The organism is Williamsia sp. z34 (assembly GCF_059553395.1).
The window spans coordinates 1-54,441 of record NZ_JCANWW010000004.1 but is presented as its reverse complement, the minus strand read 5'-3'; the positions used below and the strand labels follow the sequence as shown (position 1 = coordinate 54,441).

The 54,441-nt window shown below is 64.5% G+C and carries 64 protein-coding genes (1 of these 64 only partly in view); 36 read left to right on the top strand and 28 right to left on the bottom strand.

The features are described from left to right. The 9 genes from AC51GT_RS11760 to AC51GT_RS11720 all read right to left on the bottom strand — a co-directional run. Window positions 1-1,332 carry the 5' portion of an HNH endonuclease signature motif containing protein gene (locus tag AC51GT_RS11760; protein WP_496328856.1) on the bottom strand. It extends 420 nt beyond the left edge of the window, so only the first 1,332 of its 1,752 coding nucleotides appear in the window; the start codon lies at window positions 1,330-1,332; its stop codon lies beyond the left edge, outside the window. Between the two features lie 60 nt (window positions 1,333-1,392). After that, complete coding sequence (locus AC51GT_RS11755; RefSeq protein ID WP_496323285.1) at window positions 1,393-2,310, bottom strand: esterase/lipase family protein; 918 nt, start codon at window positions 2,308-2,310, stop codon at window positions 1,393-1,395. A 284-nt stretch (window positions 2,311-2,594) separates the two neighbouring features. After that, window positions 2,595-3,464, bottom strand: coding sequence for a glycosyltransferase family 2 protein (locus tag AC51GT_RS11750; RefSeq protein WP_496328855.1), 870 nt, complete (start codon window positions 3,462-3,464; stop codon window positions 2,595-2,597). A gap of 144 nt (window positions 3,465-3,608) precedes the next feature. Next, window positions 3,609-4,358 carry an aspartate/glutamate racemase family protein gene (locus AC51GT_RS11745; protein WP_496323287.1) on the bottom strand — a complete coding sequence of 250 codons (750 nt, stop codon included), beginning with the start codon at window positions 4,356-4,358 and terminating at the stop codon, window positions 3,609-3,611. Window positions 4,359-4,454: 96 nt separating this feature from the next. After that, complete coding sequence (locus AC51GT_RS11740; RefSeq protein WP_496323288.1) at window positions 4,455-5,993, bottom strand: NCS1 family nucleobase:cation symporter-1; 1,539 nt, start codon at window positions 5,991-5,993, stop codon at window positions 4,455-4,457. A gap of 146 nt (window positions 5,994-6,139) precedes the next feature. After that, on the bottom strand, window positions 6,140-6,865 hold the full coding sequence (locus AC51GT_RS11735; RefSeq protein ID WP_496328854.1) for a GntR family transcriptional regulator: 726 nt from the start codon (window positions 6,863-6,865) through the stop codon (window positions 6,140-6,142). Between the two features lie 103 nt (window positions 6,866-6,968). Further along, window positions 6,969-8,222, bottom strand: coding sequence for a globin domain-containing protein (locus tag AC51GT_RS11730; protein ID WP_496328853.1), 1,254 nt, complete (start codon window positions 8,220-8,222; stop codon window positions 6,969-6,971). Continuing rightward, entirely contained in the window at window positions 8,219-8,704 is a 486-nt protein-coding gene (locus AC51GT_RS11725) for an RrF2 family transcriptional regulator (RefSeq protein WP_496328852.1), read from the bottom strand. Before AC51GT_RS11725 ends, AC51GT_RS11730 begins: the two co-directional genes overlap by 4 nt. Before the next feature lie 158 nt (window positions 8,705-8,862). Further along, a complete protein-coding gene (locus AC51GT_RS11720) occupies window positions 8,863-9,357 on the bottom strand; it encodes a hotdog fold domain-containing protein (protein WP_496328851.1) in 495 nt (164 codons plus the stop codon). Window positions 9,358-9,917: 560 nt separating this feature from the next. Between AC51GT_RS11720 and rpsJ the strand changes: the two genes are divergently transcribed. From rpsJ to rpsQ, 11 genes are read left to right on the top strand one after another with little or no spacing between them, the layout of a single operon-like run. Next, window positions 9,918-10,223, top strand: a complete 306-nt coding sequence (gene rpsJ, locus AC51GT_RS11715; RefSeq protein ID WP_003938093.1) for a 30S ribosomal protein S10 — start codon at window positions 9,918-9,920, stop codon at window positions 10,221-10,223. Window positions 10,224-10,240: 17 nt separating this feature from the next. Further along, on the top strand, window positions 10,241-10,894 hold the full coding sequence (gene rplC / locus AC51GT_RS11710) for a 50S ribosomal protein L3 (RefSeq protein ID WP_028463742.1): 654 nt from the start codon (window positions 10,241-10,243) through the stop codon (window positions 10,892-10,894). Beyond that, window positions 10,894-11,565 carry a 50S ribosomal protein L4 gene (gene rplD, locus AC51GT_RS11705; RefSeq protein ID WP_496323291.1) on the top strand — a complete coding sequence of 224 codons (672 nt, stop codon included), beginning with the start codon at window positions 10,894-10,896 and terminating at the stop codon, window positions 11,563-11,565. The genes rplC and rplD overlap by 1 nt, the downstream gene beginning before the upstream one ends. Window positions 11,566-11,570: 5 nt before the next feature. Beyond that, window positions 11,571-11,876 (top strand): 50S ribosomal protein L23, encoded by a 306-nt coding sequence (gene rplW / locus AC51GT_RS11700; protein WP_496323292.1) that lies wholly within the window; start codon window positions 11,571-11,573, stop codon window positions 11,874-11,876. Window positions 11,877-11,916: 40 nt separating this feature from the next. Next, a complete protein-coding gene (gene rplB, locus AC51GT_RS11695) occupies window positions 11,917-12,753 on the top strand; it encodes a 50S ribosomal protein L2 (protein WP_020109931.1) in 837 nt (278 codons plus the stop codon). 19 nt (window positions 12,754-12,772) lie between these two features. Continuing rightward, window positions 12,773-13,054, top strand: a complete 282-nt coding sequence (gene rpsS, locus AC51GT_RS11690; RefSeq protein WP_331883974.1) for a 30S ribosomal protein S19 — start codon at window positions 12,773-12,775, stop codon at window positions 13,052-13,054. Beyond that, a complete protein-coding gene (rplV, locus tag AC51GT_RS11685; protein ID WP_496323293.1) occupies window positions 13,055-13,456 on the top strand; it encodes a 50S ribosomal protein L22 in 402 nt (133 codons plus the stop codon). It abuts the gene before it with no gap. After that, the gene (gene rpsC, locus AC51GT_RS11680) at window positions 13,456-14,289 is read left to right on the top strand and encodes a 30S ribosomal protein S3 (protein ID WP_495514970.1); all 834 of its coding nucleotides are present in this window, start codon (window positions 13,456-13,458) and stop codon (window positions 14,287-14,289) included. Before rplV ends, rpsC begins: the two co-directional genes overlap by 1 nt. Window positions 14,290-14,292: 3 nt before the next feature. After that, entirely contained in the window at window positions 14,293-14,709 is a 417-nt protein-coding gene (rplP, locus tag AC51GT_RS11675; protein WP_482135419.1) for a 50S ribosomal protein L16, read from the top strand. Further along, window positions 14,709-14,951 (top strand): 50S ribosomal protein L29, encoded by a 243-nt coding sequence (rpmC, locus tag AC51GT_RS11670; RefSeq protein WP_482135418.1) that lies wholly within the window; start codon window positions 14,709-14,711, stop codon window positions 14,949-14,951. Before rplP ends, rpmC begins: the two co-directional genes overlap by 1 nt. After that, the gene (gene rpsQ, locus AC51GT_RS11665) at window positions 14,948-15,238 is read left to right on the top strand and encodes a 30S ribosomal protein S17 (RefSeq protein WP_495514971.1); all 291 of its coding nucleotides are present in this window, start codon (window positions 14,948-14,950) and stop codon (window positions 15,236-15,238) included. Before rpmC ends, rpsQ begins: the two co-directional genes overlap by 4 nt. Window positions 15,239-15,319: 81 nt before the next feature. On the opposite strand, the gene AC51GT_RS11660 is transcribed toward rpsQ, so the two are convergent. From AC51GT_RS11660 to AC51GT_RS11645, 4 genes are read right to left on the bottom strand one after another with little or no spacing between them, the layout of a single operon-like run. Further along, window positions 15,320-18,571 carry a helicase HerA domain-containing protein gene (locus AC51GT_RS11660; protein WP_496328850.1) on the bottom strand — a complete coding sequence of 1,084 codons (3,252 nt, stop codon included), beginning with the start codon at window positions 18,569-18,571 and terminating at the stop codon, window positions 15,320-15,322. Continuing rightward, entirely contained in the window at window positions 18,568-19,215 is a 648-nt protein-coding gene (locus tag AC51GT_RS11655) for a hypothetical protein (RefSeq protein WP_496328849.1), read from the bottom strand. The genes AC51GT_RS11660 and AC51GT_RS11655 overlap by 4 nt, the downstream gene beginning before the upstream one ends. Further along, entirely contained in the window at window positions 19,212-20,237 is a 1,026-nt protein-coding gene (locus AC51GT_RS11650; RefSeq protein ID WP_496328848.1) for an endonuclease domain-containing protein, read from the bottom strand. Before AC51GT_RS11650 ends, AC51GT_RS11655 begins: the two co-directional genes overlap by 4 nt. A 38-nt stretch (window positions 20,238-20,275) precedes the next feature. Further along, window positions 20,276-20,884, bottom strand: coding sequence for a TetR/AcrR family transcriptional regulator (locus AC51GT_RS11645; RefSeq protein WP_496328847.1), 609 nt, complete (start codon window positions 20,882-20,884; stop codon window positions 20,276-20,278). Between the two features lie 120 nt (window positions 20,885-21,004). Between AC51GT_RS11645 and AC51GT_RS11640 the strand changes: the two genes are divergently transcribed. Then, entirely contained in the window at window positions 21,005-21,982 is a 978-nt protein-coding gene (locus tag AC51GT_RS11640) for an alpha/beta hydrolase (RefSeq protein WP_496328846.1), read from the top strand. An 18-nt stretch (window positions 21,983-22,000) separates the two neighbouring features. Here the strand turns inward: AC51GT_RS11640 and AC51GT_RS11635 are convergent, their stop codons facing one another. Together AC51GT_RS11635 and AC51GT_RS11630 are read right to left on the bottom strand one after the other, a co-directional pair. Beyond that, window positions 22,001-22,585: a DUF4190 domain-containing protein gene (locus tag AC51GT_RS11635; RefSeq protein WP_496323299.1), complete on the bottom strand. Its 585-nt coding sequence runs from the start codon at window positions 22,583-22,585 to the stop codon at window positions 22,001-22,003. A 145-nt stretch (window positions 22,586-22,730) separates the two neighbouring features. Then, a complete protein-coding gene (locus AC51GT_RS11630) occupies window positions 22,731-23,246 on the bottom strand; it encodes an MTB12 C-terminal domain-containing protein (RefSeq protein WP_496328845.1) in 516 nt (171 codons plus the stop codon). A 217-nt stretch (window positions 23,247-23,463) separates the two neighbouring features. On the opposite strand from AC51GT_RS11630, the gene AC51GT_RS11625 reads away from it, so the two are divergent. The 5 genes from AC51GT_RS11625 (at window position 23,464) to AC51GT_RS11605 (ending at window position 25,389) form a co-directional block, all read left to right on the top strand. Continuing rightward, window positions 23,464-23,730 (top strand): response regulator transcription factor, encoded by a 267-nt coding sequence (locus tag AC51GT_RS11625; protein ID WP_496323301.1) that lies wholly within the window; start codon window positions 23,464-23,466, stop codon window positions 23,728-23,730. A 207-nt stretch (window positions 23,731-23,937) separates the two neighbouring features. Continuing rightward, window positions 23,938-24,306: a 50S ribosomal protein L14 gene (gene rplN, locus AC51GT_RS11620; protein ID WP_020109916.1), complete on the top strand. Its 369-nt coding sequence runs from the start codon at window positions 23,938-23,940 to the stop codon at window positions 24,304-24,306. Between the two features lies 1 nt (window position 24,307). Then, a complete protein-coding gene (rplX, locus tag AC51GT_RS11615) occupies window positions 24,308-24,622 on the top strand; it encodes a 50S ribosomal protein L24 (RefSeq protein WP_476030133.1) in 315 nt (104 codons plus the stop codon). A 1-nt stretch (window position 24,623) separates the two neighbouring features. After that, entirely contained in the window at window positions 24,624-25,202 is a 579-nt protein-coding gene (gene rplE, locus AC51GT_RS11610; RefSeq protein WP_495514981.1) for a 50S ribosomal protein L5, read from the top strand. Between the two features lies 1 nt (window position 25,203). Next, window positions 25,204-25,389, top strand: a complete 186-nt coding sequence (locus AC51GT_RS11605; RefSeq protein ID WP_023955966.1) for a type Z 30S ribosomal protein S14 — start codon at window positions 25,204-25,206, stop codon at window positions 25,387-25,389. A gap of 88 nt (window positions 25,390-25,477) precedes the next feature. On the opposite strand, the gene AC51GT_RS11600 is transcribed toward AC51GT_RS11605, so the two are convergent. After that, complete coding sequence (locus AC51GT_RS11600; RefSeq protein WP_496328844.1) at window positions 25,478-25,978, bottom strand: DUF4262 domain-containing protein; 501 nt, start codon at window positions 25,976-25,978, stop codon at window positions 25,478-25,480. Between the two features lie 284 nt (window positions 25,979-26,262). Between AC51GT_RS11600 and AC51GT_RS11595 the strand changes: the two genes are divergently transcribed. Beyond that, window positions 26,263-27,084, top strand: a complete 822-nt coding sequence (locus AC51GT_RS11595; protein WP_496328843.1) for a hypothetical protein — start codon at window positions 26,263-26,265, stop codon at window positions 27,082-27,084. Between the two features lie 49 nt (window positions 27,085-27,133). Here AC51GT_RS11595 and AC51GT_RS11590 read toward each other — a convergent pair whose 3' ends face one another. Then, window positions 27,134-28,507, bottom strand: a complete 1,374-nt coding sequence (locus AC51GT_RS11590) for an AIM24 family protein (RefSeq protein ID WP_496328842.1) — start codon at window positions 28,505-28,507, stop codon at window positions 27,134-27,136. A 366-nt stretch (window positions 28,508-28,873) separates the two neighbouring features. Between AC51GT_RS11590 and rpsH the strand changes: the two genes are divergently transcribed. The 9 genes from rpsH (at window position 28,874) to map (ending at window position 34,475) form a co-directional block, all read left to right on the top strand. Beyond that, on the top strand, window positions 28,874-29,272 hold the full coding sequence (gene rpsH / locus AC51GT_RS11585) for a 30S ribosomal protein S8 (protein WP_496323305.1): 399 nt from the start codon (window positions 28,874-28,876) through the stop codon (window positions 29,270-29,272). 12 nt (window positions 29,273-29,284) lie between these two features. Continuing rightward, window positions 29,285-29,821: a 50S ribosomal protein L6 gene (gene rplF, locus AC51GT_RS11580; RefSeq protein WP_496323306.1), complete on the top strand. Its 537-nt coding sequence runs from the start codon at window positions 29,285-29,287 to the stop codon at window positions 29,819-29,821. Between the two features lies 1 nt (window position 29,822). After that, on the top strand, window positions 29,823-30,242 hold the full coding sequence (gene rplR, locus AC51GT_RS11575; RefSeq protein ID WP_496323307.1) for a 50S ribosomal protein L18: 420 nt from the start codon (window positions 29,823-29,825) through the stop codon (window positions 30,240-30,242). A gap of 37 nt (window positions 30,243-30,279) precedes the next feature. Next, a complete protein-coding gene (gene rpsE, locus AC51GT_RS11570) occupies window positions 30,280-30,948 on the top strand; it encodes a 30S ribosomal protein S5 (RefSeq protein WP_496323308.1) in 669 nt (222 codons plus the stop codon). A gap of 1 nt (window position 30,949) precedes the next feature. Then, entirely contained in the window at window positions 30,950-31,129 is a 180-nt protein-coding gene (rpmD, locus tag AC51GT_RS11565) for a 50S ribosomal protein L30 (protein ID WP_084835423.1), read from the top strand. A 5-nt stretch (window positions 31,130-31,134) separates the two neighbouring features. Beyond that, on the top strand, window positions 31,135-31,575 hold the full coding sequence (rplO, locus tag AC51GT_RS11560) for a 50S ribosomal protein L15 (RefSeq protein ID WP_496323309.1): 441 nt from the start codon (window positions 31,135-31,137) through the stop codon (window positions 31,573-31,575). A gap of 186 nt (window positions 31,576-31,761) precedes the next feature. Further along, the gene (gene secY, locus AC51GT_RS11555; protein ID WP_496323310.1) at window positions 31,762-33,087 is read left to right on the top strand and encodes a preprotein translocase subunit SecY; all 1,326 of its coding nucleotides are present in this window, start codon (window positions 31,762-31,764) and stop codon (window positions 33,085-33,087) included. Then, on the top strand, window positions 33,084-33,629 hold the full coding sequence (locus AC51GT_RS11550) for an adenylate kinase (RefSeq protein WP_496328841.1): 546 nt from the start codon (window positions 33,084-33,086) through the stop codon (window positions 33,627-33,629). The genes secY and AC51GT_RS11550 overlap by 4 nt, the downstream gene beginning before the upstream one ends. Window positions 33,630-33,683: 54 nt before the next feature. Beyond that, complete coding sequence (gene map, locus AC51GT_RS11545) at window positions 33,684-34,475, top strand: type I methionyl aminopeptidase (protein WP_496328840.1); 792 nt, start codon at window positions 33,684-33,686, stop codon at window positions 34,473-34,475. Window positions 34,476-34,494: 19 nt separating this feature from the next. On the opposite strand, the gene dtd is transcribed toward map, so the two are convergent. Both dtd and AC51GT_RS11535 read right to left on the bottom strand, forming a co-directional pair. Continuing rightward, window positions 34,495-34,932 carry a D-aminoacyl-tRNA deacylase gene (gene dtd, locus AC51GT_RS11540; RefSeq protein ID WP_496328839.1) on the bottom strand — a complete coding sequence of 146 codons (438 nt, stop codon included), beginning with the start codon at window positions 34,930-34,932 and terminating at the stop codon, window positions 34,495-34,497. Between the two features lie 9 nt (window positions 34,933-34,941). Then, the gene (locus AC51GT_RS11535) at window positions 34,942-35,595 is read right to left on the bottom strand and encodes a hypothetical protein (protein WP_496328838.1); all 654 of its coding nucleotides are present in this window, start codon (window positions 35,593-35,595) and stop codon (window positions 34,942-34,944) included. A 113-nt stretch (window positions 35,596-35,708) separates the two neighbouring features. On the opposite strand from AC51GT_RS11535, the gene AC51GT_RS11530 reads away from it, so the two are divergent. Next, window positions 35,709-36,518 (top strand): LLM class F420-dependent oxidoreductase, encoded by an 810-nt coding sequence (locus tag AC51GT_RS11530; protein ID WP_496328837.1) that lies wholly within the window; start codon window positions 35,709-35,711, stop codon window positions 36,516-36,518. On the opposite strand, the gene AC51GT_RS11525 is transcribed toward AC51GT_RS11530, so the two are convergent. The 8 genes from AC51GT_RS11525 to AC51GT_RS11490 form a co-directional block, all read right to left on the bottom strand. Further along, on the bottom strand, window positions 36,502-38,760 hold the full coding sequence (locus AC51GT_RS11525; RefSeq protein ID WP_496328836.1) for a molybdopterin-containing oxidoreductase family protein: 2,259 nt from the start codon (window positions 38,758-38,760) through the stop codon (window positions 36,502-36,504). The genes AC51GT_RS11530 and AC51GT_RS11525 overlap by 17 nt on opposite strands. 247 nt (window positions 38,761-39,007) lie before the next feature. Continuing rightward, complete coding sequence (locus tag AC51GT_RS11520; protein ID WP_496323318.1) at window positions 39,008-40,018, bottom strand: LacI family DNA-binding transcriptional regulator; 1,011 nt, start codon at window positions 40,016-40,018, stop codon at window positions 39,008-39,010. A gap of 107 nt (window positions 40,019-40,125) precedes the next feature. After that, the gene (locus tag AC51GT_RS11515) at window positions 40,126-41,373 is read right to left on the bottom strand and encodes an alpha-hydroxy acid oxidase (protein ID WP_496323319.1); all 1,248 of its coding nucleotides are present in this window, start codon (window positions 41,371-41,373) and stop codon (window positions 40,126-40,128) included. Continuing rightward, window positions 41,370-42,851 (bottom strand): rhamnulokinase, encoded by a 1,482-nt coding sequence (locus AC51GT_RS11510; RefSeq protein ID WP_496328835.1) that lies wholly within the window; start codon window positions 42,849-42,851, stop codon window positions 41,370-41,372. The genes AC51GT_RS11515 and AC51GT_RS11510 overlap by 4 nt, the downstream gene beginning before the upstream one ends. Then, a complete protein-coding gene (locus tag AC51GT_RS11505) occupies window positions 42,848-44,884 on the bottom strand; it encodes a bifunctional aldolase/short-chain dehydrogenase (RefSeq protein WP_496328834.1) in 2,037 nt (678 codons plus the stop codon). The genes AC51GT_RS11510 and AC51GT_RS11505 overlap by 4 nt, the downstream gene beginning before the upstream one ends. Before the next feature lie 61 nt (window positions 44,885-44,945). Next, window positions 44,946-46,115 carry an L-rhamnose isomerase gene (gene rhaI, locus AC51GT_RS11500; protein WP_496328833.1) on the bottom strand — a complete coding sequence of 390 codons (1,170 nt, stop codon included), beginning with the start codon at window positions 46,113-46,115 and terminating at the stop codon, window positions 44,946-44,948. Window position 46,116: 1 nt separating this feature from the next. Next, window positions 46,117-47,481, bottom strand: a complete 1,365-nt coding sequence (locus AC51GT_RS11495) for an MFS transporter (protein ID WP_496323323.1) — start codon at window positions 47,479-47,481, stop codon at window positions 46,117-46,119. Window positions 47,482-47,592: 111 nt separating this feature from the next. Beyond that, window positions 47,593-47,964, bottom strand: a complete 372-nt coding sequence (locus tag AC51GT_RS11490) for an L-rhamnose mutarotase (RefSeq protein ID WP_496323324.1) — start codon at window positions 47,962-47,964, stop codon at window positions 47,593-47,595. A 339-nt stretch (window positions 47,965-48,303) separates the two neighbouring features. Here AC51GT_RS11490 and infA point away from each other — a divergent pair, with 339 nt between their 5' ends. From infA to truA, 8 genes are all read left to right on the top strand, one after another. After that, window positions 48,304-48,522, top strand: a complete 219-nt coding sequence (gene infA / locus AC51GT_RS11485; protein WP_020109371.1) for a translation initiation factor IF-1 — start codon at window positions 48,304-48,306, stop codon at window positions 48,520-48,522. Window positions 48,523-48,659: 137 nt separating this feature from the next. Continuing rightward, window positions 48,660-48,773, top strand: a complete 114-nt coding sequence (gene rpmJ, locus AC51GT_RS11480; RefSeq protein WP_026917227.1) for a 50S ribosomal protein L36 — start codon at window positions 48,660-48,662, stop codon at window positions 48,771-48,773. 180 nt (window positions 48,774-48,953) lie between these two features. Beyond that, window positions 48,954-49,322 (top strand): 30S ribosomal protein S13, encoded by a 369-nt coding sequence (gene rpsM, locus AC51GT_RS11475; protein ID WP_482135384.1) that lies wholly within the window; start codon window positions 48,954-48,956, stop codon window positions 49,320-49,322. A gap of 3 nt (window positions 49,323-49,325) precedes the next feature. Further along, a complete protein-coding gene (gene rpsK, locus AC51GT_RS11470; protein ID WP_023955919.1) occupies window positions 49,326-49,733 on the top strand; it encodes a 30S ribosomal protein S11 in 408 nt (135 codons plus the stop codon). Window positions 49,734-49,757: 24 nt separating this feature from the next. Beyond that, window positions 49,758-50,363, top strand: a complete 606-nt coding sequence (rpsD, locus tag AC51GT_RS11465) for a 30S ribosomal protein S4 (protein ID WP_496323325.1) — start codon at window positions 49,758-49,760, stop codon at window positions 50,361-50,363. 90 nt (window positions 50,364-50,453) lie between these two features. After that, window positions 50,454-51,509 (top strand): DNA-directed RNA polymerase subunit alpha, encoded by a 1,056-nt coding sequence (locus tag AC51GT_RS11460; RefSeq protein WP_020109366.1) that lies wholly within the window; start codon window positions 50,454-50,456, stop codon window positions 51,507-51,509. A gap of 53 nt (window positions 51,510-51,562) precedes the next feature. Next, the gene (gene rplQ, locus AC51GT_RS11455; protein WP_496323326.1) at window positions 51,563-52,126 is read left to right on the top strand and encodes a 50S ribosomal protein L17; all 564 of its coding nucleotides are present in this window, start codon (window positions 51,563-51,565) and stop codon (window positions 52,124-52,126) included. Next, window positions 52,104-53,048 (top strand): tRNA pseudouridine(38-40) synthase TruA, encoded by a 945-nt coding sequence (truA, locus tag AC51GT_RS11450; protein ID WP_496323327.1) that lies wholly within the window; start codon window positions 52,104-52,106, stop codon window positions 53,046-53,048. The genes rplQ and truA overlap by 23 nt, the downstream gene beginning before the upstream one ends. Before the next feature lie 73 nt (window positions 53,049-53,121). Here truA and AC51GT_RS11445 read toward each other — a convergent pair whose 3' ends face one another. Further along, window positions 53,122-54,177, bottom strand: coding sequence for an IS110 family RNA-guided transposase (locus tag AC51GT_RS11445; protein WP_496323328.1), 1,056 nt, complete (start codon window positions 54,175-54,177; stop codon window positions 53,122-53,124). Window positions 54,178-54,441 lie beyond the last annotated feature (264 nt).

The following is a 54,441-nucleotide window of genomic DNA, read 5'->3' as shown; positions in this document are numbered from 1 at the left end:
GTACTCGCGGGTGTGGTCGAGGTCGGCGCCCCAGGCTTTGTGTTCACAGCCGGGCCACATGCAGTAGATGTCGCGGATCCGAAGGTAGCTGTCGAGGACCGCGGAGGGCCGGTACGTGTCGCCGGGTTGGGTGGCCGGCATCGGTACCACGTGCGGGAATGGCGCTTCGGTCATGTCCGCTGGAGCCCGCAGGTAGACGTTCTGCCTATTCGGTGTGGCATCTGGATCATCGTCCGGCCGAGGTGTCGGCGCAGGCTGGGGCTCGGGGTCAGGCTGGGGCTGTGATTGTGGCTGTGCGGGTTCAGGTTCTGCGTGTTCAGGTTCGGCAGATGTGGCAGGCGTGGTCGTGTTGCCCATGGGCCGCTGCACGGTCTCTGGTCGTTTGGCGATATCGCGAACATGGTCGCCGGAGACGACGCCATGGCCGTCCATGAAGCCTGGATTCTCGGCGCGACCGTCGAGGGTGGCTTGGTCGGCGATCACATGCAGCACGATCTTTACGTCCACGCCGGAGATGACCTGTCCGGCAGGCATCGTGACGATCTCGGCGGTGCACGGATGTTTGGGGTCATTCGGGCACTGGCAGTAGAACTCGCGGGCCATCACCGTGGCGAACAGGGCATCGGACATCCGGTCGGCTTTGCGGCGTGGGTCAGCTTTGCAGGTGGACATGGCCAGTTTTTCCAGGCGGGCCATGATCATGGTCATCTCTTCGGCGCTGCCGTGTGCGTCCATCACGGCCATCCCGTGGTCGGCGTTGTTGGCCCACACCCCACGGTTGTTTTTCGCGTCTTCCCGGTTACTGCGCACCAGATCCGGATCCCGGCGGAAGATGATGGTATCGACCATGTCCCGCATCCGGGACTTCGACCACGACCCCCGCCGACCCAGTGCTTCGGCGATCTCACGATCGATATCGGCCATATGGGCCGAACCCTCGATCAACTCCGTGCGGGCGATGATGTCCGGAATATGGTGCGCGGCGATCCGGCCGGCTTTCAACAACGCATTGACCGCGGGCAGCCGGTCCCGCAGCGCCACCCCACGGTTGATCTGTAGCTCCGCGGTCCGCTGCGTCAGACCTTGTGCGGCAGATAATCTCGCCGCACACTGCGCGAACGGATCAAGGGCGCGCATCTCCGCTTCAGACCCGGCAGTGGGCTCAACGAGATGTCGGTGCAGCATCGCCGCAGCGGCGTACCGTTCCCACTCCATCCGCGACTGCTGGGCCATCGCGAGCTCGGTGTTACGCAACAACTCGTTGACACCCAGCGACTCGACAGGACCGATTTCATCGTCCCCACCTGCATCTTCGATCTCCCCCTCGAACATACATTTGAGTCTAAATCAGAGGTACGACACCGAATTCGGTTGCAGCGATCACGGCCTCGCTCAGGGGCAGGGGGCGGGATGTGTTGCGCCGTACCCCGGATCCAACGCGTCGAGCGTGAGCCACATCGCGCGGGGATCGCTGGTGACCTGCATGTGGTCGACTTTCGCTGCGGCGCAGCCGTCCTGGACCCAGACATTGCGCACCGTGTGGCCGGGGGAGGGGACGAGGAAAGCGTTCTCGGCCGGTGTGACCATCATGTCGTCGCGCGTCGCGATGGCGACGTACTCGACGCCGGGCCGGGTGTCGCCACCTTCATTCAGGTCGCCGAGGAACGGTGATCCCGCCATCTGCTCGACATACGAGGGACCGACTGCGGCATTGAACAGTTCGATCACCGGGATCCCGAGCGATTGCGCGATGGCACCGAGTCCCTGGTTCAGATGGAAACTGGTGCCCTGGTTGGTGCCGGCCAGGCTGATGAGCGTGTGCACCGCGTTCTGTGCCGGATCGTCGTTGTTGGTGCCGCCCGCGTTCTTCAGGTACTCGCGTGCCACCAGGGCGCCTTGAGAATGGCCGATCAGATCGACCTGGGCGGCGCCGGTCTGCCGCCGGACCTGCGTGACGAACTCGGCCAGCGTCTGTGCGGACCGGACGACGGAGTCGCCGCCGACCAGGTCGAGCAGGTTCTGGCCCGATCCCGGGACACCCGCACCGTAGTTCAGGGCGTAGACGCAGTAACCCTCGCTTTTCAGGGCGGGGGACAGGGCCTGCCAGGTGGTGCTCATGTCGGCCCACGTGCCGTGGACGAGAACAACCGGACGAGGGTGCTCGGCGGACGGAACGCACGAGTCGTCGTTGGCGCCCGGCGGTGATTGGACCGGTGCGGCCTGGGCGGGTGCCGCCAATCCGAGGCAGGTGCCGGCAACGAGCAGCGCCGTAACAATTGATCCGCCGGCCCGGCGACGCCAATCAGGCATTATCTGCAACCTCCTGCTGCGATTCGACTTCGGGTTAGTTAGTCCCGGTAATTCATGGTCGCATGCCGCGCATTCTCGATTGTCACCAGCTGCGTCGCAGATTTACTGTCGTGTATTCTCTGCGTGCGAATTTTGGGTTTCTCCGGGTACGGGCGTCCACTGAATTTCTACTGTCAATCTTTTTCGCCCGTCCCCGGTGAAACCGTTGTCGAATTGACATGTTTCTCGGCTCCGGCCGGGGCCGATGGCGTCGTCCTGCGTCGACGAACGAGACCGACTCCGGCTCAGCCGGCGGTCCCGTACGGCAGAACGCGCTGTTGGCGCTCGGAGAAGAGCAGGCGGGGCGAATACCGGCGCTTGACGGGATCCCAGGCCCGCACGGGCACCCAGAAGATCCGGTGCAGTAGGCGCATCGTGCGTACGTTCGCCCAGGAACGCTTGGCCGCCTCCGGCATGCCGCGGGCCTGCAGGGTCGCCGGCATGTACGCGGTGAACTGGCGGTAGACCTCGGTGTCCGAGAGCATGCGACGTCCGGACGCAGAGATTTCCATGTTCGGGATGAACACGCTGCGCTGACCGGACTCCTTGGTGCACAGGGTGATGTCGAGATCGTCGAAGATCCCGTCCTGCTCGAGCAGGTTCGGCCGGATCTTCTCCCAGGTCTGTCGCCGGATCGCCATGTTCGCACCGAAGAGCGACGAGACTTCTCCACCGTTGCGGTCGGCGTTCGACATCGCCACGGTGACCAGGCGGCGATGAATCCATTGCAATGGCATGTCGTATTGGTCGAAGAAACCGGTGCCGGCCCCGATGGTGGGATCGGCCGTGGCGAAGAAGTCGCGGACGGCGGCCGCCCAGCCGGGCTTGGCGCGCGTATCGGCGTCGAGGCGCCCGATGATGTCGCTGCGGACAGCATCGAATCCGGCGTTCCGGGCCGCGATGACACCCCGCTTCGTCTCCTTGACGAGCCGTAATCGGGGGATCCGCTCGCAAAACGAGGCGGCGATTGCCGCGGTGTCATCGGTCGAGTTGTTGTCGACAACGATGACTTCGTCGAGCTCGTCGAGTTCGGTCTCCAGCGAACTCAACAACCAGCCGATGGTCTCGGCTTCGTTGTAGGCGGGTATTACCAGTGACAATGTTGGTCTATTCATCCCAACCGATTATGCGCGCACCGGTTGGGCAATTGAAATTCAAGGTCGATATTTGCGGATTTGCTCAGGTAGAGACGTTTTATCCTGAATTGTCGACGGCAATTGGATTTCGTCGACGGCCGGTTATCGAGACCGGGCGGCGAATCAGATCCCCGCGCCGGGGACGCCGAAGCGGGTCAGGAGTCCCGCGTAGTTCTTGGGCCCCGGTGGCGCCAACTCTCCGGTCCCCGACGGCGCCATCCCGAGGGTGATCAGCGACTGCAACAACACGGTCCCGGCGGCAACGCCGTCGATCACCGGTAGACCGATCTTCGTGCTGATGGTCTGAGCCAGGTCGGCCATGCCGGCGCATCCGAGCACGATGGCGTCGGAGCCGTCGGATTCCGCGGCGGATCCGCACGCCTCGATGAGGATCGCCGCGGTGTCCGGGTTCGTCTCGAGTTCCAGGACCGGGACCTCGCACGCATGAAATCCCCGGCAGTGCTTCGCCATCCCGTAGCGCTCGGCGAGTTCTTCGGCCCGTCCGATGGTCCTGGACAGGGTGGTGACAACCGAGAACCTGCGACCGAGCAGGGATGCGGTGTGCATGGCGGCCTCGGCGATACCGATGACCGGGACGGGCGCGATCTCGCGGGCGGCATCGAGACCGGGGTCCCCGAAGCAGGCGAGTAGGTATGCGTCCGCGGGGCTCTCGCTGCGCTGCGAGGTGAGGATCGCGTCGAGCAACCCCGGCACCGCGAGGGCCTCGTCGTAATGCGATTCGATCGAGGCGGGCCCCATGGCGGAGGTGACCGCCACGATGTCGGTGTCAGGTCCGGCCACCGAACGGGCGGCGACCGCGATCCGGTCGGTCATCGACGCAGTGGTGTTCGGGTTGATGGCGCAGATGCGCATAACTTCTCCTGATCGAAATGTGCTCACCGATGATGTGGCCTTTTGGCGAACAAAACCGCAGGCCGCGGCCGCCAAAAGGCCACATCATCGGGGTTGTCAGGCCTCGATGGGTGCCGGACGGGTCCCATAGATCAGATGTTGCGGCAGGTACTTCATGCCCACCATGTACAGGACGAATCCGATCGCGGCACCGATGAACCACGTGAAACTTGCCTGGTACGCGGTACCCCAGATGACCACACCGATCGGGACGAGCGCGGCGATGACCGTGGCGAAGACCGCCACCGGGTTGACGCCCCCGCGGAAGTAGTACTGCGAGTTCTCATCCATCGTGAACAGGTCATCGACGTCGATCTTCTGCTTCTTGATGAGGTAGAAGTCGGCGATCAGGATGCCGAACAGGGGTCCGATCACCGCACCGAGGGTGTCCAGCGTGTAGTGGATCGCGTCGGGATTGTTGTAGAGATTCCACGGCGTGATGAGGATCGATCCGACTGCGGCGATCATGCCGCCGGTGCGCCAGGTGATCTTGGTCGGTGCCACATTCGAGAAGTCGAATGCGGGGGAGACGAAGTTGGCCACGATGTTGATGCCGATGGTCGCGATGGCAAAGGTGAGCACACCGAGGACTGCGGCAGTGGTGTTGTCGATCTTGTCCACGATGTGGACCGGGTCGGTGATGATGTTGCCCGCGTCGTCCTTGCCGATCACGGTGGCACCGGCAGAAACCGTGCACACCACCAGGATTGAGAAGAACAGGAAGTTCACCGGCAGGCCCCAGAAGTTGCCCTTCTTGACCTCGCTGAACGACTTGCCGTACCGCGAGAAGTCGCCGAAGTTGAGCATCGGACCCGAGAAGTACGACACCACAAGGGCTATCGCCGAGATGAGTGCGGTGATCGACGCCCAGCCGGTCTTCGATTCACCCACCGACAGATCGAAGCTGACGTTGTCCCAGCCGGCCTTCCAGATCAGATAGCCCGCGAGGATGACCATGACGACGTAGACCGCGGGACCGCAGAAGTCGATGAACTTGCGGATCGTCTCCATGCCGTTCCAGAAGACCACGGCCTGCAGTACCCACATGAGCATGAAGCCGGCCCAGCCCAGTGGTGAGAGCCCCAGGAAGGACATGTCACCACTTTCGCTGTACTTGTCGAGCGACGGCCAGAACTTGAGGGCCAACAAGCCGAAAGCGACTGAGGCCAGGTATGTTTGGATGCCGTACCACGCCACGGCGATGAGGCCGCGAATGATGGCGGGAACATTGGCCCCGCGGACACCGAAGGCGATGCGGGTGGTGACCGGATAGGGCACGCCGGCCTGCTGAGAGGGTTTGGCCACCAGGTTGCACAGCACGTTGACGATCACGATGCCGACGACGAGTGCGACCAGAACCTGCCAGGCGGCGATGCCGAGGGCGAACAGGCTGCCCGCGAACACGTATCCGCCGACGCTGTGCACGTCCGACATCCAGAACGCGAAGATGTTGTACCAGGTCCAGGTCTGGTTCCGGAGCGGAGCCAGATCCTCGTTGGTCAGCCGCTGGTCGTAGCTGAGCTTGATGACGCTCTCGCCGGCGGCGTTGTGGTGACTTGTCGGGACCTCTGAGTCTGGGGATTGAACATCGGTCATGGGCTTTCCTTCAGCGTCGGAACGGAACCTGGATTCGGGCTCGGAGTGGGGCTGAGAAAAACTTAAGATCGCGATATTTCCCGCGGATTACGTACGTGACAATTGGTTCGGGTCCGGCCCAGGGAAATCGATATATTCTGCGGGGGCTATGCGCTCGGTGCGGATTCTTCGACGGCCACGTTCAGTTCGGCGGCGGTTTCGATGATCACCGATTCGAGGCGGCGATGGTGTTCTTGCGCAACGGCGACGAGCTCGGTCGCATCGCGCCGGGCCATGGCACCGATCATCTTCTCGTGGTCGCCGTGCAGCTGGAGCTGCGTGGGTCCGGTGGCCCGCTGCATCACCTGGAAAGGTTCGGTGATGTCCCAGGTGGAGTCGAACATGTTGAGGAGCCGGTGCATTCCGCAGGGGCCGACCAGCGCCTGGTGGAAACGGCGGGAATGCACGTGATAGGCCTTGCGGTCGCCGGCGATGGTGGCCTCCTGCAGCGCTTTGTGTTCGGCGCGGGCGCGGTCGAGGTCGGCCTCGGTGGCCACCGCGCAGGCCCGGGTCAGAGCGGCCTGTTCGAGCACGCCACGGACGAAGTAGATCTCGCGGAGTTCGGTCAGCGTCAGCTGCGCGACGAAGTAGCCACCGCCGGTCCGGTGGACGACCAAGCCCTCGCCGACAAGTGTTCTCAGTGCTTCTCGCACCGGTATGGCGCTCACGCCGAACAATTCGGCGACACTTCCCACCGGGATCGCCGACCCGGGGGCGGCGCTGCCGTCGAGGATGACGCGGCGCAGTTCATCGAAGACACTGGCCTGTGCGTTGCCCGCGAGTTCGCCGTTCAGATAGCTGATCAGCGGACGTATCGGTGGTTGTGATGGCAAGGCGGCCTCTGCGGGTGGACGGTCGGGGCGGGGGGTATCGGTGGATTCTAAGCGCCGATGACGCGCTTGGCTTCTCGAACGTGCCCGCCCCGACCGGGGCCGGTCAGCCCAGAAGCCAGTCGTTGGGTGAGAAGAGTTCGCAGTGCACCCGGCTCGGCGTCACACCCCGTCCGAGTAACTGGCCACGGACCGCTTGGACGAATCCGTTGTTACCGCAGAGATAGAACTCGGCGTCCTCGTCGAATGGGATGGCGTCGACCTGCATCAGACCGTGATGGATCGACGGCTCGTCCGAAGCCCGGGTCTCGTACCAGACGTCGAGGCGGCCACCGGCGAGTTCACCGATCAGGTCGCGCTGGCGCTGTCGAAGCGGATGCGCGTCGGGCGACTTGTCGGCGTGCAATGCGTGTACCCGTGAACCCGGGGCGTCCTCCGCGAGGTGTTCGAGGATGCCGACCATGGGCGTGATCCCGATGCCCGCGGAGATCAGCACCAGTGGTTGCGTACCGAGACTGTCCACGGGCAGATCACCGAAGGGGATGCTGACGTCCAGCAGGTCACCGACCACGACATTTTCGGCGATGTGCGTCGACACCTCGCCGGCCGGGGAGTCGGTGGTCGCGGCCACCGGCCGGATGGCGAACGTGAGCTTGCCGGACCCGGGAGTGTTGATCAGGCTGTACTGGCGGATCTGCCGGGCGCCGTCGGGGAGCGTCGTACCGACCGAAACGTACTGTCCCGGCATGAACTCCGGGAATGATCCGGACACGGCGGCCACGGTGAGCACCACGGCTCCCGAGGGGTCGTGTGCCCTCGCGGTGACCCGCGCCCGACGGAAGACGTCACCGGCTTCGACCGCAGCGTCCGCATAGAGACGGCGTTCGAGATCGATCAGGGTGTTCGCCATCAACCAGTAGACCCGGTCCCAGGCGGCCGCGACGTCGGCGGTGACGGTGTCGGCACCGAGGACCTCGACGATGGCGGCGAACAGATGGGTGTGAACCAGCGGGTACTGATCGGCCGTGACCCCGAGCGATGCGTGCTTGTGGCCGATCCGGCCGAGAAGTTCCGCGGGATCCTCCAACGCCGGATCGATGAGGTGCGTCGCGTAGGTCGCAATGGATGCGGCCAGTGCACGTTGCTGGCTGCCCTGGGCCTGATTGGACCGGTTGAACAGGTTGCGGAGCAGTTCGGGGTGATCGGCGAACATACGCCGGTAGAACTCGGTGGTGATGGCGTCGATGCTCGCGCCGACCAGCGGTAGCGTCGCGGCGATCATCTCCGCGTGATGCGGTTCGAGGGTGTCTGCTCGGGTCGCGGTCAGCCGTTCGGGCATGGGCGCGGGGGCAGTGGTCATGGATGTGTCCTCTCGGTGGGTGACAACAGTTGTTCGTCTGAAATGAGGGGGAGCCGGGGAAGGGGCAGCAGCGGTATCTGCGTGCCTTTGACCAGATCGCTGACGACGTGCTCGTCGAGGGCGGCGTAGAACGCTTCCTTGGCGTCGGCGAGCGCACGCCGCAGCCGGCACGCGGGCAGGAGTGGGCAGGGATGGTCCCCGGCGCAGTCGACGACCTCGTTGTCGCCTTCGAGTGCGCGGACGAGACGACCGACCGAGGCGTGGCGTCCGGCGTCGGTCAACGACAGCCCGCCGCGCCGGCCCCGCCGGGAGTGCACCAGGCCCAGGTCCACCAGTCGGGACACGGCCTTGGCGATGTGGTTCTCAGATGCGGCAACGCTGTGCGCGATGACGCCGGTGGTGACGCGACGGCCGTCTTCCTCGGCTGCGGCGAGCAGCATCATCGCCCGCAGACCGAGGTCGGTGAATCGGGTCAGCTGCATACGACTGACCGTAGTAATTGCGCACCTTGCCTGCGCATTTTCTCGCTGTGCCGTCAAACACCCTGTTACGTGCGGTTTTTGTACCTGCGGTTACGTGGTGAGGCCCGCGAGAGCCGGGACCTTCGACCCAGGCCCGCACTCAGAGAGGTTGGCGTCGGTTACGCCGGGGTGACCCAGGTGGTGATGTCGCAGTGGACCACTTCGACGCCGTGGGTGTCGGTGATCGCGATGTCGACAACCACGTCACGGCCTTCGGTGATGGTTCCGAAGTCGAGGGGCTCGCGCAGGGTGGCCACGGCATGAAGTCCGGTCGTCGCCTTCTTCAGATACTGACTGTGCATCGCTTTGGGAATCCAGCGGTGCGTGGTGGGGACGGTGGCCTCCATCAGCATCCCCATCGCGGTCTCGGCCAGGTTGCAGGCCGCGATGGCGTGGAAGGTGCCCAGATGGTTGCGGATGCCGTACCACTTGGGGGCGGTCACCTCACATCGTCCGGGTTCCATGACCTTCACGTACGGCAGGATCGTCGCGAAGTACGGAACGCGCAGGCAGATCCCCACCGAGAAGAGCGCTGAGCCCAGACGTCCGGCTGGCAACTTCTGGCGAAGGCGGTAGGTGGGGCTGATGCTGGTCAGCGCGTTCTGGGTCGGCATAATCGGTATCCTACCGATCAGTAAGATCCGTCGTGCACGGTGTGCTCGGCCGGAGTGGGGACCGATGCCAGGGCGCACATGAGGAGGTTGACCGGACGAATTTGGTCCTGAGCCGGATCTATTGCATACTTGTCGGGTTGCCTTGATTGGCAGTGCGGCCCTGTATGCCCCGGCTGGAAGCTGTATGCGACCAACCAGCGACAGAGCGCCTGTCGACCGAAGAGCATCACCGGACGAACTAAGCGGCTTGCGAACTGGTTCGAGCTTCCGTTGTGATGCACAACAAGCAAAGATAGACCCGAGTTCAGATAGATGCAGTCGGATACAAGCGGTAAGCGCATGCGCATAAGTGTGTGTAGCCACCGCGACACACCCGAGTGCGTGGACCGGAGGCCCGTAAGATTGGGCGCAGTACGACGACTCGTGCAAGCGAGTTTTGAACAATGACAGATGAACAGCGTCGATCACCACCGTCAGGTATTGGTCACGAGGGATGCGACGACAGTTGCGTCCACGAGGTGTTCATCTGTGAAGCCGAAATTGACGGAAGAGGACACAGCGTGGCGGGACAAAAGATCCGCATCCGGCTCAAGGCCTATGACCACGAGGCGATCGACGCGTCGGCGCGCAAGATCGTGGAGACCGTGACCCGTACGGGTGCGCGTGTGGTCGGCCCGGTGCCGTTGCCTACCGAAAAGAACGTGTATTGCGTCATCCGCTCGCCGCACAAGTACAAGGACTCGCGCGAGCACTTCGAGATGCGTACACACAAGCGACTGATCGACATCCTCGATCCCACGCCGAAGACCGTTGACGCCTTGATGCGTATCGATCTGCCGGCCAGCGTCGACGTCAACATCCAGTGAGTGGCGGGAATCATCAGATGACTCAGACAAATGTGAAGGGAATCCTGGGCACCAAGCTCGGGATGACCCAGGTATTCGACGAGGACAACCGGGTTATCCCGGTGACCGTCGTCAAGGCGGGACCCAACGTGGTCACGCAGATCCGCACCGAGGAGACCGACGGCTACACCGCCGTCCAGCTCGCCTACGGCGCAATCGACCCGCGCAAGGTCACCAAGCCGGTTGCCGGTCAGTTTGCCAAGGCCGGGGTCACCCCGCGCCGGCATGTTGCCGAGATCCGCGTCCATGACGTTTCGCCGTACACGGTCGGACAGGAACTGACGGCGGAGATCTTCGCCGACGGTGCCCTCGTCGACGTGACCGGAACCTCCAAGGGCAAGGGCTTCGCCGGTGTCATGAAGCGTCACGGCTTCAAGGGCCTGGGCGCGAGCCACGGCGTGCACCGCGTGCACCGCTCTCCCGGATCCATCGGTGGCTGTGCTACCCCCGGTCGCGTGTTCAAGGGCATGCGGATGGCCGGTCGGATGGGTAATGACAAGGTCACCACCCAGAACCTGAAGGTCCACAAGGTGGACGCTGAATCGGGCCTGCTGCTGATCAAGGGAGCAATCCCCGGTCGCAAGGGCGCGGTTGTCATCGTCCGTGACGCCATGAAGGGTGGTGCGAGCTAATGACTGTCAACACTGAGAAGCAGCAGACCCGCACGGTCGACGTGAAGAGCTTCGGTGGCAAGACCGACGGAACCGTCGAGCTGCCCGCCGAGATCTTCGACGCACCGGCGAACATCTCGCTCCTGCATCAGGTTGTCATCGCCCAGCTGGGTGCTGCACGCCAGGGCACGCACTCCACCAAGACGCGGGCCGAGGTCCGCGGTGGTGGCGCAAAGCCTTACCGCCAGAAGGGAACCGGTCGCGCTCGTCAGGGCTCGACCCGCGCCCCTCAGTTCGCCGGCGGTGGCATCGTCCACGGCCCGCAGCCGCGTGACTACAGCCAGCGCACCCCCAAGAAGATGAAGGCAGCCGCCCTGCGCGGAGCCCTCTCCGACCGGGCACGCAACGAGCGCATCCACGTGATCACCGAACTGGTTGCCGGGCAGACCCCGTCGACCAAGACGGCACGACTGTTCCTCGAAGAGCTGTCTGATCGCCGGAAGTTCCTGTTGGTGGTCGGCCGCGAGGACACCGCCGCATGGAAGAGCGTTGCGAACCTGCAGCACGTGCTGCCGATCGCTCCGGATCAGCTGAACACCTACGACGTCCTCGACGCCGATGAAGTTGTGTTCAGCCGCGAAGCTCTGGGTGCGTTCCTCGACGGTGCCAACAAAGAGCAGAAGGAGGCCTGAGGAACATGACAGTTCAGGCAAACCCGCGCGACATCATCCTGGCCCCGGTGATCTCCGAGAAGTCCTACGGACTGATCGAGGACAACGTGTACACGTTCTTCGTGCATCCGGAGTCGAACAAGACCCAGATCAAGATCGCCATCGAACAGATCTTCGACGTGCAGGTCACGAGCGTTAACACCGCCAACCGTCAGGGCAAGCGCAAGCGGACCAAGTACGGCTACGGCAAGCGCAAGGACACCAAGCGCGCGATCGTGACCCTGGCCGCTGACAGTAAGCCCATCGAGATCTTCGGAGGCCCGGTCGGCTGACGCCGGTCGGACTCAGAAGAAGTAGAGGACAAGAAGACTCATGGCAATTCGTAAGTACAAGCCGACGACCCCCGGTCGTCGTGGCTCGTCTGGCGCAGACTTCGCCGAGGTGACTCGCAGCACCCCGGAAAAGTCACTCGTCCGTCCGTTGCACAGCACCGGTGGACGTAACGCGCACGGTCGGATCACGACCCGTCACCGGGGTGGTGGCCACAAGCGGGCCTACCGTCTCATCGACTTTCGTCGCAACGACAAAGACGGCATCAACGCCAAGGTCGCTCACATCGAGTACGACCCCAACCGCACTGCGCGGATCGCGTTGCTGCACTTCGTCGATGGCGAAAAGCGTTACATCATCGCGCCCAAGGGCCTGAAGCAGTTCGACGTGGTGGAGAGCGGTCCGACCGCCGACATCAAGCCGGGCAACAACCTGCCGTTGCGCAACATCCCGACCGGTACCCAGATCCACGCTGTGGAGCTGCGTCCGGGTGGCGGAGCCAAGTTGGTCCGTTCCGCCGGGGCCGGCGCGCAGCTGCTCGGTAAGGAAGGCGCCTACGCCACCGTGCGTCTGCCTTCCGGTGAAATCCGTCGAGTCGACGTGCGCTGCCGCGCAACCGTCGGCGAGGTGGGCAACGCCGAGCAGAGCAACATCAACTGGGGCAAGGCCGGCCGCATGCGCTGGAAGGGCAAGCGCCCGACCGTCCGTGGTGTCGTCATGAACCCGGTCGACCACCCGCACGGTGGTGGCGAGGGCAAGACCTCAGGTGGTCGCCACCCGGTCAGCCCGTGGGGCAAGCCCGAGGGCCGCACCCGCAAGAACAAGCCGAGCGACAAGCTCATCGTCCGCCGCCGCCGCACCGGCAAGAACAAGCGATAACCCAGGAGGGAGTTAGAGAATGCCACGCAGCCTCAAGAAAGGCCCGTTCGTCGACGACCACCTGTTGGGCAAGGTCGATGTTCAGAACGAAAAGGGCACCAAGCAGGTCATCAAGACCTGGTCCCGTCGGTCCACCATCATTCCGGACTTCATCGGACACACTTTCGCCGTCCACGACGGTCGCAAGCACGTACCGGTGTTCGTCTCGGATTCGATGGTCGGTCACAAGCTCGGCGAGTTCGCGCCGACGCGCACCTTCAAGGGACACATCAAAGACGACCGGAAAGCGAAGCGTCGGTAGATGAGTACTGAAACAACCAATCCGACCGCCAAGGCCACCGCTCGTTTTGTGCGTGTGACCCCCATGAAGGCGCGTCGAGTCATCGATCTGGTTCGCGGCAAGAACGTGGACGAGGCGCTCGACATCCTGCAGTTCGCGCCGCAGGCAGCGAGCGAGCCGGTGGCGAAGGTGCTTGCCAGCGCCGTTGCCAACGCCGAGAACAACCTCGATCTCGATCGCCGCACCCTCGTGGTGTCGCAGGCGTTCGCCGACGAGGGACCGACCATGAAGCGTTTCCGTCCGCGTGCCCAAGGGCGTGCGTTCCGGATCCGTAAGCGGACCAGCCACATCACCGTCGTCGTCGAGAGCATCGCCGACAAGGGTGCGGCGACCAGCCGCAACCGCCGGAAGGGAGCTCAGTAGTGGGCCAGAAGATCAACCCGCACGGCTTCCGTCTCGGTATCACCACGGACTGGAAGTCCCGCTGGTACGCAGACAAGCAGTACGCGGAGTACGTGAAAGAGGATGTTGCCATCCGCAAGCTCCTGGCCACCGGCCTCGAGCGCGCCGGCATCGCCAAGGTGGAGATCGAACGGACCCGTGACCGGGTTCGCGTCGACATTCACACCGCCCGTCCGGGCATCGTCATCGGTCGCCGCGGCGCCGAGGCCGACCGGATCCGTGGCGACCTGGAGAAGCTGTCCGGCAAGCAGGTGCAGCTGAACATCCTCGAGGTCAAGAACGCCGAGTCGGAAGCTCAGCTGGTGGCACAGGGTGTCGCCGAGCAGCTCAGCAACCGCGTGGCATTCCGCCGGGCAATGCGTAAGGCCATCCAGTCGGCCATGCGTCAGCCCAACGTCAAGGGAATCCGGGTCCAGTGCTCGGGTCGCCTCGGCGGTGCGGAGATGAGCCGTAGCGAGTTCTACCGCGAAGGCCGTGTGCCGCTGCACACCCTGCGCGCTGACATCGATTACGGCCTCTACGAGGCCAAGACAACCTTCGGCCGTATCGGCGTGAAGGTGTGGATCTACAAGGGCGACATCGTCGGTGGCAAGCGCGAGGCTCTGTCCTCGGCCGCTGCTCCGAGCGAAGACCGTCGTCCGCGTCGGCCCGCACGTCCGAAGCGGAGCGGTTCGTCGGGCACCACCGCGACCAGCACCGAAGCAGGGCGCGCGGCTACCGCCGGTACCTCTGCGGCTGCTGACGCTCCAGCGACAACGCCTGCCCCCGCGCAGGCTGAGAACCAGGAGGGCTGAGGCATGTTGATCCCTCGTCGGGTCAAGCACCGCAAGCAGCACCACCCCAGCCTGAAAGGTCAGGCCTCGGGCGGTACCAAGGTGACGTTCGGTGACTACGGCATCCAGGCTCTGGAGAGCGCGTACATCACCAACCGTCAGATCGAGTCAGCTCGTATTGCCATCAACCGGCACATCAAGCGTGGCGGCAAGGTGTGGATCAACATCTTCCCCGACCGCCCGCTGACGAAGAAGCCTGCCGAGACCCGCATGGGTTCCGGTAAGGGTTCTCCCGAGTGGTGGGTCGCCCCGGTCAAGCCGGGTCGCATCCTCTTCGAGATGAGTTACCCCAGTGAGGAGACTGCTCGCGAGGCCCTGCGCCGCGCGCAGCACAAGCTCCCGATCAAAACCCGCATCGTGACCAGGGAGGAGCTGTTCTGATGAGTATCGGAATCGCCGCCGCCGAGCTCCGCGAGCTCAGTGACGAAGAACTGGTCGAACGTTTGCGTGAGTCGAAGGAAGAGCTGTTCAACCTTCGGTTCCAGATGGCCACCGGTCAGCTCGACAACAACCGCCGGCTGCGTACCGTGCGTCGCGAAATCGCGCGCGTGTACACGGTCATGCGGGAACGTGAGCTGGGCCTGGCCGCCGGACCCGAAGCTACGGACGGTGACGACGCATGAGTAAGGACCAGGAAGTGACAGAAACGTCCGCCGAGGACCGTGCACGGCGCAAAGAGCGCATCGGGTACGTCGTCTCGGACAAGATGCAGAAGACCATTGTGGTCGAGCTGGAAGATCGCGTGAAGCACCCGCTTTACGGCAAGATCATCCGCACCACCAGCAAGGTCAAGGCTCACGATGAGAACGAGACCGCCGGTATCGGCGACCGCGTTCGCCTGATGGAGACCCGCCCGACCAGCGCCACCAAGCGCTGGCGTCTGGTTGAGGTCCTCGAGAAGGCCAAGTAAGCCAAACGTTTTCAACAAAATGCGGCCCGCCCCTGCAAGGGGACGGGCCGCATTTGTGTTGTCGGGATGACTTCGGTCGGGTCACTGCCTGCTGAGAGCGACCACTTCCTCGTCGGACAGCGGCGACGACGGGTGAAAGCTCAGGCACATCGAGGTGTTCACCTTCTGGAAGGACCCCCCATCGGGGGCCACGTAGAACTCGCCGGTGCCCAGGCGCCCGATGTCATTGATCCGGCTCCCTTTGGCGGAGGCCATCTCGTTCGCGGCGTTGATCTGTACCGGTGTGTTGAGGCGGCCGAAGAACTGGGTAGAGGCGTTGCCGACGATTTTGGCGTCGATGCCCTTGGGTGCCTGTGTCGCGAAGACCAGGCCCAGCCCGTACTTGCGCGCTTGCGACGCGAGCGCAACGGTGCTTCGCGTGCACGGGGTCACTCGGCCCGAGGGAACCAGGGTCTGAGCCTCGTCCATGACGAACAACGCGCCGAGTGGGCGATCGCCGGCTGGGTTCTTCTTGATCCAAGCGAACAGGGCGAGTTCGAGCTGATTGACGAAGCCCTGTCGGTTGCCTTCGTCCGGTAGGCCGATCAGGCTGATCACCGAGATGCGGGCGCGTTTGCCGGCGGTCGGGGTGAGGAGGACCGATGGGTCGACCGGTGTTCCACCGCCGCCCAGCATGGGATTGATGATCATCGCCGCCTTGAGGTTCTCGGCAAGAATGCCGGCGAGCTTCTCGGTGTCGGTCAGACCGCTCATGTCGTCCGTCATCTCTGACAGAAGGGCGACGTACCCGGACAGTGACCCGCCGCCTTGTCGGCCGTACAGCGACATCGATCGCTTGAGAATGGCTTCCTGGAGAGCTGCTTTCGCGCCGCTGACCCCGGCATACGGCTTGAGCGCGGATACTGCAGCATCGACGGCCAAGTCGAACTCGTCGGGGTTCTCTTGGACGGCCACGAAGTCGGGCAGTGGCTGAAAGCTCAACGGACGACCGCCGTTGAGTCGCGGTGTCCAGATCACGGTCTCGACGTCGGCGATGTAGTCGGCGGCCTTGGCGGCGTCGTCGCCGGACCAGCCCTTGGGAGCTTCGGGCCAGGCGGTGCCCAGGCGCGCAAGGTCGTTGTTGGGATCGAGGACGATGGCCGAAACACCCTGGAGCGCACATTCTTCGATGAGGCGACGAATCATCACGGTCTTTCCCGAACCGGACCCGGCGAAGATGACCGTGTGTTTGCGTAGCGCTTCCAGCTCGACCGTCGCTGTCTTGCCCGAGCGTGAGACCCCGAGGGTGATACTCGGCGGGGAAGCAGGCGACGGGGACGTGATGTCGGGTTGGACCGTGGGGTCGGGAGCCGGTATCTCGGCGGTGATCTGGGCGGACACCTCCGGTGCCGGCGCTGCGGGCGGGTCGTCGGTCTCGGGTGCGTGAGGTTCGACCGGCAGGCCTGGGGCATTCCATTGCGCGGCGTCTACAGAGGTGGGCTGCTGCGCAGGGCTGGTCCCGGCGTCACCGAGCGCGGCACTGAGGAACTCGATGTCGTGGGCAGGTTGGTGACTGCGGAGCCAGGCGTCGAATCCTGTGTGCATGGCCTTGGTCATCTCGTTGAGTGCGCTGAGTTTGGCAAGGTCGTCGTACGACATCTCAAGTACTTGGCCACCATTCGCGGTGAACTCGCTGACCATGTCGGCTGTTTTGGGTCCGCCCGGCCAGTCGATGTTCCGCAGTATGAACAGTTGACGCCGGGGGACCGACGAGGACAGGCCGGCATCGATCGAAGCATTCCGCAAGCGGGACTGTACGGCTCCGGCGTGCGTGGCCGAGATGGCGCGAAATGCCCAGTGATGTTCATCGTCGGTGACGGAGTCGAGGCTCTGGCGCAAGCGGGCATGAAGGCGGTATTGGCCGCCGACCTGGTCGATGGTGAAGTCATCAGAGCCGGATTCGACTGCCCAGGCCCGTAATCCGGCGTTGAGCAGCGCCGGTATCACGTCGTCTTCTTTCTTCGGATCCACCGCAGACGCGGTCAGTGCGTTCTTGATGTGGCGTTGGTACACCTCGTCGAGGTCGCCTGCGGGTGTCTCGTCGGCATCGGGCTTTATCGGTCGCGGCGGAACGTCATCGCCGTTGCGTTGATCGATCAGCGATTCGAGTTCGGTGACGGACTCTGTGTCGAGGCAGTCGTTGATGTGCCGGTCGACGCGTTTGATCAACAACCGGGCATTGAGTGAGGTCGCGGCCGAAAATGCCGAATCCTGGATCGGCCAGGTCGGGTAAGGCGGTGTGAAGCCCAACTCCGCAAACGATTTGGACAGCCTCCGCTCGACGAGTGCGCGGGCAAAGGTGTCGTCGGGCAGGCCTTCGAGGATGAAGTTGGCGCGGAATCGATCCGGTACCGACGCCGTCGCTTGGAGTTCGATGATGGTCCAGACGGACGGAAGACACGACACGACGGTCACGGTGCGCAACAGCACTTCACGCACCGACATCAATCCGTGGGACACCTGGTCGACCACGGTGTCGGCATAAGAGTCGGTGGTGGTGGCGTCGGTGCCGGAACGGGCCTGGGCCAGCAACGTGTCGATCTGGTCGACGGCAAGGACAGTGGGACCGGTCGCCGCCATGTACTCCGAGATCGCCCGCACGGTTTGCTCGTACGGAAGCGCGCGGGGTGGTAGCTGCCATTCGGTTCGCTCGGCCGGGTCGATCTCGTCGATGTTGTTCTCGAGATAGGCGATACCGAGATCGTTCAGTCGCGAGCTCGGCGCCGCGGACAGCACAAGTGCCCGCAGGGTGGCGTGGTGACCGCGGATGAGAACAGGCAGTGGTTTGCGGAGGCTGTCGACGAACTGATCGAGAATCGCAGGCGTGATGAGGGTTTCGCCCGAGATCGCGCGGCGGGCAACGCGTGAGGTGCCCGCCAGATCTGCCAGCCGCTGCATCACGTCATGGAGTTGGGTCTTGTCCACCGGCGGTTTGATCTGCCGGTTCAGGGAGTCGAGCAGTGAACTGAGCAAGGTGCGCCAGAAGTCACTGGGGTCGAGTAGATCCAGCATCACGAAGTAGCCCTGCTGGGCCTGTACGTACTCGCGGACCTGGCCGAGCAGATGTGTTTTACCCGAGCCGGCAGGTCCCTGCAACACCACACCGAGCGGGCTCGGACCGGTGCTCTCTTTGGCATCGGCGACGGCGCGTTCGATGGCGCGCCAGGCGTTGGCGTGCAGTCCTTCGACGTGGATGTCGTTGTGGGAGAGCCACACATCGTCCCGGGTATGGGCGGAGTTGGAGAATCCGCTGCGTGCCTTGGCGAGCGCGTCGAGTTGCGATACCGATGTCACGTCGGCTCCATACTGATGAGGTGCTTGTCCTGATTGCCGATTGAGACGGCTGCGGCGCGGGCTTGCGGCGTCAATGCCTTACGGTTCTCTTCCGGGATCAGCCGGATTCCTGGCCGGCTGTACAGAGACGAAAGCACCGCGTCCAGGTCGGGCCGCGCGACACTGCGCAGGTCTGCCCGGAGTTCGGCCAACCCGACCCACGCGCCGGGCTTACTCGCGAGTGTTCGATAGGTGTCGATGACTCGGGTCTCGATGTCAGGTGTCGTCTGTTCGGATGATTCTTGGCTGTCTGAATCTTCTGATGGCAGAAATACATCCGCCAATCGCAGGTTCGATCGTCGGAAGTGGCGGCCGAGTCCGGCGAGCACGGTGAAGAGCGCCTTGCCCTGTGGTGTGGTTCCGGCCGGGGGCGTCGTGCCGAGGAGTTCGTTGCACTTGGCCCAGCCGCGGTCGGACAACGAATGATGGTGGGGGACTTTCGAGGTGTCGCTGTCGATGAGCCCCTGTGCGTTCAGTTTGCGACGACTCGGGGCCTTGAGTTCCGGTCCGCGTTCGCGGATTTCTCCGTTTGTCAGGCCACGGGACTCGGCCATCAAGACCAGCAGGACGATCATTTCGGTACCGGTGAGGTCCGACGCGGTCACAGAAGCTCCTTTTCAGCCAAGCGGCTCGTACGCAGTCTGTGGATTATGTCCACAACCGCAGTGCTGTCGCTCAATACCTGTTCATTTGTGAAACGCGCCACCATGTAGCCGGCGAGTTGCAGGGCAATATCCCGTCGCCGGTCGTCTGAATACTTGGTTGCGGTCCGATGGTCGGCGCCGTCTATCTCGACAACCAGTCTCGCATCCGGCCACAGCAGATCGGCTCGTACGAACGGTTGAAGATCACCGGTGGGCACCAGGTGATTCCATCTCCGGTCGGTCGCCCAGGGGAGCCGGGACAGATGGGATTCGAGTCGCTGTTCGGCTGCGCTCGCCGGGTGTGGTCGTCCCGAGACCGGTGGGAAGGTCACGGGGTGCAGGACCCATGGGGATTCGTCGACGGTTGAGACGGCGCCGCCGGAGGGTATCCGCACCGACGGGAACCGGTCGACGTCCGCGGTGACGCCATCGAGAAGCCAGATGCCCACGTAACTGCTCAGCCAATCGCACACGGCCGCAACATGACTCTGAAGCTCAATTGGCAATGGCGTAGGGGAATACAACGCGAGGACGACCCGGTCTCGGGCGAAGCTGGACCGGATCACCCGGATCAGCCCCGACGTACGCGTGGTGTCGGAATACTTCTGCGCCAGCAGGAGCCGGTCGGCGCCGGTCTGTGCGGCGATCGCATTGGCGGTCAGATCCATCAGGAACGGACGGTAGTGCTCGGACCGCGAGGCGAGTTCCGAAGCGAGCGCGCGGCCGGCAACGCGGTCCACGGTGGTCCGGCCGGGGGCGGCCGCGGCGCCCGGGAGCCAGGCCGGATACAGGTCGTACGCCGTTGTCTCGAGCACGGCGACAAGGTCATCGAGCACCTGCGACATATCGGTGACCGTGTCGAGCCGGATGAGCAGGACCGCCGGCGCTTCGTCGGGGAGGTCGTCCAAGGCGAGCGCCAGGTCGCTCGGGCGCAGCCCGGTCAGCGCAGAGATCCCCGCTGTTGGTGCCGCCGCCCAATCCATGGGCCAGAACCTACCGCCAATCGAACGTGGCGGCAGTCCTAGTCGGTGCGGTCCGTTCGGGTTCGCAGCGGTGTGGTCATCATCGAAGTGAGCATGTCGATGATCTCGTCCGGTTCGGATTCTGCCTGATCGCCGGACTCGGTTCGGCGTTCGAAGTCGGCGATCAATGCGAACATCGCGGTGGCCACCGCGGCCACCCGTCGGTGCCGGGTGGTGGTGTCACCGTCGAGCGATTTATCGAGCTGCTGAAGGACTTTCGGCCATTCGGTGTAACCCGTTGGGATGGATTCGTCGGGCCACGACGGCCGGGTCACCTCGAGGAATCGGGCGTAGTGGGTGCCCTTCATCTCCAGGATCGGTAGCACCAGGACACTGATGAGATCACGAACCGTCGGCTTCTTTCCCTGTGCGGCAAAGGTTTCCAACATGCGCGCGCGCTCGGACTCCATCGGGCCGAGGCGGCGCGCGACGATCGCTGCGATCAGCCCCTGGCGATTGCCGTAGTGGTACTGGACCGCGGAGTTGTTGCGGTGACCGGCCGCGACCGCGATGTCACGAAGGGGTACCTCGTATCCGCGGGTTGCGATCAGCCGTTCGGCCGCATCGAGCAACTCGCGTTTGCCACGGTCAAGGCCGGTATCGGTCATCAGGCCAGAGTTTACAGCCATGAGATGTGAACCACCCGCCGGCGTGTTTTACTTCCTCCAATGGAGGCTGCACTTCCATCGATCCTGGGGAGGAATCGAAAAGTGAGAAAACGGATACCAATGATCATCGCGGTTCTGATCATCGGCGCTGTCGGGGAATTCGCTGTCGCTGCACGTGTGGCCGCTGCGCCTGCAGAAGTCGACGTCGCCGCCGAAGCGCGGATTCAGGCGGTCGACATGGCGTCGCCACGCTGGGCAAAGCTGACCGTCTACTCGCCGTCCATGCAACGGGGGATCCGCGTGGACGTGTTGCTGCCCGAAGACCGAAGCGCCGAGAACAAACGTCCCACGCTGTACATGCTCGATGGGATCGATGCCGGGGTCTACACGGGTTACCGGCAGAGCGGGTGGACCCAATTCACCGACCTCGTCGACTTCACGGCCGACAAGAATGTCAATGTCGTGCTGCCGATCGGTGGTACCGGGAGCTATTACACGGACTGGCAACGGGACGATCCGGTCCTGGGCCGGAACCGGTGGGAGACCTTTCTCACCGATGAGCTGCCCCCGTTGATCGACCGGGAGTTCGCCGGGAACGGGCGAAATGCGCTGGAGGGGCTGTCGATGGGTGCGACCGGAGCCCTGATGCTCGCGGTGCGCAATCCTCATCTCTACGCGGGGGCGGCGCTGTTCAGCGGATGCCTGGATTTCCGGGACCAGACCTCCCAGCAGGCCTTGTCGGTGAGTGTGCGGACCCGGGGCGGCAATCCCGACAACATGTGGGGCCCGGCGTACAACCAGGCCTGGCGGGACCACGATCCGGCTCTCAACATCGCTGCGCTACGCGGCAAACCGCTGTACGTCGCCACCGGAAGCGGGTTGCCGGACTGGTCGCTGGGTCCCGCCGGTCTGGCCAGCCCGGTGGGTGGTGCCATCGAGGCAGGGGCTCTGGCATGCACCCGGACCTTCGAGGACAGCGCCAGGTCCGCCGGCGTTCCGGTCACGTACGACTACCGCGAAGGCCTGCATTCGTGGGGCTACTGGAAAGAAGACCTGCACCGGTCCTGGCCGACGATCGCCGAAGCCCTCGGTATGTGAGGCGGGTGTGCCGGCGCCTCAGGCGTCGGCGATGAGCATGACCCACGCCCCGGCGGCGAGTACGCACAGCGCGGTGAGAAGACCGCCGAGGATGATTCCGCTCCAGGCCTGACTCTCGCCGCTCTCGTATGGCCGGTCCTTGAGCTGGCCCAGCGCGATGACGCCCAGGACCACGCTCACCGGAGCGATCAGGGCGCCGGCGAAGCAGAAGAACATCGCGGGAAATGCGACGAGTGCGGAGACCAGCGAGCCGGTGGCCATCGAGTTCGAGCGGGGCCGCGCCACCAGATGTTGCGGGGCCATCAAATAGGGATTGGCGTAGTACTGCCCCTGGGCATACTGGCCAGGCGAATATTGGGCGGGCGGATACTGGGCGGGCGAGTACGCGACGGGATACGGCGGATAGGCCGGATCCAGCGCGGCGAGTGGATCGGCGTGAGGGTCGTACGGCTGCCAGAACTCCGCTCCGGGTGACGGTAGATCCGGTGTTGAGGGGTAGCCGGAAGACGTGGGCAACGGTGTCGTGTCGTGGCCGGGGCCAGGTGCGGGACCCTTGGTCAGATCGATCCGCCGGTGATCGGCAAAGCCATTGCTGTCGGTCATGTTTGCCTCTCTGCCAGACGCGCTGATTCCACTGTAAGGGAATCAAATGACCTGCTGCGTGAACTGTGGTGCATCCGGCCGATAAGGCGCGAGAAGGCCCGGCCGCAGAAGCGGCCGGGCCTTCTGGCGATGTGGCGTGAACGCCTCAGCGACCGCCGCCCATCGACGTCAGGGCGGTGACGGCATCGGTGGAGAGTTTCCAGGTGCCATCGGCGTAGACGTAGGCCAACGGCATCGCCACCGGCTCGGGGGTGTGGGGGCTGTCGACCTCGACGGTCGCCGTCGCGGTGGTGTCACCGTCGGCGGTCACTTCCGTCACCGTGAACTTGTCAGGGGTGTATCCGGCGGCCGAGAAGCCCTTGGCGAGCCCGGAAAGCCGTCCGGCGATGGCCGGATCGTCCGAGTCGACCAGATCGGTGTACGTCGCCGGGTCGGTGTCCGGGGACAGGACCCCCACGAGGACCTCCTGCGCGGTGTCGACCTCGAGTGCGGTGCCGGCTTCGGCACTGGTCGTGGTGCCCGAAGCCGCCGCCGCAGATGTCTCGGCGGCGGTTGAGGTGGAGGCTGTCGACGAGTCGGAATCGTCATCGCTGCAGGCGGCCACGCCGAACACGGCCAGGCCGATCAGAGCCGCGCCGGCCACGCTCTTGCGAAAGTTCATGTTTTCTCCTCGGAGACCGATTTTGTTAGCTGACACTAACCTAAGTTATTTGCCTGATCCAGCGTCGTTCCGGGTCCCCGTCGTTGGGTTCGGAATCGGGTGGGGTTGTCCCCCCAGAACTGGGGACTTACCGGGCCGGCCTGGACTTCCTAGGCTTTGGTGAGGGTCGGGGGGCTTGTGTAATGACGTCAACATCGCAGACGAAAAGAGTCGCCCCATGACTGTCGACAGTTCTATAGCCCCCTTGAGTGCAGCTCGGATCCCGGTTCTCTCGCCCCGGGAGGTCGAAGTGCTCCTCGCCTGGTTCGCCTTCGATTCCAAAGGGGAGGCGGCCGCGAAGCTGTATATTTCGCAGGCGACGGTCAACACCCACATCACCAGGATCCGGTCCAAATACTCGCTCGTCGGTAGGCCGGCCCGGACCAAATCGCAGCTGCTCGCCCGCGCGATCCAGGACGGGTTCACCTCACTCGACGACTGGTGAGCGGTCGCGACCAGCGGTGATTTGTATCCGACCTGGTCTTTCACCTATGCTTGACCGGTTGCCCGCGGCACGATTGTGTCCGCAAGTCGAGCAGCGAACCCCCTGCGGTGGATAACTGCAGGCAGGCGCGCCACCGATGGCAACGGACCGCGTGTGTCGGGACGGAAATCCGCCACACATATTTACCAGCCAGGTCAAGGAGAAAAAGTGATCCAGCAGGAATCACGCCTGCGGGTCGCCGACAACACCGGTGCCAAGGAAATCTTGTGCATCCGCGTGCTCGGAGGCTCGTCACGGCGCTACGCCGGCATTGGTGACGTCATCGTCGCCACTGTCAAAGACGCCATCCCCGGCGGAAACGTCAAGCGGGGAGAGGTCGTCAAGGCGGTCATCGTGCGCACCACCAAGGAGCGTCGTCGTCCGGACGGTTCGTACATCAAGTTCGATGAGAACGCTGCCGTCATCATCAAGAACGAGAGCGATCCGCGCGGAACCCGCATCTTCGGCCCGGTCGGCCGCGAGCTGCGTGAGAAGAAGTTCATGAAGATCGTCTCGCTGGCTCCGGAGGTGCTCTGATATGAAGGTTCACAAGGGCGATACCGTGATCGTCGTCGCAGGCAAGGACAAGGGCGCAAAGGGCAAGGTCATCGAGTCCTACCCGCAGCGCAACCGGGTCCTCGTCGAAGGCGTCAACCGGATCAAGAAGCACACCTCCGCCTCGCAGAACGAGCGTGGCGCATCCTCGGGCGGCATTGTCACCCAGGAAGCCGCCATCCACGTCTCGAACGTGATGGTCGTTGACTCTGACGGCAACCCCACGCGCATCGGTTACCGCACCGACGACAACGGCAAGCGCGTGCGCATTTCCCGCAAGAACGGGAAGGACATCTGACATGAGCACCACTGAGAAGATCCAGCCTCGGCTGAAGCTCCGCTACCGCGCGGAGATCAAAGACGCTCTGAACGAGCAGTTCGACTACGACAACGTCATGCAGATTCCCGGCGTCGTCAAGGTCGTCGTGAACATGGGTGTCGGCGACGCCGCCCGTGACGCGAAGCTGATCAACGGTGCGGTCAAAGACCTCGCGCTGATCACCGGCCAGAAGCCCGAGATCCGTAAGGCACGCAAGTCGATCGCGCAGTTCAAGCTGCGTGAAGGCATGCCCATCGGCGCGCGCGTCACCCTTCGTGGCGACCGCATGTGGGAGTTCCTCGACCGCCTCGTCTCGATCGCACTGCCGCGTATCAGGGACTTCCGTGGCCTGAGCGATCGCCAGTTCGACGGCAACGGCAACTACACCTTCGGTCTCAATGAGCAGTCGATGTTCCATGAGATCAACATCGACAACATCGACCGGCCCCGCGGCATGGACATCACCATCGTCACCACCGCGACCAACGATGACGAAGGTCGGGCACTGCTGCGTCAGCTCGGCTTCCCGTTCAAAGACTCAAACGCGAAGGACAACTGACATGGCAAAGAAGGCGCTGGTCAACAAGGCCAACAAGAAGCCCAAGTTCGCCGTGCGTGGCTACACCCGCTGCAACCGCTGCGGACGCCCGCACTCGGTCTTCCGCAAGTTCGGCCTGTGCCGTATCTGCTTGCGCGAGATGGCACACGCGGGCGAGCTGCCCGGTGTGCAGAAGAGCAGCTGGTGATCTTTTAGCCCTCGGCTGAACGCTCCACTTCTACAAAGACGCTCCACCTATTGGTGGAGCGTCTTTGTGTTTGTGGAGCGTTTCTGTGTCAGGGTCTGTTCTTGCGTCGTTGCGCCTGACGTCGCTGTGCCCGGTTGGGGGCAGTGGGTGGTGCGATCGCCCGCGGCGGACGCGGGCCACCGCTGACGTCGGACAGCATGCCCTTGATCTGCTGGTGGTCCGGTTGCAGTGTGTAGCCCTCATCCCAGGGGAATGTCCCGTGGTCGTCGGGCCAGACAACCTGCAGTGCAGGCGAATTCGGGAACAGCTCGTTGGTGATGATCAGATCTTGCTTGTCGATCAGTTCGATCAGCCGGACCGGGACGTCCAGTGATCGCAGTGAGACATCGACGGACTCGTCGACGATGCGGCACCAGTCGTACCCGTGAAGCAGATCGCCGAGTTCGTTGAGGACGTGTCCACTGGTTGCGGCGTCGAGTCCGTACACCGCAAGCTCTGGGAGCGAGTGCAGTCCCAGGCCGGTGGTGTAGGCGAATGAGCAGTCGGGTGGAACGCACTCGGCGGAGTCGCAGTCGCACTTGTCGCTCACGGCCGTCACCGCCAGCCGTGTCTTCTGATCCGGCCGATCGCCGACTGCACGAGAGGGTTGCGGTGCCACCGGGGAAGCCCTTTGATGGCCGATGCATGGTCAGACATGTTCGCTCCTTTGTTCGAGTTGGAACATTGGAACAGTGCCGTCGGACAACGAGACATCTTCGTCCCCGTCAGGTGCCACCGAGGGCACTATGCCCTTGGGCCCAGCTCACGGGGTCGGTTTATGGCGATGTGGGGCCGGCACGGGATTCGGCGCGTCCCATCAGGGTGGAAACAGGGGTGTTCAGTGCGGCCGAGTTGGCGAGGCGGGGGTTCGACCGGTCGGGTCTGCGCAAGCACGTCCGGGATGGATCCCTGATCAGGCTGCGCCCCGGGTGGTACGCGACGCCGACAGCGGATTCGGTTGTGGTCGAGGCGGTCACGGCCGGCGGCGTGCTCAGTTGTGTCTCGGCGCTGCGGCACCACGGCATCTGGGTACCCCCTGGCGACAAGCGTGTTCACGTCCGGGTCAGCAAGCACGGAAAGCAGAAAGGAGGCCGGTTCTGCCAGGGCTACGGCAGACCGGTTCCTGCGACAACCGCGGTCGATCCGATACCGATCGCGCTCGGGTGCGCCGCCCGGTGCCTGGGTGAGCAGGAGTGGATTGTCGTATGCGATTCAGTCCTGGGCATCACCGAGGTGGATGTGCCGACTTTGCAGGGTCAGATCGGTGCGGTGCCCCGGCGAATCCTGGACATGATGTCCAAATGCGATTCGTCGTCCCAGTCGGGTACAGAATCGTTGGCTCGATTGCGTTTGCGCGCAGCAGGATTCGCTGTCCATGTGCAACCGAAGATTCCCGCTGTCGGCAGGGTTGACCTACGCGTGGGGCGATTGCTGATCGAGTGTGACAGCAAGGCGCACCACACGAGTCTGGCGAATTATCAAAACGATCGTCGCCGGGACCGGCAGGCGCTGCTCGGTCGGTGGTTGACGATGCGGATCACCTATGACGATGTTCTGTACGGCTGGGACGAGGTGCTGGCCGACGTTCGGGCGATCACCCGTACCGACCGGCATCGAATCCGGGGGCGGCCTCAGGATCGTCCCCGTCAGGGGTAGCCGAGGGAAGTGTGCCCTTGGCGACCTCTGCAGGGGATGAACTTGGGGACTAGCGGCCGAGTAGGCCGCCGAGACCGCCGGCGACGCCGGACTGGTTACCGCCACCGGTGCCGCCGATGAAACCGCCCGGCGGGAGTTCGGAGGGCTGCACGACCACAAAACCCTGACCACTGAAGGCGAGGGTGAACCGTTCGCCGGTGCTGCGGCCCATCAGGGTCCCGAGGTTGAACGAATCGTTGCGTTTGATGCTGGTCTGCAGGCTCGACGACCATGCGACCGCAGCGTTCGGATCGGCGAAGGTCTGCTGATCGACGGTCAGGACCACCGGATTCCCGTCGGTGGTGATCGCGATCCGGCCCCGGCCGGTGAACACACAGTTGAACAATCCAGCATTGCTCTGCGAGGCCGCGCCCTGGACCCGCTTGACGTCGTAGCTCAGGGTCGAGTCGAAGGCGAGCACGTTGGCGCCGTTGATGGTCAGCCCGTCCGAGCCGTCGAGATCGATCAGGTGGACGTCGGCGGCCGCGTCGGCCAGGAACAGGTCGCCTTGGCCGGTGACCTTCATCAGCGGGACGCCTTCGCCGCTCAGGGTGTTCCGGATGGCCCGCCCGATACCGCCGGAGCCCTGGGCCTCGAAGGTGAGATTGCCCTGGTAGGCGACCATCGAACCCGAGCGCGCCATGACCTCGCCGTTCATGCCGACGCGACACATCTTGCTGCCCTGCTTCTGGATGCCGCTGCCGGACACCTCGGCGTGCGCCGGTGCGAAAAGGTCACTGTTCATGGCGGGAACTCCCTGGTGCTGTGCTGCGGGTGGGGTCTGTGCGTATGTCTGGGCGGGGGCCGGTCGGTTCGGTGGTGGCGCGCCCTGGCCGGCCGGTGGCCATGGCATGGGGTCCGGCGTCTGGGTTGCCGGGGCTGGATCGTCGTCGACCTGGATGCCGAAAGCTGTTGCCAGACCGGCTAATCCGTCGTCGTAGCCCTGTCCGACTGCACGGACCTTCCAGGCGTCGCCGCGGCGGTAGACCTCCATGCAGACAACACCCGACTCCGAGGTCAGGCGGGCCGGGGTGAACGACACGGTCGGACGACCTGAGCCGTCGCGCAACTCGGCCCGCAGCGTGCCCGCCGTGGCGAACGTGGTCGGGCCGGTGCCGTCGAGGCTGGCGGTGATCGCGATCGTCTCGATGTCGCCGGGAACTCTGGTCGTGTCGATGGTGATGATGTCGCTGCGGGCGTCGGTGCTGTAGACCACGCCCGGACCGCTGGACTGGTTGTAGAAGATCAGGTCGTCGTCCGAGCGGACCCGGCCGTTCGACGCCAGTAACACCGCCGACGTGTTGACCGGGGATGCGCAGGTGACGGAGACACTGATCAGCTGCGAGGGCAGGGGAGTATTTTCTCCTGGAGCAAGTTCTCTCATGGCCCCATCCATTGTTCCAGGCGGGCTGGTTCGGCGGGTGATCTGGCGGCTGGTACGGCGCAATTTGGCCTGAGCAGCTGTTTTCCTTACACTGGGACAGTTGCCTCGGCAGAGCCGTGCCTTCGGTCGGTTCGAAATGCCCAGGTAGCTGAGAATTTTCTTGGCCTTGAGCTTTGAAAACTCCTGAGTGCACCTGTGCATTCGGGGGAGCACCACCCCTGACCGGCAACGGTCGGTCAGGACAGAACTCACTTCGTTGTAGGCCCACGATGTGACGTAAAAGGCCCGACGAATGCCCCGGCGTTCACGGGAACCGGTGCGCGCATGCTGCATGGGAACCGCTGCGAGAAAGGTTGACGGTCTCTTATGACCATGACTGATCCGATTGCAGACTTCTTGACGCGTCTGCGTAACGCCAATTCGGCGTATCACGATGAGGTGTCGCTGCCCGCGTCGAAGATCAAGGCGAACATCGCCGAGATCCTCAAGCGCGAGGGCTACATCACCGACTACCGCACAGAAGATGCTGAAGTCGGCAAGAACCTCGTCGTCTCGCTGAAGTACGGCCCCACCCGCGAGCGGAGCATCGCCGGCCTACGCCGCGTCTCCAAGCCGGGCCTGCGGGTCTACGCAAAGTCCACAAATCTGCCAAAGGTGCTCGGTGGCCTGGGCGTGGCGATCATCTCCACGTCCTCGGGTCTGCTGACCGACCGCCAAGCCGCCAGCGCGGGCGTGGGCGGCGAAGTCCTCGCGTACGTCTGGTAAGGGGCACAAACTATGTCGCGTATTGGAAAGAACCCGGTCGCAATTCCGGCCGGAGTAGACGTGAAGATCGACGGCCAGATCGTCAACGTCAAGGGCCCCAAGGGGCAGTTGTCGGTGACGATCTCGGAGCCGATCGCTGTCGCCGTTGAGGAGGGGACCATTGTTGTCACCCGTCCCAACGACGAGCGCCGCAACCGTGCACTGCACGGCCTGAGCCGCACCCTGGTGGCCAACCTGGTCACCGGTGTCACCGAGGGATATGTCCGCAAGATGGAGATCTTCGGTGTTGGTTACCGTGTGGCACTGAAGGGCAGCGACCTCGAGTTCGCGCTCGGATACAGCCACCCGGTGCCGATCAAGGCGCCTGCCGGCATCACTTTCACGGTGGAATCGCCCACCAAATTCTCGGTTTCGGGAATCGACAAGCAACAAGTCGGACAGATCTCGGCGAACATCCGCCGCCTGCGCCGTCCCGACCCGTACAAGGGTAAGGGCGTCCGCTTCGAGGGTGAGCAGATCCGTCGCAAGGTCGGAAAGACGGGTAAGTGACATGAGTGAAGCAACAGTGACTAAAACTGCGGGAAAGCCCAAGCGCGTTCCCCTCGGTAAAGACGCATCGACCCGTCGTCGGGTCTCCAACGCACGCCGTCACTTCCGGCTGCGTAAGAAGATCAGCGGCACCCCTGAGCGTCCTCGCCTGGTGGTCAAGCGGAGCTCACGTCACATCCACGTGCAGCTCATCGACGATCTCGCCGGTAACACCGTGGCCGCAGCCTCGACCATCGAGGCCGATGTCCGCGCGACCGGTGGCGACAAGTCGGCACAGAGCAAGAAGGTCGGCGAACTGATCGCCGCCCGCGCCAAGGCTGCCGGTGTGCAGGCCGTGGTGTTCGACCATGGTGGCCACGGCTACCACGGCCGTATCGCCGCGTTGGCGGACGCCGCCCGTGAGGGAGGGCTCGAGTTCTGATGTCGACCACAACGATTTGCAATGGAAGGACCATCTGATGCCGGGACGTCAGCGGCGTGATGGCGGTACCGGAAGCGGACCCGCCGGAAGTAACAGCAATGACCCGAACGCCAACAACGCGGGCGGCGACCGCCGCGGTGGCGGCGGCAACCGTGACCGTCGCGACAACCAGCGCGGTGGCGGCCGGGAAGACAAGAATCAACTAGAGCGTGTGGTTGCCATCAACCGCGTCTCGAAGGTGGTCAAGGGTGGACGTCGGTTCTCCTTCACCGCTCTCGTGGTCGTCGGTGACGGCAACGGACTGGTCGGTGTCGGCTACGGCAAGGCCAAAGAGGTTCCGGCCGCGATCCAGAAGGGTGTCGAGGAGGCTCGTAAGAGCTTCTTCCGCGTCCCGATGATCGGCGCGACCATCACCCACCCCGTGCAGGGCGAAGCCGCTGCCGGTGTTGTGATGCTGCGTCCGGCCAGCCCCGGTACCGGTGTGATCGCCGGTGGCGCGGTGCGTGCCGTGCTCGAGTGCGCGGGTGTCCACGACATCCTCGGCAAGAGCCTCGGTTCGGACAACGCCATCAACGTGGTCCACGCGACCGTTGCAGCTCTCAAGATGCTGCAGCGCCCCGAAGAGGTTGCCGCACGTCGCGGTCTGCCGATCGAGGATGTCGCCCCGGCCGGTATGTTGCGCGCCCGAGCAGGACAGGGAGCTTGATATGGCCGAGTTGAAGATCACCCAGGTGAAAAGCACCATCGGGCAGAAGAGCAATCAGCGTGACAGCCTGCGGACCCTCGGTCTCCGAAAGATCCGCCAGACCGTCACCCGCGAGGACAATGCCCAGAACCGCGGCTTGATCAAAGCGGTCCGGCACCTCGTGACCGTCGAAGAGGTTTAGTCACAATGACAATCAAATTGCATCATCTTCGCCCCGCACCGGGGTCGAAGACAGAAAAGACCCGCGTGGGTCGTGGTGAAGGCTCCAAGGGTAAGACCGCGGGTCGCGGCACCAAGGGCACCAAGGCACGCAAGAACGTGCCGGCCGGCTTCGAGGGTGGGCAGATGCCCATTCACATGCGGCTGCCGAAGCTCAAGGGCTTCAAGAACCGCAACCGGGTCGAGTACCAGGTTGTCAATCTCGACGACATCGCCCGGTTGTTCCCCGAAGGGGGCACCATCGGTGTCGAAGAGTTGGTCGCCAAGGGCGCGGTTCGTAAGAACGAACTGGTGAAGGTGCTCGGAGAGGGCGAATTGTCGGTGGCCGTGCAGGTCAGCGCCAACAAGTTCTCGTCGTCGGCCAGCGAGAAAATCGCTGCTGCCGGCGGTACGACGACTGTCCTGTAAGGCAGCCGTAGTCCATCGACCACCCGGACTCGCTACAGTGGCGGACGGCGCGGACATCATTGCCGCGCCGTTCGTCACTTCAGTGGTCACCGCTCGGTTCCCCGAACCGGTGACTGTTAGAGTTCAAGAGTTGTTCGTAGCCCGGTGCAACGCTGCTGCCGGAGCGACTTTGCCCAGGAGGAGTTAGTGCGTTCCGCCGTCATATCGGCCTTCAGGACACCCGACCTGAGGCGGAAGATTCTCTTCGTTCTGGGAATCATCATCCTTTATCGTCTCGGTGCGACCATTCCGTCGCCCGGCGTCGACTATCAAGAGATCCAGCAGTGTCTGGACGATGTCTCGCGTGGAGATTCCGCGGGCATCTACTCGCTGATCAACATGTTCTCCGGTGGAGCTCTGCTCCAGCTGTCCGTGTTCGCGATCGGCATCATGCCGTTCATCACCGCGAGCATCATCGTGCAGCTGTTGACCGTGGTCATCCCGCGCTTCGAGCAGTTGCGCAAGGAAGGCCAGTCCGGTCAGGCCAAGATGACGCAGTACACGCGTTACCTCACGGTGGCGCTGGCGCTCCTGCAGTCCACGGGCATCGTCGCCCTGGCATCGCGGGGCAATCTGCTGCCCGACTGTTCGAACAGCGATCAAATCCTGAACGACCAGTCGATCTTCGGGCTTCTCATCATCGTGCTGGTCATGACGGCCGGCGCCTGTGTGGTGATGTGGTTCGGTGAGCTGATCACCGAGCGCGGCATCGGCAACGGTATGTCGCTGATGATCTTCGCCGGTATCGCCGCACGTATCCCGTCCGAGGGCAAGACCATCCTCGACACCCGTGGCGGCCTGGTGTTCTTCCTGGTGATCCTGGCCGCGTTGGCGATCGTCGCCGGTGTCGTCTTCATCGAGCAGGGCCAGCGCCGCATCCCGGTGCAGTACGCCAAACGCATGGTCGGACGGAAGATGTACGGCGGTTCGTCGACCTACCTGCCGTTGAAGGTCAACCAGGCCGGCGTCATCCCGGTGATCTTCGCGTCGTCGCTGTTGTACCTGCCCAACCTGATCCTGCAGCTGACGCAGAGCCAGACCGAAGAGCCTTCGTGGTGGCAGCGTCAGATCCAGACATACCTGGTGGACCCGAGCAACCCGGTCTACATCCTCGTCTACTTCCTGATGATCATCTTCTTCACGTACTTCTATGTGGCGGTCACGTTCAACCCACAGGAACGTGCGGACGAGATGAAGAAGTACGGCGGCTTCATTCCGGGCATCCGTCCGGGTCAGCCCACTGCCGACTACCTCGGCTACGTGTTGAGCCGGATCACCCTGCCCGGATCCATCTACCTGGGCATCATCGCCGTTCTGCCGAACCTCTTCCTGGAGATCGGCAACTCGGGTGGTGTCCAGAACATTCCGTTTGGCGGTACCGCGGTGCTGATTATGGTCGGCGTCGGTTTGGACACCGTCAAACAGATCAATTCGCAGCTCATGCAGCGCAAGTATGAAGGGTTCCTCAAGTGAGACTGGTGTTTCTCGGCCCGCCCGGAGCCGGCAAGGGTACACAGGCCGAACTGCTCTCGGAGAGCATTGGTATCCCGCACATCTCGACCGGAGATCTGTTCCGCGCGAATATTTCACAGGGGACTCCGATCGGCCTCGAGGCCAAGAAGTACCTCGACGCCGGCAATCTCGTACCGTCGCAGATCACCGTCGACATGGTGCGGGCACGGGTGGCGGAGCCGGATGCGGCGAAGGGTTTCATCCTCGACGGGTTCCCGCGGTCGACCGAGCAGGCCGACGCGCTGACCGGGATCCTCTCCGATCTCGACACCAAGCTCGACGCCGTGCTGTCGTTCAGCGTCGACGAGGACGTCGTCGTCAAACGGATGCTGGCCCGCGGCCGCGCCGACGACACCGAAGAGGTCATCCGCAACCGCATGCGCGTCTACGAAAAAGAGACGTCGCCGTTGCGTGAGTACTACGGCAATGCGGTCAAGACGATCGACGCCATGGGTGACGTGAACGAAGTGCATCAGCGGGTGCTGCGCGCCCTTGGTGCCTGATCGCAGTACCGGTGGTGCCCCGATCTCACGGTCAACACGAATCAGAAGGTGATCATGGGGTTTCGTAAACCGAAACCGGTCCCATTCCGCAGTGCCGGTGAGGTGGACGCCATGGCGGCCGCCGGCGCTATCGTCGGACGCGCCCTGGTGGCGGTCCGCGAGGCTGCCAAACCCGGTGTGACGACCCTTGAGCTCGACGAGATCGCCGAGGCCGTCATCCGTGACGCCGGAGCGGTCCCGTCGTTCCTCGGGTACCACGGGTTCACCGGGTCGATCTGCAGTTCGGTGAACGAGGTCGTGGTGCACGGCATCCCGTCGAAAGACGTTGTGCTGGCCGAACACGATCTCGTCTCGATCGACTGTGGTGCGATCCTCGACGGGTGGCACGGCGATTCCGCCTGGACCTTCGGGATCGGTGAGTTGTCCCAGGCCGACTCCGATCTGAACGAGGCCACCCGACTGGCTCTCGATGCGGGCATCGCGGCGATGGTCGAGGGAGGTCGTCTCACCGACATCTCCCACGCGATCGAAACCGCCACCCGCGCCGCGGAGAAGAAGTTCGGGCGCGAGTTCGGGATCGTCGACGGCTACGGCGGTCACGGAATCGGGCGCGAGATGCACCTCGATCCGTTCCTGGCGAACGAGGGCAAACCAGGACGTGGACCGGTTCTGGTGATCGGTTCGACGCTGGCCATCGAGCCGATGTTGTCGCTGGGAACGGTGGATACCACTGTGCTCGAAGATGATTGGACCGTCGTCACCGACGACGGGAGCCGGGCTTCGCACTGGGAACACACCGTTGTGGTGACCGGCGACGGACCGCGGATTCTCACCACCCGGCCGTAGCGCCCGGCGTTCTGGGCACCTACACCTCGAGGGCGATGGTGACCGGACCGTCGTTGACCAGTGCCACCTGCATATGGGCGCCGAAGCGTCCCGTTTCAACGTGCGCGCCCAACGCCCGTAGCCCGGAGATGACCTGCTCGACAAGCGGTTCCGCAACGGGCCCGGGCGCGGCCGCATTCCACGATGGTCGCCGACCCTTGGCGGTGTTGGCGTACAGCGTGAACTGGCTGATCGCCAGGATCGGTGCCCCGACGTCGGCTGCGGAGCGTTCGCCGTCCAAGATGCGCAGGCGCCAGATCTTTTCGGCGAGCGTGGCGGCCTTGGCATCGGTGTCGTCGTGGGTGACGCCGATCAGCGCGACCAACCCCTGTGCGCCGTCGCTCAATGGCAGAGCCCCCACCGTTTCGCCATCGACGCTGACCGACGCGGCGGTGACGCGTTGCAAGATTGCTTTCACCCGGTCAATTCAATCAGTGGCGAGTTGATAGGCGACGACGACCTCGACCGGTCCGGTGGGAGCGCTCTCGTCTCCGCCTTGCACCGTCCACGGTCCGGTCGAGGTATCGATGACGTCTCGGACCGGATTGCCGATTCCGGGTAGCGGCTCGGTGTAGACGCCTTTGGTCGGGCCTCCGGTGCAGCCGTAGACGTGCACATAGCGGACATCGCCGGTGGCCACGGCCATCGGGTTGCGGCCGAGGGTGCATCGGGAATCGTCGGCGAGGTCGAGTCCGGCGGGGATGTAGGGGCTGACGTCGGACATCATCGTGAACGTGGCGCCCATCGTGCCCAGCTCCCGGTCGCGGGGATCGGCGAGACAGGCGGCGGTGTTCTCGGCGGCCTGCCAGCAGAACCGGAGCCCGTCCGGGGTCTCGGAGCACCGGTAGCCTCCGCTGATATCGGTGAAGCACTCCAGCGGAGCCAGGGTTGCGACGTCGTGGGTGCTGTATCCGGCGACGAGCATGCCGTCGCGGTGGGGCCCGAACGGGTTGATCGCGCGGACCTCGGTGGCTGCCGCGGGTGTACTCGATCTCGTCGGACGGTCGGGGTCGGGGTTCTGCGTGGCGCAACCACAGATCAGCGCGATCGAGATGGCGACCAGAGCCACGGCAGTCCGCATGGGTGCGACATTACGTTCGTCGCCTGCCGGTTTGAAGCCCGCTGAGGTCATTGGCGGCAATTGAATGACGCCCGACGGAAGGTTGCGGCGGGTGCGTCGGGTTGAATTGACGGATGACCGATTTTGGAACGCACGGTGTATGGGTGGGGTTCTCGGCGTTGTCGCCGGAGCAGGCGCAACAGATCGAGAAGCTGGGATACGGCACGATCTGGCTGGGAGGTTCGCCCCCGTCTCTGACTCCGGCGCGGAGGGTGCTCGAGGCCACGGATTCGATCCAGGTGGCCACTGGGATCGTCAACATCTGGAATACCGACCCGGCCCAGATCGCGGAGCAGTTCAGCGCGCTCGAGGACGATTTCCCCGGCCGCTTCCTACTCGGCATCGGGGTCAGTCACCCGGAGGCCGTCTCCGAATACAAGAGTCCTTATGAGTCGCTCGTTGCCTACCTCGACGTGCTCGACCAAGGTGGTGTGCCGGTCGACCGCCGGGTGATCGCCGCACTCGGACCGCGCATGCTGCGCCTGGCCGCGGAACGTTCACTGGGGTCCCACCCCTATCTGGTGCCACCGGCCCACACCGAGTACGCCAGGAAGATCCTGGGCCCCGACAAGTTCCTCGCCCCGGAACACAAGGTCGTGTTGACCGAGGACGCGCAACTGGCCCGTTCAGTCGGTCGTCCGTACGTCGACCAGCCGTACCTTCACCTGCAGAACTACACCAACAACCTCAAGCGTTTCGGATACACCGATGCCGATATCGCCGATGGGGGCTCGGACGCGTTGATCGATGAACTCGTGGCCCACGGCACCGCCGAGGTCGTCCGCGAGAAACTCGACGCCCACCTCGGTCGGGGTGCCGACCACGTGGCCATCCAGGTCCTCGGGGACGTCGATATCGTCGAGATCCTCAGCCAGTTGATCTGACCGCGGCCGGTTCCGCGGTCTGCGTGGCCGAACGCGCGCGAACGGACGTGTCCAGGGCCCGGACCTCGATGGGCACGCCGGTCATGTTCGCCATGCCGGCCAGCCGTTCGAGGTCGTCGGGGTCGGACGAGATCAGGGCGTTGACGTTCGCGCCTCCGCTCCCCAGGTCATTGGCGGACGCGGCGTTCGCCTGAGTCCAGCCACCGGTGCCGTTGTGGCCCCAACCATGCGGTATCGCAACAACGCCGGGCTTGATGTCGTCGGTCAGCATGACGGGCAGCGCTATCTGACCGTGACGGGAGCGGACCGTGACGAGTTCGCCCTCGGCGATGTCGCGGGCCTGGGCGTCAACCGGATGCATCCTGGCCGCGTGGGTGCGGCCGCCGCGCAGGAGCAGGGGCGCGTTGTGCTGCCAGCTGTTCTCCGAGCGGATCTCCCGCATGCCGATGAGGCGCAGCGGGAACGCTGGGTCCGGGGTGTGGTCGAGGCGGTCGAGTTCGGCGATCAATTCGGGTGCGTCCACCCGGATCTTGCGGCTTCTGTGGGTGATGATCCCGCGGAGTTGTCCCGGTTCGAGATGTTCGGCGACGATCTTGCCGTGCGGGAACCCCGTGACCAGCCGGTGCAGGTTCAGGCCCGCCCTGCGCAGTCCGAAACGATCGCCGCCGGTGCCGACCCGGATGAGCAGATCCGACAGTCGATCCGGCGTCAAGGGCTTGCCGATACGGGTGGTGAGGCGGTTGAACAGGTGCAGCGCACCGAGCAGCGGGACCCGGGTGGCCAGTGCGGCAACCAGTTCGTTGATGATCACCCACTCTTCGCGGGCCTGCCCGCGTGGCGCGATGACCGCCCCGGTGGCCTGCTTGAACGGTGTGGTGAACAACGCCTGGAACGGCAGCAGGAAGTCCGACCGCTCGTACATGGTCGTCGCCGGCAGGATGTAGTCGGCGTGCGCGTTGGTCTCGTTCTGGTAGATGTCCAGTGAGACAAACAGTTCCAGCCCGTCGAGCGCCGTGCTCAACTCATCGCCGTTGGGCACCGAGAGCACCGGGTTGCCGGCGCTGATGAACATCGCCTTGAGTTGTCCGGGCCCGGGGGTCGTCATCTCCTTCGCCATCACCGACGCCGGAGCGGTCCCGAGTATCTGTGGCAGGTCGCCGATCCGGCTCCGTCGGCCCGACCAGGCGAACCGCGGAACACGCTGCAGCGCTGCCACACCCAGGCGCTGTCCGGGGATGCCGAGATCGCCGAACATCGACCCGCCGACCTCGTCGAGGTTGCCCGCCACCAGGTTCACGATGTCGAGCAGCGCGGTGGTCAGGGTCCCGGTGCGACCGAGTGAGGTGCCGATCCGGCCGTACACCGCGGCCCGCTCGGTCGACACCAGATCGCGGGCGATCCCGCGGACCACCTCGGCGTCGATGCCGGTGTGCTCTGCGGTGCTCTCCGGCGAATATGCCTGTGCCACATCCCTGATCGTCGCCAGACCGGTGCTCCGGGCGGCCAGCCGATCGTCGTCCGCGAGATGTTCCTCGAACATGACGTGCAGGAGGGAGAGAAGCAGGAGCGCGTCGGTGTCGGGCACGATGGGCGCCCACTCGAACTCGCGGGCGGTTTCGGTTCGCCGAGGGTCGATGACCAGCACCCGGCCGCCGCGTTTGGTGATCGCGGTCAGGCCTTCCCTGATGCGCGGCGAGCTCATCACACTGCCGTGGGAGACAACGGGATTGGCGCCGATGATGACGAGGAACTGCACCCGGTTGATGTCGGGGATCGGCGCGGTGAGCGGGTTGCCGTACAGGAAATGGCTGGCGGCGAAACGGTTGTTCACGTCCTGTGAGCCGGCCGAATAGATGTGAGGCGTACCCAGCAGGTTGAGGAACATGCCCGCCCACATGACGTGACCGGCACTGAAGGTTGCCGGGTTGCCGAAATACCAGCCGATCGACGACGAGCCGTCGCGGCGGTGGATGCCAGAGAGTTTCGTGGTGATCTCACCCATCGCGGTGTCCCAGGAGACCTGCTCGAACTCGCCGCGGGCGTTCTTCCGAAGAGGATGCAGGACGCGGTCGGGGTCGTTGACGATCTCGCTGAACGCGATGCCCTTGGGGCAGGCGAACCCCTTCGACAGGGGGTTGTCCGGGTCCGGGCGCAGGGACAGCAGCCGACCGTCCTCGACGGTCGCGATCATCCCGCACAGTGGCTCACAGATCCGGCAGTAGGTGGTCTTCTCCTGCGCCATGGCTCATCTCCCTGGTGACCGGCTTCACATCTGACCACGAGTGTTGCACGTTGGGACCGATCGCCACAGAGGGTTGCCGGCGCCGACGCGCCCAATCCGTCGAGCGGGCCGAAATCACCGTCGAGCGGGCCGAAATCACCGTCGAGCGGGCCGAAATTGCACGGTGCTCGAAACCACCCGGCAACTTCGGCACGGTCAACGGCGTTTAGGGCACGGTCGACGGCGTTTTGGGCACGGTCGAGGGAGGTCAGGCGGGGGCGGTGGACGCCCGGACGACCAACCGCGGCTGGAAGCGCACGTGCCTGGGCGGGTCGTGCGGTCGCCGGGTGGTCTCGCCGACCAACAGATCGATGGCACTGGAACCGAGCTGCCGCGACGGCTGGCTGATCGACGACAGGGGTACCACCGCGGCCTCGGCGAAGTCGATGTCGTCGTACCCGATCAGGGCGATGTCGCCGGGCACCGAGACGTCGGCGAGCATCGTCAAGGCCTGCAGGACGCCCATGGCGAGCAGGTCGTTGGCGCAGAAGATGGCGTCGGGCCGTTCGGCGACGGGTCGTCTGCGGATCTCCTCACCGGCGGCTCGTCCGGCCAGGACGCTGAGCGAAGGGGTCTCGATGACCTCGAGGGTGGCGCCGGGCACGCGTTCGATGGCCTCACGCGCGCCCTGCAGGCGGTCGGCGACCTGGCGGATCGCCGGTGGGCCGCCGACGAACGCGATCCGTCGCCGCCCGGTGTCGCACAGGTGGCCACAGGCCAGGGCGCCGCCTGCGACGTCGTCGACCGACACCGAGGGAAAAGGTGTCTGCTCGCCGTTGCGGTCGACCAGGACCACGGGCGTACCTCGCTGTTGCAGCGCTTCGAGACGGCTCAGATCATCGCCGACCGGGGAGACCAGAACCCCGAAAACCCGTTGCTCGTCGAAGGTTTCGAGGTAGGTGTGTTCACGATCCGCGTCGTCGTCCGAGGTACCGAGCAGCAGCGTCAAATTGTTGTCCGACGCCTGTCGTTCGGCGGACCGGGCCAAGTCGGTGAAGAACGGGTTGCCCACATCCAGGACGATCAATCCCACACAGCGCGACCGGCCGGCCTTGAGCTGGCGGGCGGCGTCGTTGCGGACGAACCCGAGTTCGGCGATCGCCTTGTGTACCCGTTCGACGGTCGCCGGGGCGACCTTGTCGGGCGAGTTCAGCACATTCGAGACGGTGCCGATGGACACGGCGGCGCTGGCCGCCACCTCGCGCATGCTCACCGCCATGGCTCGCCTTCTTTCTCTCTCCAACCCTGACACCGCGGACCCGCAGTCACCAGGTGACGGGCGGGGTCCACGGAGCAAGGGGTCCAGGGGGACAGGCTAACGCGGGTTCAGCCGCGTTCGGTGTTCACCGCGCGGGGCGCCAGGCGGGTCAGCTGTGTGACGTGTGCCGGTGTCAGCTCTTCGAGAGCGTTCACACCCAGCAGTCGCATGGTGCGCTCGATCTGCTCGGAGAGGATCTCGATGGCGCGATCCACGCCTGCCTCACCGCCGGCCATCAGGCCGTACAGGTAGGCCCGGCCGATCAGGGTGAACCGGGCCCCGAGTGCGATCGACGCGACGATGTCGGCACCGGACATGATCCCGGTGTCGAGCACGATCTCGGTGTCCTTGCCGACCTCCTTCGCAACCTCCGGGAGCAGGTGGAACGGGATCGGTGCCCGGTCGAGCTGGCGGCCACCGTGGTTGGACAACACGATGCCGTCGACACCGAGATCGACGACCGCTTTGGCGTCGGCCACGGTCTGGATGCCCTTGACCACGACCTTGCCCGGCCACTGGTCGCGGATCCACGCGAGATCGGAGAAGGTGACGGTCGGGTCGAACATCGTGTCGAGGAGTTCGGCCACCGTGCCCGACCAGCGGTCGAGCGAGGCGAATGCCAGGGGTTCGGTGGTGAGGAAGTCGATCCACCACTGCGGGCGGGGCAGCGCGTTGATGACGGTGCCCGGTGTCAGTGCCGGCGGGATGGACATGCCGTTGCGCTTGTCGCGCAGACGTGCGCCCGCGACCGGGACGTCGACGGTCACCAGCAGGGTGTCGTAGCCCGCGGCGGCGGCCCGCTCGACCAGCGCCATCGAGCGCTCGCGCTCTTTCCACATGTAGAGCTGGAACCAGTTGCGGCCGTTCGGGTTGGCGGCCTTGACGTCTTCGATGGACGCGGTGCCCATCGTCGAGAGCGAGAAGGGGATCCCGGCCTTGGCCGCCGCGCGGGCACCGGCGATTTCGCCTTCGGTCTGCATCATCCGGGTGAAACCGGTGGGCGCAATACCGAACGGCATGGCCACCGGGGCTCCGAAGACGTCCCAGCCGGTGTTCACCTTCGAGACGTCACGCAGGATCGCCGGGTTGAACTGGATGTCGTTGAAGGCCTGGCGGGCGCGGCTGATCGAGATCTCCGCCTCCGCCGATCCGTCGGTGTAGTCGAAGGCCGGGCGCGGGGTCCGCCGCTTGGCGATCTTGCGCAGGTCCTCGATGGTCAGTGCCGCATCGAGCCGACGCTTCTTGGCATTGATCTCGGGCTTCTTGAACTTCATCAGTGGCGCCAGGTCGTGGACCTTGGGGAGCTGCCGTTTCATCGTGATACCCCTACGAAATCGTTGCGATGCCGGCCGGTCGGACGTGGCTGGTATCGCTCTGGTGGGAAGGTTGCGGCGACCATCGCGCGTGCGCTCTCGAGGTCGTCGGCGATCAATTGCTGGGCCCGGGCGGTGATCAGGACATTACCGATCGCCGTCGCCTCGACGGGTCCGGCGAGGACCGGCATACCGAGCCGGTCTGCGGTGAGCTGGCACAGCAGCCGGTTGCGGGCACCGCCGCCCACGAGGTGGACGGTCTGGACCGGGGTCCCCGACAGCTCTGCCGCCTCCTGCACCCGCCGGGCGAACGCGCCGGCGAGGCTCTCGAGGATGGCGCGGACCATCGTCGCCGGATCCGCCGGTGCGGGAAGCCCGCGGGCGGTGTACCACCGTGCGATCCGGGCCGGCATGTCGCCGGGGGAGAGGAACTCGGGGTCGTCGGTGTCGAAGAGTTCTGCCGGTGGTCTGGCGGCGGCGGCCTGATCGAGCAGCTCTGCGAGGTCGATGGTGGCGCCGGAGCGTTCCCATTGCCGGACCGACTCGCTCAGCAGCCACAGACCCATCACGTTCCGCAGGAACCGGATCCGGCCGTCGGCCCCGACCTCGTTGGTGAAGTTCGCGACCCGGGCCGCGGGGTCGGTGACCCGCGAGGTCAATTCGACCCCGACCAGGCCCCAGGTGCCACACGAGATGTACGCCGAGGACTCCGGTCGCATCGGCACCGCGACCACGGCGGAGGCGGTGTCGTGCGAGGCGACGGCATTGACCGACACCGACGAGGACAGACCCAGCCCGGACGCGATGTCCGGCAACAGCCGGCCGAGCCCGGTTCCGGGTTCGATCAGACCGGGGAACAGGTCCGTCGGCAATCCGAGGATGCGGTGCAGTTCGTCGTCCCACTGCCCGTCGGCACCGAGCAGTCCGGTGGTCGAGGCATTGGTGCGTTCGGTGGCCATCTCGCCGGTCAGCCAGTACCCGATCAGGTCGGGGACCAGTAGAGCCCGATCGGCGAGCTCCAGGGTCCCGGCCTGCTTCTCGGCCATCAGCTGATAGACGGTGTTGAAGGGCAGGAACTGCAATCCGTTGCGGGCGTACAGATCCGCCGGGTCGATGGCACTGTGTACCGCCGAGACGCCGCCGTTGTTCCGGTCATCGCGATAGTGGTACGGAAGTCCCAGCAGGCGTCCGTCGCGAAGCAGTCCGTAGTCGACCGCCCAGGAATCGATGCCGATCGCGGCGAGCTCGCCCGCCTCGCGACCGGCTGCGGCGAGCCCGTCGCGGATGTGCGCGAAGAGCCCGGGGACGTCCCAGTGCAGCGCGCTGCGACGGCCGTCCCAGATCGAGAGCGGACCGTTGGCGAATCGGGTCACCTCCCGGATCTGCAGCAGATCCGGGCCGACCTCGGCGAGCATCACCCGGCCGCTGGTGGCGCCGAGATCGACCGCCGCCAGCTTCCGGGGCCGGGTTGCAGAACTCATCGCAGGAATGCCGCGGCGACACCGGCGTCGACCGGGACGTGCAGTCCGGTGGTGTGCGACATGTCGGAGCTGCAGAGCACGAACGCGGCGTTGGCGATGTTCTCCGGCAGCACTTCCCGCTTGAGCAGGGTGCGCTGTGCGTAGAACTCGCCCAATTCCTCTTCCGGCACGCCGTAGACCGCGGCGCGCTTGGCGCCCCAGCCGCCGGCGAAGATGCCCGAGCCGCGGACGACGCCGTCGGGGTTGATGCCGTTGACCTTGATCCCGTGCTCGCCGAGCTCGGCGGCCAGCAGACGAACCTGATGTGCCTGATCGGCCTTGGTGGCCGAGTAGGCGATGTTGTTCGGCCCGGCGAACACCGAGTTCTTCGACGAGATGTAGAGGATGTCGCCGCCCATCTTCTGATCGATGAGGGCCTTGGCCGCGGCCTTCGACACCAGGAACGAGCCACGGGCCATCACGTTGTGCTGCAGATCCCAGTCGGCTGCACTGGTTTCCAGAAGTGACTTCGACAGCGACAGGCCGGCGTTGTTGACCACCAGGTCGATACCGCCGAAGGCCAGCACGCAGGCGTCGACCGCGGCCTGCACCTGGGTTTCGTCGGTCACGTCGGCGCGCACGCCGATCGCCACGTCGGTCGATCCGATCTCCGCGGCGGCGGCCTTGGCCTTGTCCTCGTCGAGGTCGGCGATGACGACGCAGGCACCCTCGGCAGCCAGGCGGTTGGCGATGGCCTTGCCGATACCCGAGGCGGCGCCGGTCACCAGCGCGATGCGGGTGGCCAGCGGCTTGGGCTTGGGCATCCGGGCGAGCTTGGCCTCTTCCAGGGCCCAGTACTCGATGTTGAACTTCTCGGCCTCGTCGATGGGCCGGTAGGTCGAGACGGACTCGGCTCCGCGCATCACGTTGATCGCGTTGAGGTAGAACTCACCGGCCACGCGGGCGGTCTGCTTGTTCTTGCCGTAGCTGAACATGCCGACGCCCGGGATGAGGATGACGGCCGGATCGGCGCCGCGCATCGCGGGGGAGTCCGGCGTCGCGTGACGGTTGTAGTAGGCGGTGTAGTCGGCCCGGTAGGACTCGTGCAGTTCCTTCAGGCGGGCGATGCAGTCCTCGATCGAGGCGTCGGCTGGCAGATCGAGCACCATCGGCTTGACCTTGGTGCGCAAGAAGTGGTCCGGGCAGGACGTTCCGAGTGATGTGAGCCGGGGATGTTCGGCGGAGGCGAGGAACTCGAGCACCGGATCGGAGTCGTCGAAGTGCCCGACCTGGGGGTTGTCGGTCGAGGCCAGTCCACGCAACGTGGGTGCGAGGGCGGCGGCCTTGGCCGCCCGCTCGGCCGGACTCAGCGGACCGAAACCGGGCAGCGGAGGCCCGAACGGCGCCGGCTTGCCGTTGACGGCGAGGTAGTCCTCTGCGGCCTTGATGATCTCGAGTGAGTTGGCCTCGGCCTCGTCGGACGTCTCGCCCCACGCGGTGATGCCGTGGCCACCGAGGATGCAGCCGATGGCCTGCGGGTTCTGCTTCTTGACCTCGGAGATGTCGAGGCCGAGCTGGAAGCCGGGGCGACGCCACGGAACCCAGATCACCCGATCGCCGAAGATCTTCGCGGTGATCGCCTCGCCGTCGGCGGCGGTCGCCAGTGCGATACCGGAATCGGGATGCAGGTGGTCGACGTGCGCGGCATCGACCAGTCCGTGCATGGCGGTGTCGATCGATGGGGCGGCACCACCGCGGCCATGGAGGGTGTAGTCGAAGGCGGCCACCATCTCGTCTTCGCGATCGAGGCCCGGGTACACGTCGACCAGGGCCCGCAGGCGGTCCAGGCGCAGCACCGCGAGTCCGCTCTCGGTGAGGGTTCCGAGATCGCCACCCGAACCCTTCACCCACATCAGATCGACGTCCGCTCCGGTGACCGGATCACGGTCGACGCCCTTGGCGGAGGTGTTGCCGCCCGCGTAGTTCGTGTTCTTGGGATCGGCGCCGAGCCGGTTGGAACGTTCGATGAGTTGTTTGACGGTGGGGTTGGTCATTGCATTCCTTACAGATATCGAGAAAACAGAAACTGAAAACTGAAAAACCCTCAGGCGAAAATCAAGCGCCCCAGGAGGATTGGGTTCCACCGACGCGCTCGGCGACGATCTTCTCCCGGTGACCCGACTCGGCGTATGCGGCCATGGGGTCCGCGGGCAGGCCGCGCTCGGCGCGCCACAGTGCGAGCTCGGGGCGGACATCGGTGTAGAACGCGTCCATGAAGATGCCATTGGCGCCGAGCACATCGCCGGCTTCCTGTGCGGCGGTCAGTGCATCGGTGTCGATGAGCAGTGCGCGGGCCGTCATCTCCTGCACGTTGAGCACCGAACGGATCTGGCCCGGGATCTTCTCCTCGACGTTGTGGCACTGATCGAGCATCAGCGCGACGGGCGAACCGGGGGCCAGCCCACCGCCCCGGATCACCTCGAACATGATGCGGAAGAGCTGGAACGGATCAGCGGCTCCGACGATCAGGTCGTCGTCGGCGTAGAAGCGCGAGTTGAAGTCGAACGAACCGAGCTTTCCCAGCCGCAGGAGCTGGGCGACGATGAACTCGATGTTGGTCCCGGGGGCGTGGTGGCCGGTGTCGAGGCAGACCAGCGCCCGCTCGCCGAGTGCGCTGACCTGTGCGTAGGACGTGCCCCAGTCCGGGACGTCGGTCATGTAGACGGCCGGTTCGAAGAACTTGTACTCGAGCACCATCCGCTGCTCGTCGCCGATGTGCTGGTAGATCGTCGACAGCGATTCGGCGAGCCGGTCCTGGCGGCCGCGGATGTCGCCCTGGCCGGGGTAGTTGGTGCCGTCGGCGAGCCAGATCTTGAGGTCACGCGAGCCGGTCTGGTTCATGACCTCGATGCAGGCGAGGTGGTGGTCGATGGCCTTCTGTCGGATGGCCTTGTCGGTGTGGGTCAGGCTGCCGAACTTGTAGTCGTCGTCCTGGAAGGTGTTGGAGTTGATCGTGCCCAGGCCCACACCCTGATCCTCGGCGTAGCGGCGCAGCGCACCGAAGTCGTCGACCAGATCCCACGGGATGTGCAGTGCGACGGTCGGGGCCAGGCCGGTGAAGCGGTGGACGGTGGCGGCGTCGGCGATCTTTTCCTGCACGGTGCGCGGGGTGCCGGGGGTTCCGAAGACCTTGAACCGGGTCCCGGAGTTGCCGAATGCCCAGGAGGGCAGCTCGATGGCCAGATTCTGAAACGTTTCAATTCTGGCGGCGTCAAAGTTTTTCATATCAATTGCTCCCAGCGGTGCCGGTTGTTTGTGTGAGGGTGGTTGTGGTGACGAGTTCGGGGCTGATCGGCCGCCCGTACCGCTCGATCTCGATGTCCTTGAGTTCCTTGCCGCGGGTGTCGGGGGCCCAGATGACGCCGATGATCATCGCGATGGTCAGGCAGGTGATCAGCAGGAGTCCGACCCAGCCGAGCCCGACTGCCGCCAGCAGGGTGGGGAAGAAGTAGCTCAGCGCACCGGTGGCCGTACGGACCGCGAAGAACATGACGCCCTGCGCACTGGCGCGGTACGGGGTGGCGAACAGCTCGCTGGCCCACAGGCTGTAGAAGGCCTGCGCCCCGACGCCGCTGGAGATACCCCAGCAGATCGCGAAGATGAGCATGGTCGTCATGCCGCCGTCGGTGAACATCACCAACACGCCCCAGGCGAAGATGCCGGGGATCGCGCCGAGGGCGAACAGCAGCCGCTGCGACATGTGGTCGGCCAGGCGCATGAACACGAAGTAGGTGGACAGCACGGTCATGCCCCAGACCAGGACCTGGAGCAGGTTCTGCTGGACCTCGCTGTCGAGGCCGGCGGTCTCGTAGACGCGCGGCATGAAGATGCCGGCCTGCCCGGCAACGGTGTTCCAGAAGCCGTAGATGCCGATGAGCACCAACAACGCGGTGATGTTCACCTTCTTGGAGAACAGGCCACGCAGACCTGCGCCTCCGGAGGTGGCGACCGGTGCCGGTGTCGAGCCGGTGTTCGCGCCGGCGGTCTCCAGGTTGTCCTCGGTCCAGAGCTTCGACTCGGTCAGGCCCTGGCGAATCCACCAGACCACTGCGGCCACCACGAACAGGTGCAGGAAGATCAGTCGCGACCCGAGCAACTCCAGCGGTGCGAGTGCGGCGGCCAGGGCGAAGCCGATCAGGGGGCCGACCGACCAGGCCAGCTGTGCGGTGCCGACATGTTTGGCCCGCTCGCCCGAAGGTGCCTGCTCGGCGATGTAGGTCCACGACGCCGGAACGCCGGCGCCGACCGCCAGGCCGGTGATCACGAACGCGATCATCAGCATGCCGAAGTTGAAGGCGAAGGCCGCGATCAGCACGCCGACCATGTAGACCATCAGGTCGTAGGTGTAGATCGCCTTACGTCCGTAGCGATCACACAGCGGGCCGCCGATGGCCGCGCCGACCGCGGCTCCGAAGGCGTTCGCGCTCAGTGCGGCCAGCAAGCCGACAGCAAAGTTGCTGATGCCGAACTCGTCTTGCCAGAACCCGAGACTGGTGGCGATCGCGATGATCGACCCCGCCTCGATGTAGTTGGACATGGCAACAGAGATCGTTGCCTTCCAACCGGTGGTCTTCTTGGCCCCGAGTTGCATGGTTTCTCCTCATGGGGTGTGGGCGCAGGGTAATTGGTCCGGCTCGGGCGAAGTGCTCGGGTGGGTGCCGGATGTGACACGTCCGATGGATCCGGTCCGGATGAAAACCGATCAGGCGAGGTGGAAGTAGTGGTCGAGCTGGGTCATGGTGGTGTCGGGCCCGGCCGTGGGATCGGCGAAGTACTGCGCCATGGTGGCCTGCCACCGGGTGTTCACAGCGGTCTGCGCCATCAGTTCGCGCGCCCGCTCGAAGTCCTCGGTCTCGACGTACCCGACCACCAGTCCGGTGCCGGGCGCAAGGAACAGCGAGTAGTTGGACCAACCGGTCTCGCGCAATGCGTCGAGCATCTCCGGCCAGACGTCTTCGTGTGCGGCGAGGTAGTCGTCGATGCGGTCGGGCCGCAGGTTCATGGTGAAACACACCCGCTGACGTGGAGTGTCTGCTGATGTCTCGGTCACCGTTTCCGGTTGTTCGTGCTGCATGGGCCCGTCGCCAATCGATAGTTTGAAACGTTTCAATCCGTGAGTGCGGTCACCGTAAACTGAACTGAAGGATCGCGTCAAGACCGGAATCGGGCCGATCGGGGGAGCTGCAGACGCACTCGGGTCCGCCGGGGAACACGCTTATTTGTCCTGAGCTGCGCGGCAGCGTAATGTTGATCAACGGTGCGCACGCGCGCCGGATTGTTTTTGTGCCCAGATTGCAGAGCCAGCTCGATTCGCCTGCCGACTGCCGCGGAAAGAGCCCGGGTCACGTGCGTGTCATGACGGTAATCGAAGACAACTGTTCAGGTGTGTCAACACACCAGAATCGTGGAGGCTATGGCCAAAGAAGGCGCCATCGAGGTGGAGGGCCGCGTTGTCGAACCCCTGCCCAATGCGATGTTCCGCATTGAGCTGGAGAACGGCCACAAGGTACTCGCCCACATCAGCGGCAAGATGCGGCAGCACTACATCCGTATCCTGCCGGAAGACCGCGTGGTCGTGGAGCTTTCGCCCTACGACCTGACTCGCGGCCGGATCGTTTACCGATACAAGTAAGACCCAACAGACTTCCCGGACCCCTCCGGGTAGGACAACCAGCTGGGGTGCGGCTATAAGGCTGTGCCCTGTGCTTTGAAGTAGATCCGTGCTGAGCGGCCAAGGCCGGAATCAGCACAGGCAAAGGAGAGAGTGACGTGAAGGTTAAACCGAGCGTCAAGCCGATCTGCGAGAAGTGCAAGGTGATTCGGCGGAACGGCCGCGTCATGGTGATCTGCGAGAACCTGCGTCACAAGCAGCGTCAGGGCTGATCAGCACTTCGACCCGATCGCTTGTAAGAGCGACACAACTTCATACAGGCAACAAAAGAAGACCTCTCAACACCAGCGGACTCACACAGGAGTCCGCCTACCCCCGGCACGGAGGCCGGGGCCCTGCAAGAGTCGGGGACGGATTGGGAGCAGACCTCCGAGAACCAAAGGAAACGCCACATGGCACGTGTTGCTGGTGTTGATCTTCCGCGCGAAAAGCGCCTGGAGATCGCACTCACATACATCTATGGAGTTGGTCGTACCACCTCCAAGGAGATCCTTGCTGCCACCGGCCTGTCGGCCGACCTGCGCGCCAAGGACCTCACCGACGAAGACGTCCTGAAGCTTCGTGAATACCTCGAATCCTCGGTCAAGGTCGAAGGTGACCTGCGTCGCGAGGTGCAGGCCGACATTCGTCGCAAGATCGAAATCGGCTGCTACCAGGGTCTGCGTCACCGTCGTGGCCTGCCCGTTCGCGGACAGCGCACCAAGACCAACGCTCGGACCCGTAAGGGCCCGAAGAAGACCATCGCCGGGAAGAAGAAGTAATCCATGCCTCCTAAGTCACGTAGCGCCGGCCCCAAGAAGGGCACTCGTCGTCGCGAGAAGAAGAACGTCCCGCACGGCAGCGCGCACATCAAGAGCACGTTCAACAACACGATCGTCTCGATCACCGATCCTGCCGGAAACGTCATCGCCTGGGCTTCGTCCGGCCATGTCGGTTTCAAGGGCTCGCGTAAGAGCACCCCGTTCGCCGCGCAGCTCGCTGCCGAGAACGCTGCCCGCAAGGCACAGGAACACGGCGTCAAGAAGGTCGACGTCTTCGTGAAGGGCCCGGGTTCGGGTCGTGAGACAGCAATCCGATCACTCCAGGCCGCAGGCCTCGAGGTCGGCACCATTTCCGATGTCACCCCGCAGCCGCACAACGGCTGCCGCCCGCCCAAGCGGCGCCGGGTCTAATCGGAAAGAAGAGGACTTTAAAAAATGGCTCGTTATACCGGACCCGCAACCCGTAAATCTCGTCGTCTGCGCGTCGACCTCGTCGGCGGAGACCAGGCGTTCGAGCGTCGCCCCTACCCGCCCGGCCAGCATGGTCGCGCGCGGATCAAGGAGAGCGAATACCTGCTCCAGCTGCAGGAGAAGCAGAAGGCTCGCTTCACCTACGGCGTCATGGAAAAGCAGTTCCGTCTCTACTACGCAGAGGCCAACCGTCGTAATGGCAAGACCGGTGACGAGCTGCTGCGCCTGCTCGAGACCCGTCTGGACAACGTCGTCTACCGCGCCGGCCTCGCTCGTACCCGTCGCCAGGCGCGTCAGATGGTCAGCCATGGCCACCTCACCGTCAACGGTGTGAAGGTCGACGTGCCCAGCTACCGCGTCTCTCGCTACGACATCATCGATGTCCGCCCGAAGTCGCTGCAGACTGTTCCGTTCCAGATCGCCAAGGAGATCCAGGGCGATCGTCCGGTCCCGGGTTGGCTGCAGGTCGTGCCCGGCACGCTGCGCATCCTGGTGCACTCGGAGCCCGAGCGCGCACAGATCGACGTTCCCCTGTCCGAGCAGCTCATCGTCGAGTTCTACTCGAAGTAATCGCCGGTTGTCGGATCCATATGTCCGGCAGCACATTCGGCACCTAATCGGCCGTCATATAGCGGGCGTCCAAGAGGAGAAGAAGATTCAATGCTGATTTCACAGCGACCCACACTGTCCGAAGAGATCATCTCGGGAGATCGCTCGAAGTTCGTCATCGAGCCGCTCGAGCCAGGTTTCGGGTACACGCTCGGCAACTCGCTGCGCCGTACCCTGCTGTCGTCGATCCCCGGAGCCGCTGTCACCAGCATCCGGATCGACGGAGTCCTGCACGAGTTCACCACCGTCCCCGGGGTCAAGGAAGATGTCACCGACATCATCCTGAACCTCAAGGGCCTCGTCGTGAGCTCCGAAGAGGACGAGCCGGTCACCATGTACGTGCGCAAGCAGGGCCCCGGTGCTGTCACCGGTGCCGACATCGTGCCCCCGGCCGGTGTCACCGTGCACAACCCGGACCTGCACATCGCCACCCTGAACGACAAGGGCAAGTTGGAGATCGAGCTCGTCGTCGAGCGCGGTCGCGGCTACGTCCCCGCCGTCCAGAACAAGGCGTCCGGCGCCGAGATCGGCCGTATCCCGGTCGACTCGATCTACTCGCCGGTTCTCAAGGTCACGTACAAGGTGGAGGCCACCCGCGTCGAGCAGCGCACCGACTTCGATCGGCTCGTTCTCGATGTGGAAACCAAGAACTCGATCTCCGCGCGGGACGCACTGGCCTCGGCCGGTAAGACCCTCGTAGAGCTGTTCGGTCTGGCCCGTGAACTCAACATCGAAGCAGAAGGTGTGGAGATCGGACCCTCGCCCGCCGAGGCCGATCACATCGCGTCGTTCAGCCTTCCGATCGAGGACCTCGAACTCACCGTCCGGTCGTACAACTGCCTCAAGCGCGAGGGAGTGCACACCGTCGGCGAGCTGGTGGCCCGGACCGAATCGGACCTGCTGGACATCCGCAACTTCGGCCAGAAGTCCATCGACGAGGTCAAGGTCAAGCTGCACGCGCTCGGCCTGGCACTCAAGGACAGCCCCGCGAGCTTCGATCCGTCCCAGGTGGCCGGATACGACGTCGCGACCGGCACCTGGACCGATGACACTTCCTTCTCCGACGCCGATGCCGGCGAGGATTTCGCAGAAACCGAACAGCTCTAACAAGACCCCCAGCTCACGGCCGAGAGGTCGAGAGCGAACCCTAGGAGTTCGAAATGCCCAAGCCCACAAAGGGTACCCGCCTCGGTGGGTCGGCTTCGCACCAGAAAGCGATGTTGGCGAACCTCGCCACCTCGCTCTTCGAGCACGGCCGGATCACCACCACCGAGACCAAGGCAAAGCGTCTGCGCCCGTACGCGGAAAAGCTGATCACGCACGCCAAGGCCGGTAACCTGGCTCACCGCCGTGAGGTGCTGAAGGTCATCCGCAACAAGGACATCGTGCATGCCCTGTTCGCCGAGATCGGCCCGTTCTACGCGGACCGTGATGGCGGCTACACCCGCATCATCAAGACCCTGCCGCGCAAGGGCGACAACGCCCCCATGGCAGTGATCGAGCTGGTCCGGGACAAGACCGCTTCGTCGGAAGCCGATCGCGCCACCCGCGCAGCGGCCTCGAAGAAGAAGTCTGACGAAGCCGCAACCGAGGACAACGTGGTCGAGGCTGTCGAAGCCGATGCCACCGAGGCCGAGGTCGAGAACGCGCAGGCCGTGGCCGAAGCAGTCGACGACGAGTCGTCCGCTGCGACCGCTGCTGATGCCAAGGCCGACGAGAAGTAGTCGACTGAACGAGTCGGCAATATCTGAGCCCGCCACCGGATTTTCCGGTGGCGGGTCTCGTCATTTCGAGGGGCCATTCGTCCGGCTGCGGATGCAGATCGGTTATGACGGCACCGATTTCGCCGGTTGGGCCAGTCAGCCCGGTCAGCGGACCGTATGTGGCGTGCTCGAGCAGACCCTCGGCACCGTGCTGCGCGAACCGGTGACGCTCACCGTCGCCGGCCGCACCGACGCCGGTGTTCACGCCACCGGGCAAGTGGCACATTTCGATGTGCCAGAAGCGGCCCTGAACACCCGGTCGATCGACGGGGATCCGGCCAAACTCGTTCGGCGGCTCGCCAAGATGCTGCCGACGGATGTGCGGGTCAAGGACGTCGAAGAAGCGCCTGCGGAGTTCGACGCGCGCTTTTCCGCCCTGCGCCGCCACTACGAATACCGCCTGACCGACGATCCCTGGGGCGCCGAACCCGTGGTCGCTCGTACCACCGCGGCGTGGAACCGGCCGCTCAACGCCGACCTTCTCGAAGAGGCTGCGTCGTCGTTGTTGGGACTGAATGACTTCGCCGCCTTCTGCAAGCGGCGTGAAGGGGCCACGACCGTCCGGGATCTTCAGCAGTTCACCTGGATGCGTGACGATTTCGGCGTCCTGATCGCACAGGTGAGCGCGGATGCATTCTGCTGGTCGATGGTTCGATCACTGGTCGGTGCGGTCGCCACCGTCGGGGAAGGTCGCCGCTCGGCGGCATGGTGCGCCGGACTGTTGCAGCAACGCGCGCGTTCCAGTGAGGTCCCGGTGGCGCCGGCCTGTGGATTGAGCCTGATCGGTGTGGACTATCCACCCGATGGCAAGCTGGCCGAACGCAATGCCCTCACCCGGGAGACCCGGGCCGCGATCGCTCCGGCGGGCTGCTGCGGAGACTGACTGTCAAACCCCGATGATGTGCCCTTTTGGCGTACGCGACCTGCGGGTTTGTTCGCCAAAAGTTGCTCCTATGTCAAGCGGCGGCGGTCTGAATGGCTCGTGGTTGGGGCGCAGTGTCGGTGATCAGGCGTTGATAGACGGTGCGGACCAGGCGGCGTCGGAGTGCTCGGAGGGCTGCGGTGGTGGAGTCGCCGGCGGCGCGGCGTTTGCGGTAGTAGGTGTAGCCGTCGCTGTCTTCGAGTCGGGTTTGGGTCAGGGCGATGCGGTGCAGGGCGGTGGTGAGTTGTCGGTTGCCGCAGCGCGGTAGCCGGACGCGGCCGGCGGTGTTGCCGGACCAGACCGGGATGGGGGCGGTGCCGGCGTAGTTGGCGTAGGCGTCGGCCGAGTGGAAGCGGGCGATGCCGGCGGTTTCGCCGACGATTTTGGCTGCGGTGAGTTCCCCGCAGCCGGGTAGCTGTAGTAGCGAGGGAACCAGTTCGCGGACTCGTTTGCCGATCTCGGTGGCCGTGGTGTTGATCCGGGTGGTCAGGGAGATGATCTCGTCGAGTTCTTCGCGGGCGATGTCGGCCAGCAGTCCGGTCTCGGTGGCCAGCTGTGCGGCGAGGATCTGTTGGTGTTTGTGCATGCTCAGCGAGCGTGGTTTGGGGGCGTAGGCGGGGTTGATTTCATGGACTCGCCACAGCAGTCGGTTGATTGTTGAGGTGCGTTGTGCGACAAACACTTCGCGTCGATCGACTAGTAGACGTATCTCGCGGGATCGGGGGTCGGCGCCGGCGGCGGGCAGGTTCGGTTCGCGCAGCACTGCCCGCGCGACGGCCAGAGCGTCGATGGGATCTGATTTGCCGCGGGTACGTGCCGAGGCACGGGTGTGGGCCATCATTTTGGTGGGTACCCGCACGGCGGTCTGGCCGGCGGTGAGTAGGTCGCGTTCGAGGCGGGTCGACATCTGTCGGCAGTCTTCGATGCCCCAGAGCAGGTCGGTACCGAACTGGGTGTGGGCCCATCGCATCGCGGCATGATGGCCGGCGGTGGTGGCCGGGGCGGTGAGTTGGCCTAGCTTTTTGCCGACGGGATCGACGGCAACAAATGTGTGTGAGCTCTTGTGTACATCGACTCCAACTACAACCATGGTGGTTGCCTCCTGATTTCAGAAACAGGGACCAGGGACGGTTGGGCCGGTCGGTGGGCAATCCTCAGTTGGGGGCGTTGCCACGCTCCTATCAAGCCACATCGGCCGGTCCTTCCCACCTGGTGTTGGCATAACTTTTGCAAGACCAGACATGCGCATCAATGCGATGCCGGCAGGCACATCAAGAGCCAAACACCAGGTGACCAGGACCCAACCACCGCTCAGGCGGCAACACAAGAGTCACACTGAGGGCACATCATCGGG

What these genes read in the sequence shown, in the direction of transcription:
- map (WP_496328840.1), top strand. Translation starts at nt 33,684, where the DNA reads ATGGGGTTTCGTAAACCGAAACCGGTCCCATTCCGCAGTGCCGGTGAG.
- AC51GT_RS11520 (WP_496323318.1), bottom strand. Translation starts at nt 40,018, where the DNA reads ATGGCGGTGAGCATGCGCGAGGTGGCGGCCAGCGCCGCCGTGTCCATC.
- rplX (WP_476030133.1), top strand. Translation starts at nt 24,308, where the DNA reads ATGAAGGTTCACAAGGGCGATACCGTGATCGTCGTCGCAGGCAAGGAC.
- AC51GT_RS11605 (WP_023955966.1), top strand. Translation starts at nt 25,204, where the DNA reads ATGGCAAAGAAGGCGCTGGTCAACAAGGCCAACAAGAAGCCCAAGTTC.
- rpmC (WP_482135418.1), top strand. Translation starts at nt 14,709, where the DNA reads ATGAGTATCGGAATCGCCGCCGCCGAGCTCCGCGAGCTCAGTGACGAA.
- AC51GT_RS11750 (WP_496328855.1), bottom strand. Translation starts at nt 3,464, where the DNA reads ATGAATAGACCAACATTGTCACTGGTAATACCCGCCTACAACGAAGCC.
- AC51GT_RS11720 (WP_496328851.1), bottom strand. Translation starts at nt 9,357, where the DNA reads ATGCCGACCCAGAACGCGCTGACCAGCATCAGCCCCACCTACCGCCTT.
- AC51GT_RS11505 (WP_496328834.1), bottom strand. Translation starts at nt 44,884, where the DNA reads ATGACCAACCCCACCGTCAAACAACTCATCGAACGTTCCAACCGGCTC.
- rplV (WP_496323293.1), top strand. Translation starts at nt 13,055, where the DNA reads ATGAGTACTGAAACAACCAATCCGACCGCCAAGGCCACCGCTCGTTTT.
- AC51GT_RS11530 (WP_496328837.1), top strand. Translation starts at nt 35,709, where the DNA reads ATGACCGATTTTGGAACGCACGGTGTATGGGTGGGGTTCTCGGCGTTG.
- rplQ (WP_496323326.1), top strand. Translation starts at nt 51,563, where the DNA reads ATGCCCAAGCCCACAAAGGGTACCCGCCTCGGTGGGTCGGCTTCGCAC.
- rplE (WP_495514981.1), top strand. Translation starts at nt 24,624, where the DNA reads ATGAGCACCACTGAGAAGATCCAGCCTCGGCTGAAGCTCCGCTACCGC.
- rplW (WP_496323292.1), top strand. Translation starts at nt 11,571, where the DNA reads ATGACAGTTCAGGCAAACCCGCGCGACATCATCCTGGCCCCGGTGATC.
- rpsS (WP_331883974.1), top strand. Translation starts at nt 12,773, where the DNA reads ATGCCACGCAGCCTCAAGAAAGGCCCGTTCGTCGACGACCACCTGTTG.
- rplO (WP_496323309.1), top strand. Translation starts at nt 31,135, where the DNA reads ATGACAATCAAATTGCATCATCTTCGCCCCGCACCGGGGTCGAAGACA.
- AC51GT_RS11630 (WP_496328845.1), bottom strand. Translation starts at nt 23,246, where the DNA reads ATGAACTTTCGCAAGAGCGTGGCCGGCGCGGCTCTGATCGGCCTGGCC.
- infA (WP_020109371.1), top strand. Translation starts at nt 48,304, where the DNA reads ATGGCCAAAGAAGGCGCCATCGAGGTGGAGGGCCGCGTTGTCGAACCC.
- rpsE (WP_496323308.1), top strand. Translation starts at nt 30,280, where the DNA reads ATGCCGGGACGTCAGCGGCGTGATGGCGGTACCGGAAGCGGACCCGCC.
- rhaI (WP_496328833.1), bottom strand. Translation starts at nt 46,115, where the DNA reads ATGAAAAACTTTGACGCCGCCAGAATTGAAACGTTTCAGAATCTGGCC.
- AC51GT_RS11445 (WP_496323328.1), bottom strand. Translation starts at nt 54,177, where the DNA reads ATGGTTGTAGTTGGAGTCGATGTACACAAGAGCTCACACACATTTGTT.
- AC51GT_RS11490 (WP_496323324.1), bottom strand. Translation starts at nt 47,964, where the DNA reads ATGCAGCACGAACAACCGGAAACGGTGACCGAGACATCAGCAGACACT.
- rplC (WP_028463742.1), top strand. Translation starts at nt 10,241, where the DNA reads ATGACTCAGACAAATGTGAAGGGAATCCTGGGCACCAAGCTCGGGATG.
- rplB (WP_020109931.1), top strand. Translation starts at nt 11,917, where the DNA reads ATGGCAATTCGTAAGTACAAGCCGACGACCCCCGGTCGTCGTGGCTCG.
- AC51GT_RS11635 (WP_496323299.1), bottom strand. Translation starts at nt 22,585, where the DNA reads ATGACCGACAGCAATGGCTTTGCCGATCACCGGCGGATCGATCTGACC.
- AC51GT_RS11495 (WP_496323323.1), bottom strand. Translation starts at nt 47,481, where the DNA reads ATGCAACTCGGGGCCAAGAAGACCACCGGTTGGAAGGCAACGATCTCT.
- rplD (WP_496323291.1), top strand. Translation starts at nt 10,894, where the DNA reads ATGACTGTCAACACTGAGAAGCAGCAGACCCGCACGGTCGACGTGAAG.
- rpsQ (WP_495514971.1), top strand. Translation starts at nt 14,948, where the DNA reads ATGAGTAAGGACCAGGAAGTGACAGAAACGTCCGCCGAGGACCGTGCA.
- AC51GT_RS11515 (WP_496323319.1), bottom strand. Translation starts at nt 41,373, where the DNA reads ATGAAACGGCAGCTCCCCAAGGTCCACGACCTGGCGCCACTGATGAAG.
- AC51GT_RS11590 (WP_496328842.1), bottom strand. Translation starts at nt 28,507, where the DNA reads ATGAGAGAACTTGCTCCAGGAGAAAATACTCCCCTGCCCTCGCAGCTG.
- AC51GT_RS11535 (WP_496328838.1), bottom strand. Translation starts at nt 35,595, where the DNA reads ATGCGGACTGCCGTGGCTCTGGTCGCCATCTCGATCGCGCTGATCTGT.
- rpsK (WP_023955919.1), top strand. Translation starts at nt 49,326, where the DNA reads ATGCCTCCTAAGTCACGTAGCGCCGGCCCCAAGAAGGGCACTCGTCGT.
- rpsH (WP_496323305.1), top strand. Translation starts at nt 28,874, where the DNA reads ATGACCATGACTGATCCGATTGCAGACTTCTTGACGCGTCTGCGTAAC.
- AC51GT_RS11745 (WP_496323287.1), bottom strand. Translation starts at nt 4,358, where the DNA reads ATGCGCATCTGCGCCATCAACCCGAACACCACTGCGTCGATGACCGAC.
- rplP (WP_482135419.1), top strand. Translation starts at nt 14,293, where the DNA reads ATGTTGATCCCTCGTCGGGTCAAGCACCGCAAGCAGCACCACCCCAGC.
- AC51GT_RS11740 (WP_496323288.1), bottom strand. Translation starts at nt 5,993, where the DNA reads ATGACCGATGTTCAATCCCCAGACTCAGAGGTCCCGACAAGTCACCAC.
- AC51GT_RS11755 (WP_496323285.1), bottom strand. Translation starts at nt 2,310, where the DNA reads ATGCCTGATTGGCGTCGCCGGGCCGGCGGATCAATTGTTACGGCGCTG.
- rplR (WP_496323307.1), top strand. Translation starts at nt 29,823, where the DNA reads ATGAGTGAAGCAACAGTGACTAAAACTGCGGGAAAGCCCAAGCGCGTT.
- AC51GT_RS11460 (WP_020109366.1), top strand. Translation starts at nt 50,454, where the DNA reads ATGCTGATTTCACAGCGACCCACACTGTCCGAAGAGATCATCTCGGGA.
- rpsD (WP_496323325.1), top strand. Translation starts at nt 49,758, where the DNA reads ATGGCTCGTTATACCGGACCCGCAACCCGTAAATCTCGTCGTCTGCGC.
- AC51GT_RS11625 (WP_496323301.1), top strand. Translation starts at nt 23,464, where the DNA reads ATGACTGTCGACAGTTCTATAGCCCCCTTGAGTGCAGCTCGGATCCCG.
- rpmD (WP_084835423.1), top strand. Translation starts at nt 30,950, where the DNA reads ATGGCCGAGTTGAAGATCACCCAGGTGAAAAGCACCATCGGGCAGAAG.
- rplF (WP_496323306.1), top strand. Translation starts at nt 29,285, where the DNA reads ATGTCGCGTATTGGAAAGAACCCGGTCGCAATTCCGGCCGGAGTAGAC.
- AC51GT_RS11525 (WP_496328836.1), bottom strand. Translation starts at nt 38,760, where the DNA reads ATGGCGCAGGAGAAGACCACCTACTGCCGGATCTGTGAGCCACTGTGC.
- truA (WP_496323327.1), top strand. Translation starts at nt 52,104, where the DNA reads ATGCCAAGGCCGACGAGAAGTAGTCGACTGAACGAGTCGGCAATATCT.
- AC51GT_RS11640 (WP_496328846.1), top strand. Translation starts at nt 21,005, where the DNA reads ATGATCATCGCGGTTCTGATCATCGGCGCTGTCGGGGAATTCGCTGTC.
- AC51GT_RS11730 (WP_496328853.1), bottom strand. Translation starts at nt 8,222, where the DNA reads ATGACCACTGCCCCCGCGCCCATGCCCGAACGGCTGACCGCGACCCGA.
- AC51GT_RS11650 (WP_496328848.1), bottom strand. Translation starts at nt 20,237, where the DNA reads ATGGATTGGGCGGCGGCACCAACAGCGGGGATCTCTGCGCTGACCGGG.
- AC51GT_RS11645 (WP_496328847.1), bottom strand. Translation starts at nt 20,884, where the DNA reads ATGACCGATACCGGCCTTGACCGTGGCAAACGCGAGTTGCTCGATGCG.
- AC51GT_RS11510 (WP_496328835.1), bottom strand. Translation starts at nt 42,851, where the DNA reads ATGAGTTCTGCAACCCGGCCCCGGAAGCTGGCGGCGGTCGATCTCGGC.
- rpsM (WP_482135384.1), top strand. Translation starts at nt 48,954, where the DNA reads ATGGCACGTGTTGCTGGTGTTGATCTTCCGCGCGAAAAGCGCCTGGAG.
- AC51GT_RS11725 (WP_496328852.1), bottom strand. Translation starts at nt 8,704, where the DNA reads ATGCAGCTGACCCGATTCACCGACCTCGGTCTGCGGGCGATGATGCTG.